The following is a 57,671-nucleotide window of genomic DNA, read 5'->3' as shown; positions in this document are numbered from 1 at the left end:
GCTGATGCAGACGATTGGAAAGACGTTAAAGACAAATTGCAATACCTGGAACGCTAATCGTTCTGCGCCGCATTAATTTGCGGCACTGCCACAATGGCAAGCGGGTGTGTTTTACCCAATCAATTTTAGGTAATATCAGGAAATATCTCGTCGTATGGAAAATAAACAAACTACTCAGGCAAACGGCGTCATTGAAGCCGATGCCGTCATCATCGGTGCCGGTCCGGTCGGCCTGTTTCAGGTGTTCGAATTAGGCTTGCTCGAAATCAAAGCACATGTGATCGATTCGCTGGCAGTAGTTGGCGGTCAATGCGTCGAGTTATATCCTGACAAGCCAATTTACGACATCCCAGCGGTTCCCGTCTGCACAGGCCAGGAACTGACAGACAATTTGTTAAAGCAAATTGAACCATTTGAACCGACTTTCCATTTGGGTCAGGAAGTAACGTTGGTTGAACGCCGTGATGATGGCCGTTTTGATCTGGAAACATCGACTGGCACACGCTTTATCACCAAAACCATTTTCATCGCTGCAGGCGTTGGCTCATTCCAACCACGTACTTTGAAGGTTGATGGCATTGAAGCGTTTGAAGGCTCACAAGTTTTCTACCGCGTCAAAGATCCGAGCCAGTTCCACGGCAAAAATCTGGTGATCTGCGGTGGTGGCGATTCCGCTTTGGACTGGGCTTTAAACCTGGTTGGTAAAGCAGAATCCGTCGTCCTGTTGCATCGTCGTGACGATTTCCGCGCTGCACCTGCATCTGTCGCCAAAATGAAAGAACTGTGCGACAACTACGAAATGCAGCTGACCATCGGTCAAGTGACTGGCATCGAAACCAAAGATGATATCCTGAGCGAAATCAAAGTTACTGGTGCCGATGGCGTTACCCGCCGCATGCCTTTGGATAACTTATTGGTATTCTTTGGCTTATCACCAAAACTCGGACCTATTGCTGAATGGGGTCTGGAAATTGAACGTAAGCAGTTAAAAGTCATGAACACTGAAAAGTTCGAAACCAATGTTCCTGGTATTTTTGCTGTAGGCGATATCAATACCTATCCAGGCAAAAAGAAATTGATTTTGTCCGGATTCCACGAAGCCGCTCTGGCCGCATTTGGTGCTGCACCGTACATTTTCCCTGAAAAGAAAATCCACATGCAGTACACCACAACATCACCAAAACTGCACAAAATCCTCGGCGTTGAAACACCAACGTTTGATTAATACCTCAACGATTACGAGTCGTCATCGCGAAGTTAAATCAAAAAAAGCGCAAAGAAATTTGCGCTTTTTTGTTTCTGCAGACAATTTTTAAAAAATTGCTTCGCACGATAATTCAAACAAAATTCCAAATATTTTTTACGGAATGTTCGATGAATTCAATTCAGCCTTGCGTTGATGCCACGCCCGATTCAAATGAGCATGGATATGCCCCAAGTCAATGTGTAAGTCGTATTCTCTAATTCTTCATTTTTTCTTCAACGATATTTATTGACGCGAATGTCAGTTCCTGGCCGGACATCGCCAGCGTTATGATGATATCTGTGTAGCGGTGCTATTCTTGGGCATCGCATTCTCATGGAACAGGTCCGCTAGATACTCACACAATTCCTCCTCCGCGATATCGTTGGGAACTATAAAATCAGCCGCACGCCGCTTACCATCGCTCCCAAGATAAAACGCTCTCCAAGCGCCGGGCGAACCGTCAACCATCACGAGTATGCCGAAAATATTAAATCGAAACTCTTTCATTTAAATTTCCTGTGAAAACCATTTGCTACTCTTGGCCGCATCCCGCCCTAAACGGTCAGTCGAGGTTCTACAAAACGTCAATCAAATTAACTCGTAACTAGTTCACTCAATACTTTACGGTCGTTGTTTTATATTTCTAAGGTAGACGAACAGCTCGATGTTGCTATCAAACTGATTACCTCATCAGGCATGAATTGAGTTTAAAGGAGATTGCGCAAAGCCACGATCCATGCATCAGTTGGCGTAGTAAGAGGACTCATTCATTGAAACAGCGCATATCTGTTTCAGCAAAGGCTCACGATAACTCTTGGCAATGAGGTCAAATTTATCGGCAACCTGCAAAAATGCATCCAATACATCAGGATCAAAATGCGAACTCCGGGCGTCGCGCATGATATTGATCGCTATCTGATGCTCAAACGCGGGCTCATACTCGCGTTCGGTGATCAGGGCGTCATACACGTCAGCGACGGCCATCAATCGCGCTGAGATGGGTATAGCGTCTCCAGTAAGTCCTTCCGGGTAACCGCTGCCATCCCATTTTTCGTGATGCGAGTACGTAATCTCCCGCGCAAAGCGTAAGAAATTATTGCTTTCACCAAGATAGCGTTCCAGCGACAAGATTGTTTCACGACCATATGAAGTGTGTTGCTTCATGATTTCAAACTCATCGGCCGTCAACTTACCTTGTTTAAGTAAAATTTTGTCCGGGATACCTACCTTACCAATGTCATGCAAGGGCGCAGATTTGAAGAGTAGTTCGATATTTTCGTTACTTAATTCTTGTTTAAAACGTGGATGCTGACTTAATTGACGTGCTAATACCATTACGTAATTTTGCGTACGACAAATATGATTGGCGGTTTCATTATCTCTGACCTCACCAAGCGACGCCATCGCCATGATGATCGCATCCTGCATTTTGCCTAACTTACTGGTACGATCCTGCACCAGACTTTCTAAGTACTTGTTCTGATTACGCAATAGGTGCTGTACGCGGATTAGATTCAATTGCGTCGCCACCCTTACCATCACGATCGATGGACTAATTGGCTTGCTGATATAGTCGACCGCACCGAGCAACAAGCCTTTTTCTTCATCTTGCGCCTGATTTTTTGCAGTCAGAAAAATAACCGGAATATCAACTGTCAGTAAATCGGATTTTAACCGGCGGCAAGTTTCATAGCCATCCATTTCTGGCATCATGACGTCAAGCAAAATCAAATCCGGCGCCGGTTGTTGCGCAGCAATTTGCAAAGCTTTAACACCGCTGGTGGCGATTTTTATTTTATATTGTTCCTTCAAGAGTCCTGATAACAGCGATATATTGTCCGGCGTATCATCGACAATCAGGATAACTTGCTTGGAAACTATTTCAGAATTCTGATCCATGTTTTACAAATAAAGGAATGGCATTTTACATCTGCGCATTAGCCATTCTTATACCCCTAATCAATAGCTTGCAAATTAACATCAAACCCGTGTGCCTTTGCTCCCCGGCGCAAATAGCTCAGGGCTGCATCGAAATCAAATTGTTTAGCCGCTCGCATCAATTGCTTGTGGGATTCAAGCCCCAAAGCCTGTACGATCAGATCACTCGACTCCATCAACACATCGACTGCCTCGCCATCGTATTCCGACAGCAAGGTTTCACACCTGGTTAAGGTCGCTTGCATTAAAGATCGTTCGGCGATTGGCGTTGCTTCCAAAGTAGCATCGACGATGGTATGGCTACGCTCACGTAACAAGGCTTTTTCAATTGAAAAAATCGTTGCTTGTAATTGCTTATGACACAAATCAAAACGTGAAATAATATCTCGCGCCTGTATAGAGGCATGCAAAAATGATTCGAGCTCTTCGGCTAACTGTCGCACATTTTTAGCCGCAATCAAAGCAGCAACTCCCTTCAGAGTATGGATGATACGCTCAGCTAACTGGACATCACCATCGACGAAAGCTGCCTGCGCTTTCATCACTGATTCACGTTGGTCTTCGCAAAAACGAGTGAGCAGTTCAAAATAAAGTTCGTAACTACCTAAAGTACGTTTTAAACCTTCATCGGTATCAACACCTTCGATGACCAAGGTATTAATCTCTTTGACCTCAGTAATTAACTCTCCCTGCAAATCTGAAACACGATCAGGACACCATTCGGTAATCGTTGAAAACAAGGCACCAGGCTCTATCGGCTTAGCAAGGTGAGCGTTCATCCCTGAAACCAGGCAACGCTTTCTCTCATCAACCATAGCGTGAGCGGTCATCGCGACAATAGGTAACTGCTGAAAACGTGCATCGCCGCGAATAATTGCCGTCGCTTCATGTCCATCGAGTTCGGGCATTTGCACATCCATAAAAACCAGAGAAAAATATTCTGGTGGATGACGGAAAATTTTATCAACGGCGACCTTGCCGTTCTCTGCTACCACCACCTGTATTCCGCTCGCCTCCATCAATTCGCGCGCAATTTGCTGATTGATTTCGTTATCTTCGACCAGCAATACACGTAAATTGGTATATTGCGGAATAGAAAATTCTTCTTTTTGCTTAGATTGTTGTTCCTGTTTGGAATATAACTCCGCAATACAAGCGTGAATTGCATTCGCACTTACTGGCTTACAAATAAAACCATCAGGAACGACATCCGCTCTGTGACTGACTTCATCACGGCCATGTACGCCAACCAAAACAAAGAAAGGCAAAGATCGCAGACTCTTGATGTTTTTTAATAAGCCAATCAGTGCCAGACCATCGATCTCGGGCATATCCAGATCGACAAACAACACGTCATATGGTTGATTGTGATCGCCCGCTTCCACTGCTTCTAACGCAACATTAGCGGTCAACGCGACATCGACGTGCGGTGTCAGGGCCAATAATTCTTCACGTAATACATTCGCGGCAAGTTGGTTATCGTCAACGACAAGAATACGCATGTCATCAACGGCCTGCGGCAAAGCAGGATGACTCTGCGTGGCATCACCAAGGCCGAACCATGCATGGAATCGTACCGATGTGCCGCTCCCCTCTTCGCTTTCCAAAAAAATTGTTCCACCCATCAACTCAACGACGCGCTTGGAGATAGATAAGCCAAGGCCTGTGCCGCCAAATTTTCTTGTCGTTGATTCATCTGCCTGACTGAATGGAACAAATAACTTCATCATTTGTTCACGCGACATACCAATACCTGTATCGCGCACTTCAAACGAAATCTTTACTCTGCCATTATTGATTTCAAGTTGCTCACAGCTAACCGAAATCTCTCCTCGTTCGGTGAATTTAACAGCGTTATTGACGAGGTTGATCAATACCTGGCCAAGTCGCAATGAGTCGCCACGCAAATGTCGAGGAACAGAGCGAGGGGTGCGAAAGACAAATTCCACGCCTTTTTCGTAAGCCTTGTCGGCAGTCATCGCTGAAATATTTTCCAGAACATCATCGAGATTAAATTCAGCATCCTCGATATTTAACTTACCCGCTTCAACCTTGGAAAAATCTAAAATATCGTTAATGATTCCCATCAACGACATGCCAGCATTGTGAATTTTTTCCAAATAATCTTTTTGTTTCGGGCTCAGTTCGGTTCGTAGTGCCAGATGTGCCATGCCGATAATCGCATTCATCGGCGTGCGGATTTCATGGCTCATGTTCGCCAGAAACATCGATTTCGCTTCGGTCGTTTCTTCTGCATGACGACGAGCAACTTCCGCTTCTTTTAATTCATTTTGCATCTGCAACGTCTGCAAACGAATTTGCTCGGCCATACTTTCTTTGAGTTGAGACTCCAGCAGCTTTCTCTGAGTAATATCGGACATAAAAGAAAGCGTTGCGGCATGACCTTCCCAGTCGATGAGCACCGTCGACAATTCAACCCAGATAATCTGTGCAGTTACTGGATGCAAAATACGGCAATGGAAGTACTGTTCAACTTCATCAACCTGAAGACAGCGTGCATTGAAGTCTTCGACCAACAATCGATCTTCAGAGAAAATAACATCGATGAATTTCTCATGCTCCATTTGTGCGCTGGCACATCCGGTCAACTGACAAGCGCGGGGATTAGCGAACACGATTCTGCCATTTTGTACGACCAAAATCCCTTCACTTGCATTATTGACCAATTGGCGATAGTGCTTTTCAGAGCGATTGAGATCAGCCTCTAACTGGCGGCGCGAAGAGATGTCCATGACCACCCATACGGTGCCGTGCGACAAATCATTTTTATCCACTGCGCGCCCTGAAAAATGGACCCAGAACATTTCACCGTTAGCGCGACGCATTTGCAGCTCGTTTTCATACGATTCGCCACGCCACACTGCTGCCCCCACTGCTTCGCCAGATAATAAATATTCTTCACGAGAAGCATAAAACTGCTCCAGAGACGCGCCGAGTATTTCTTTTCTATCGACGCCAAAGATCGCGCAAAGTGGCGAGTTAACCCACTGCACTCGCCCCTGATTATTCAAAAACACCATTCCAACGATAGAATTCTCAAGGATGGTTTCACGCTCGGCTAACATACGTTTGAGCTCATCATCAAGCGCTTTACGCTCACTGAGAGCCTCTTCTTCCAGACGGCGTGCCAGCTCTGCTTCTTTGAGTTCATTTTTGATGTGCAAGTTTTGCACATGGATGCGGGTCGCACGCCCCTGAACCTTGGTGTAAAGATCAAGGTAGCGCTGTTGCTCTTTAAATGCATCTTCCCATTTTTTTTCTTCTGAGAAGATTTCGACCAATTCTTTCATGGCACGCAAAGGTACATAAAAATAGCCAGTTTTTCCGCTTTCTTCGATGGCGCGCAATAAGTCAGCTACGGCATCAGAATAACGATGATGGCAATGATGCAGATAACCACTCACCCACCAGTTATAGGGTTTTAAATGTTTATCATCAAAACTATCAAGCGAATTCATCGCAATATTGCTAAGCTGATCAGCCTGGGTCAACTGTCCTTTTCTGGCCAAGGTATAGGCAGCAACAGAAAAACAAAAGGCACGACTCGCGGGGTCTGTATGCAATGCGGCACTGCCCTCACCGATGTACGCGGCAACCGCTGAATAGGCTTCGTCATATTTTTCCAACGCCAGCTTGCAAAGTGCCAACATCGTCGAAATAAATGGTGCTAACCAACGCTCGGTCGAAGCAACTGCAATCTGACGAGCGTCTTCGAGCAAATGTTCGGCATACTCAACGTTGCCGCTCATATAAAAAATTTCACCGAGATTTGCCAAGATCTGTGAAACTCGGTTGGGAATATTTAGGCGCCTTGCCTGATCAAGTGCTTTATAAAAGTGTCGCAATGCTTCTTCTGTATAACCCAACTCTTGCGATAAGATCGCCAACATGTTGAGAACAAGTACCGACAAACGATTATCGTGAGCAGGTAACAAAGGGAGGATTTTAGAATGACATAGTGAGTAAGCCTGCTCCGCCAAACCATGTTTACGCCAGACGGCAACAGTACCAAAATTAGCAAATGCCAGTCCTTCGTCATCACCCACCAATTCAAACATCGCGGCGGTACGTTCAAACTCAGGTTCCGCCAGGGCAAGATCGCCTTCGAAGAAATCTGCAAATGCCAAAAGCAATTCAGCAAAGGTACCTGACACTGGTAATCTGTGAGCGATTGCTTGTTGATGCATGTGCTTAGCCATTGTACGGCCTTCATCGGGATCATCCCGCATGAGGTCGAACGCAGTGAAACAGTTTTCACGCCATCCTGACTCTGACAGATTTAAACTACTAGTCATACCCCGGTACCTTTAATAATAGAACTGACGAAAAACTACCCCAGCAATGCGCTGGCAGAATGCCGGACAAATACTTATCAGCCCTTAGTAAGATAAAACTGCGACATATATCCTATCCAAGATATGTAAAAATTGCACTTTAATTAATCAATTTAACATTCATTTACATAGCAAAAGATATACGAGTGCAGCATAAAACACAAAAAATCTGTAACTGGTTTATGATGCGTTGCAATACATGCTTACAAAAGTTTTCAGATTAGCGTTTAGAAACCGTTAAAAAATATCAAAAAGTTAATCGTTAAGTTATTCAATAAGCCGGCTTCCCGTCTTTTTCAAGAAAGATGTCACCATGCTCTACCAACTCCATGAACTGAATCGCGCCTTTTTAAACCCATTAACTCAATGGGCAGAAGCGTCTTCTAAACTCTTTACCAATCCGATTTCACCACTAGCCCATTCTCCGTACGCACAAAGAATCGCGGCTGGCTACGAACTGATGTTCCGCCTAGGTAAAGACTACGAAAAACCAGCATTTGGAATTACAACGACTACCATTGACAAGCAAGTCGTTGAAATAGCGCAAACGACTGCGGTTATTAAACCTTTCTGCAAATTATTGCACTTCAGAAAGGTTTTGAGTGATAAAGATGCAGCAAAACTGAAACAACCCAAAGTCTTACTCGTCGCTCCCTTATCTGGCCATCATTCGACACTCCTCAGGGATACTGTACGCGGACTATTACCGCAACATGACGTATATATCACGGACTGGACCGATGCTCGTATGGTGCCACTATCTGAAGGCGAATTCCACTTGCACGACTATATCTACTATGTGCAAGATTTTATTCGTTTATTAGGGCCAGACGTCCACGTTATTTCAGTTTGTCAGCCTACTGTGCCTGTTTTGGCGGCGATTTCTTTGATGGCGACCGCCAAAGATCCGAAGTTGCCGAAAACAATGACTATGATGGGTGGGCCGATTGATCCCCGCAAATCGCCGACCCAAGTCAACAATCTTGCCACAGAGAAAAAATTCTCATGGTTTGAAAATACTGTGATTTACAGCGTCCCGGCCAATTACCCTGGCTATGGCCGTAAAGTTTATCCAGGCTTTCTGCAACATACTGGTTTTGTGGCAATGAATCCAGATCGCCATGCGCAAAGTCATTGGGACTACTACCAACACCTGATCAAAGGTGACGATGACTCTGCAGAACAACATCGCAAATTTTACGATGAATACAATGCAGTTCTGGATATGCCTGCTGATTATTACCTTGAAACGATTAAAACCGTGTTCCAGGAATTCCGTCTACCTATGGGTACCTGGGAAGTCGAAGGTAAGCTGGTTCGCCCTCAGGATATCAAAACAGTGGCTTTATTTACCGTCGAAGGTGAGCTCGATGATATTTCCGGCGCTGGTCAGACTCAGGCTGCGCACGATTTGTGTAGCAGCATCCCTGCCAACATGAAGCAAGACTTCGTAGCACCAGGTTGTGGTCACTACGGTATTTTTTCAGGCCGCCGCTGGCGCGACATTATTTGTCCAAAAATTGGCGAATTTATTAAACAGCACGCCTGATTTATTTGGATTTAGTTTTGCAGGAGAAGACCGCTTTCTCAGGAAAGCGGTCTTTTTATTTGTTGTTCACAAAATTGTCGTGGATAATTCAAGTTCTTCCTGAAGTTAATTTAAAGTTTGCCGTGTCCGACACCCTCGCAGTAAAAATTGAACATATCCTGCCGCAAACGCAATGCACTAAATGCGGTTATCCATCTTGCCATCAATATGCATTAGCTATTACGGATGGCAGGGCAAACTACAATCAATGCCCCCCTGGTGGGCAAGAAGGCGTAGTGCGCCTGGCAACACTGCTTGCCAAACCTATCATCCCTTTAGACACAAGCCACGGCACAGAACGCCCTCGCCCAGTTGCCTTTATCGAAGAAGCGTTTTGCATAGGCTGTACGCTGTGCATACAGGCTTGCCCAGTCGATGCCATCGTTGGCGCGCCTAAGCAGATGCATACGGTGATCGCAGACGATTGTACCGGATGTGATTTATGTGTCGCTCCCTGCCCCGTAGACTGTATCAAGATGATCCCGATAACAGGGGAAAAAACTGGTTGGTCGGCGTGGAGCGAACAACAAGCGATGACGGCGCGTCAGCAATATGAATTCAGAAACGAACGCCTGCAGCGCGAAAAACGCGAAAATGACGAGCGTTTAGCTGCCAAAGCCGCGGCAAAACTGAAAGCCCTGGAAGAAGAAACTGCCCATAGTGCAGAAGAAATTGAACAAAGAGACAGAAAAAAAGCGATTATCGCAGCAGCCATTGAACGTGCACGCTTAAAAAAATTGGAAGCCGAAGCAGGAAATAAATCATCATGAATGCAGAAAAACGCCGCGCCATTTTTACCCGCTTACAAGAAGAAAACCCGCATCCAACCACAGAACTGGAATATACAACGCCATTTGAATTGTTGATCGCGGTGCTATTGTCAGCGCAGGCTACCGACGTGTCGGTAAATAAAGCCACGCGTTTGCTGTATCCGGTTGCCAACACACCGGCCAGCATTTATGTCTTAGGGGTCGATGGATTGATTCCTTATATTCAAACGATAGGCTTGTTCCGTACAAAAGCAAAAAATGTGATTGAAACCTGCCGCCTGCTAATGGCCGAACATGGCGGCGAAGTGCCACAAGACCGCGAATCCTTAGAAGCGCTGCCCGGCGTGGGCAGAAAAACTGCAAATGTCGTATTAAACACCGCCTTTGGCGTGCCGACGATTGCCGTTGACACGCATATTTTCAGAGTATCGAATCGCACCGGCATTGCCCCAGGCAAAAACGTAGATATCGTTGAGCAAAAATTGATGAAATTCGTGCCAAAAGAATTTCAGCAAGATGCACACCATTGGTTGATTTTGCATGGACGTTATACCTGCCTTGCCAGAAAGCCGAAATGTTGGAATTGCATGATCGCCGATTTATGCGAATTCAAACAAAAATCGCCCTTACCCGACAAGGTGTAAGAGCGTTGGATTCATCGAGTTACTTTACGCTTAAACGATTTTGCAAGCATCATCAAAGCTCAGACGTGGAGACCGAGGGAACAATTTGCTCGCGTCACCATAACCAATATTGCAGATGAAATTGACTTTCACGCTGGTGCCAGCAAAGAAAGCTGCATTCACTTTGTCGGCATCAAAGCCAGACATAGCACCACAATCCAGACCAACAGCGCGTGCGGCCAGCATCAGGTATGCGCCTTGCAAAGACGAGTTACGGAAAGCAGTCGCATCAATCACTGGCTGATTACCAGCAAACCAAGAGCGAGCATCGGCGTGAGGGAATAATTTTGGCAATTGGTCGTAGAAAGCCATATCCATACCAATTATCGCTGTCACTGGTGCAGTTTTGGTTTTTTCAAAGTTACCTTCAGCCATGCAGCTCAGTAACTTTTCTTTCTCAGTTGCGGACGTCACAAATATGATGCGTGCTGGTGACGAATTAGCAGAAGTCGGTCCCCACTTCATCAAATCATAAATTTCTTGCAACTGTCCGGTAGTAACCGGCTTATCCAACCAGCCGTTATGGGTACGAGCTTCAGAAAACAAGGTATTGAGAGCGTCTTTAGTCAACATAAGTATCCCTTTCTAAGAATCGCTGCATGATAACCGAAGTGATAAAAAACGTCTGCATGCGCAACATCTGGCAAAGCGCGCAATCGAAAATCCTTTTACAATACAGCACTTTGGTCTTTGCCCTTAAAGACTAACGCTTACCAGCTATCGATTGTTTTTATGTTTACCCCAAGTCAGCACGATGTACGGCATTTTTTTTGCGATACCTTTCGCAAAATGCACGCGCATGAAATTTTAACGCCGCTCGAAGCCATCGCTTCCGACTGGATACGTCAGCATCCTGAGTATGAAGTCGACTTACAAAATGTCGAAGCCGCTCTGGAAGCCAATTACAGCGTCGACCAGGGGCAAACAAACCCGTTTTTGCATTTATCTATGCACCTGTCGATTGCCGAGCAAATCTCGGTAGATCAGCCACGCGGTGTCAAAACTGCATTCCAGTTACTTGCACATAAGTTTAATTCCGAGCATGAGGCGCATCACCAGATCATGGAATGCCTCGGTGAAATGATCTGGAATTCGCAAAGAACTGGCTTACCACCGGATGGGCAAGCGTATATTGAATCATTGCAACAGCGCTGTCGCTAACGAATCTGGGAAAGTCAGCCAAATAAAAAAACCACACAATGACATCATGCGTGGTTTCTAGTTAGTGCTACAACAGCAGCACTTTACTCAGACCAACTTATTTTTGCACGATCAGACTACCTGGCAAGCTATGCAGATAGGCTGCAACATCCAAAATATCGCTATGCGACAGGGCCTTTGCCTGTGCACCCATGGTTGGGTTGCCGCGACCATTTGGGCCGTCAACACCACGCTGGTAGCCCTTTAAAGCTTGAACCAGATAGTCGGCATGCTGACCGGCCAGCTTAGGGTAAGTAGGATCGATAGGCGAGCTGAAATCTTTACCGTGGCAAGAAGCACAATTGCTCTTTTCAACAATTGCTTTACCATTCGCCGCATCACCCGCCGCAAATGTATTGCCGCCCAACAAAGTTAAAGCCGTCGCCGCACTGGCGATTAAGGTGAGTTTTGTCATCTTTATCATCTTTTAGCTCCAGTTCTTATTTTTGTTGGGAGTAATAAGCAGCCAGATCAGCAATATCCTGATCAGACAAGCTGCCAGCAATACCGCGCATAGACAAATGTTTGCGGTCGCCTTTACGGTAAGCCTGCAAGGCACTTTCTATATATTTGGCAGATTGCCCGCCTATCATTGGCACCTGATAAACCTCAGGGAAGGTAGCTTTATAGCCAGGAATTGCATGGCAGCCTATGCACATTGCGATTTTTTTATCAGCAGCATCTTTCGCATTGCCAACAACTTCTGCTGCGGATGCAACATGAGCGAGACTCGCCAAAGCGAGGATTGCAAACAGTTTTTTCATATGAGCGAATTGAATTAAACAAACAGAACAATGAAGACAACACCTTGATACTGCGCACCATTTTATATGATCAATATCAATTATGCGCAAAAAACGCACACAAACGTAGTAATTTAGGCAGCATCTGATCACACTGTTGTGCGGCAATACAAATTCAGTGCAAAGCACTTTCTCGTTGCATTTTTTAAAATAGAACATCCGTTCACCAAATCACGCATTCTGGCTTATACTCTTTTACAGTATATTTCGCCCGAACAACCAACCTTTATCATATCCACCATGACGCAGGAAACTACCGCTCTCCGTTTTGATGGCGCCGACAACTATGTCGCCACCGATGACTTAAAACTCGCTGTGAACGCCGCGCTCAAACTGCAACGCCCTCTTCTGATCAAGGGTGAACCCGGCACCGGCAAAACCATGCTGGCGGAAGAAGTTGCAGCGGCATTAAACATGCCGCTTATGCAATGGCATATTAAATCGACCACCAAAGCGCAACAAGGCTTGTATGAGTACGATGCGGTATCCCGTTTGCGTGATTCACAGCTCGGGGATGAACGCGTCAAAGACATCCACAATTACATTGTCAAAGGCGTGTTGTGGCAGGCGTTCACTGCTGATGAACCTGTGGTGTTACTGATTGACGAAATCGACAAAGCCGATATTGAATTCCCCAATGATTTACTGCGTGAACTCGATCGCATGGAATTCTACGTCTACGAAACCCGCGAAATGGTGCGCGCCAAGCATAGACCGTTGGTCATCATTACGTCGAACAATGAAAAAGAATTACCAGATGCATTTTTGCGTCGTTGCTTTTTCCATTACATCAAGTTTCCGGATAAAGACACGATGCAAAAAATCGTGGATGTGCATTTCCCGAAATTAAAAGCAGACTTGCTAGCGCAAGCCTTGCAAACCTTCTATGAAGTACGTGATGTCGCAGGGCTAAAGAAAAAACCGTCAACCTCAGAGTTTATCGATTGGCTCAAGCTATTGCTGGCAGAGGACATTCCCGCGGAAGCCTTGCGCAGCAAAGATAACAAGGCCATCGTACCGCCATTGCACGGCGCATTATTGAAAAATGAGCAGGACGTGCATTTGTTTGAGCGTTTAGTATTTATGTCACGTACCAATCGTTAATGGCCAACGAGCCGCAATCATAAGTTAAACATTTGCTATACAATAAAAAACGGCACTACCTGAAAAGGTGTGCCGTTTTTGTTAAGAGAACGCAAACTTCAGCGCTTGAAAACAACACCCTTACAGAGGCTGCTTCAATTGCTCCAAAATCGCTGGATTCTCTAACGTTGAAATATCCTGCGTAATGGCTTCACCTTTCGCCAGCACTCGCAATAAACGACGCATGATTTTGCCAGAGCGCGTTTTTGGCAAGTTATCGCCAAAACGAATCTCTTTTGGTTTGGCAATCGGACCAATTTCTTTGGCCACCCAATTACGCAACTCTGTCGCGATCTGTTTTGCTTCGTCGCCGGTTGGACGACTGCGTTTCAAGACGACAAACGCGCAAATTGCCTCGCCCGTTGTGTCATCAGGCTTACCAACCACTGCGGCCTCCGCCACCAATGGGTTCGCTACCAACGCAGATTCGATTTCCATCGTTCCCATTCGGTGACCAGAAACATTCAACACGTCGTCAATACGACCAGTGATTGTGAAGTAACCAGTTTCTTTGTTGCGGATTGCACCATCGCCAGCGAGATAGACCTTGCCGCCAAACTCTTCTGGAAAATAACTTTTCTTGAAGCGTTCTTCGTCGCCCCAGATAGTACGTATCATCGATGGCCAAGGGCGTTTAACTACCAAAATACCGCCCTGCCCGTTTGGTAAGTCATGGCCAGTTTCGTCAACAATGGCTGCCATAATACCTGGCAATGGCAAGGTGCAAGAACCTGGGACCAATGGTGTAGCACCTGGCAACGGCGTCATCATATGACCACCGGTTTCGGTCTGCCAGAAGGTGTCAACGATAGGGCAATTGCCACGACCAATATTGTTGTAGTACCACATCCAGGCTTCAGGATTAATTGGCTCACCCACCGAGCCCAGCAAGCGCAAAGAAGACAAATCATATTTAGATGGATGCACATTGGCATCAGCATCAGCGGCTTTGATCAATGAACGAATCGCAGTTGGTGCCGTGTAGAAAATAGTCGCTTTGTGTTTTTCTATCATGTTCCAGAAACGACCAGCGTTCGGGAAAGTAGGCACACCTTCAAACACAATCTCAGTCGCGCCAACCGCTAATGGGCCGTAAGTAATGTAGGTATGACCTGTTACCCAACCAATGTCGGCAGTGCACCAGAATACATCCGCTGGCTTGATATCGAACGTCCACTTCATGGTCAGAATAGCCCACAACAAATAACCACCGGAAGAATGTTGCACGCCTTTTGGCTTACCAGTTGAACCTGAAGTATAAAGAATAAACAGCGGGTGCTCCGCACTGACCCATTCTGGCTCGCAGACATCAGACTGATTCGCTACCAGATCGTGCATCCAGATGTCGCGTCCTGCTACAACATTGATAGCACCGCCAGTACGTTTATAAATCACGACATTGCGGACTTTTTCGCAATCACCTAAGGCTAATGCCTCATCAACAATCGCTTTCAAAGGTAAATGCTTACCGCCACGCACTTGTTCATCAGCAGTAATGACAGCAACAGCACCTACGTCAACAATACGCTCTTGCAAAGACTTGGCAGAAAAACCACCAAACACTACTGAGTGAGTTGCGCCAATACGGGCGCAGGCTTGCATTGCCACCACCCCCTCAACCGACATCGGCATATAGATCACAACGCGGTCACCTTTACCAACACCCAGTGATTTCAAGCCATTCGCAAACTGACAGACCTTGTGGTGCAATTCTTTGTAAGTTATCTTGGTTACTTCGCCGCCATCCGCTTCAAAAATCACGGCAACTTTATCGCCATGACCTTTTTGTAGATTCACATCAAGGCAGTTGTACGATACGTTCAGCAAGCCATCTTCAAACCATTTATACAAAGGCGCGGTTGATTCATCCAGCGTTTTGGTAAATGGTTTATGCCAATGCAGGTTTTCGCGTGCTAAATTCGCCCAGAAACCTTCATAGTCGTCTTCCGCCTGTTTGCATAGGGCGTAATAAGCATCCATTCCTGAGATGGTAGCCGATGCTGCAAAAGAAGCTGGTGGTGGGAAAATCCGGGATTCTGCTTTTACTTCTGTCACATTGCTTGTTTGGTCAGTCATTTTTGTCTCCGTCTTGTTTTCAATCAATTTCAGTAAATAAATGCTGCAAAGCTGGAATAAGGTCAGGCAAACTTTTGTGGCATGGAACTGGACATGCAAACCTTAATCTCAGAGACTTACTCAAGCCTTACGGTTCAGACTGCCAATTCTATACAAAATTATAACGTTAATACAATACCAAAATAATACCATCACATTGCCACTTTCACACCAGCAAAATAATGCGAACTCACACGAGCTTATGACACAGATGTAAAATAATGTTTTTTGTGAATTCGAGTTGGTACAACACGTGCCACCCTGAGCTATGCTGTACCAGATGACGCATAAACGACACTTACGACACTTTTTGTGGGTGTACGTTGTGCACGTCTAAGGACACTTCTGATCTGTACCGGATTCACAGAGTTAACCTTTTCCATCACTAGCCAAGAGCCACAACATGACAGTCATCAAGCAAGACGATCTGATCGAATCCGTAGCCGCCGCGCTGCAATACATCAGTTATTACCACCCAGCCGATTACATCGCCCATCTGGCGCGCGCTTATGAAGCAGAACAAAGTCCAGCCGCCAAAGATGCGATTGCACAGATTCTGACCAACTCACGCATGTGCGCAGAGGGCAAACGTCCAATTTGCCAGGATACCGGTATCGTCAACGTGTTCCTCAAAATCGGTATGGGCGTGAGATTTGAAGGTTTCTCTGGCTCTATCATTGACGCCGTGAATGAAGGCGTACGCCAAGGCTACAATCTGGCTGAAAACAAACTGCGCGCTTCTATCGTCGCTGACCCACAATTTGAACGTAAAAACACCAAAGACAATACGCCAGCGGTAGTTCATATGGAACTGGTGCCTGGTAATACCGTTGACGTTAAGGTTGCTGCTAAAGGTGGTGGCTCCGAGAACAAAACCAAGTTTGTTATGCTCAACCCATCTGACTCCTTAGTTGACTGGGTCATGAAAACCGTGCCGACCATGGGCGCAGGCTGGTGCCCGCCGGGCATGCTGGGTATTGGTATTGGTGGTACCGCAGAAAAAGCGATGTTGATGGCAAAAGAATCCTTGATGGATGACATCGACATGTACGAACTCAAACAACGCGGCCCGCAAAACAAAACTGAAGAATTGCGTATTGAATTGTGCGACAAGATCAATGCCCTCGGCATTGGCGCACAAGGTCTGGGTGGCCTGACCACAGTGCTGGACGTCAAAATCAATATGTACCCAACCCACGCGGCATCCAAGCCAGTGGCGATGATTCCGAACTGCGCAGCGACACGTCACGCCCACTTTGTCCTCGATGGCTCTGGTCCAAGTTATATCGAACCACCAAAACTGTCCGACTGGCCTGAAGTTCACTGGACTCCAGACACAGAAAAATCCAAAAGCGTTGACCTCAATACTTTGACCAAAGAAGAAGTCGCGTCCTGGAAACCAGGTCAGACTTTGCTGTTGAACGGCAAGATGCTGACTGGACGCGATGCAGCGCATAAGCGTATTCAAGACATGCTGGCTAAAGGTGAATCCTTGCCAGTGGATTTCACTAACCGTGTAATCTACTACGTTGGCCCAGTGGATCCAGTCCGTGATGAAGCCGTTGGTCCAGCTGGCCCGACAACGGCCACACGTATGGATAAATTCACCGACATGATGCTGGAAAAAACCGGTTTAATTTCCATGATCGGCAAAGCGGAACGTGGACCGGTTGCGATTGAGTCGATTAAAAAACATCAATCTGCCTATCTGATGGCAGTTGGTGGCGCGGCTTACCTCGTGTCAAAAGCGATTAAATCTGCGACGGTGGTTGGTTTTGCTGATCTGGGTATGGAAGCGATTTATGAATTTGATGTCGTCGATATGCCCGTCACCGTTGCGGTGGATTCACAAGGCACATCAGTACACAACACCGGACCAAAAGAATGGCAAGCAAAGATAGGCATCATCCCTGTTAATTAATTGAATGCTTGCAAGTTAAAGTAACAAAAACAGAATAGCAACAAAGACTGGGCTCATTTTAGTTTGATTCATTAGCTAATGTGAGCCCAGACCAGATAAGGAATATCCCAAATGAAATTTGATCGTTTTGCGCCTGTCGGGGTGTTTGATTCTGGAATTGGTGGCTTATCTGTGTTGCAGCATATACGCCATATCCTGCCTCATGAATCACTGATCTATTTTGCTGATTCTGCATTCGCTCCTTATGGTGAAAAATCAGAAGCTGATATCACTGAACGCTGTATCGCAGTGACAGAATTCCTATTACAACAACATATCAAAGCACTGGTCGTTGCCTGCAATACCGCAACTGCCGCAGCAATTAAAGCGCTGCGTGAACGTTACCCGGATTTGATCATCATCGGTATAGAGCCTGGTTTAAAACCAGCCGCTACCGTAAGTCAAAGCAACGTCGTCGGCGTTCTGGCTACGCAATTCACTTTGCAAAGTGAAAAATTCAACAGTTTACGTGCACATATCAGTGCAGAAAGCTCAGTCCAATTTGAAGTACAAGCCTGCGTCGGCCTCGTCAATCAAATAGAAAAAGGGGAACTACGTTCAGTCGCCACTTTGAAATTGGTACGCAATTACGTCACGCCATTGCTACAAGCAGGCGCAGACACCTTAGTACTTGGTTGCACCCATTATCCTTTCGTCGTCAATTTGATAGAACAAGTAATACGAGAATATCAGTCTGAAACTCAAACAAGCACAACGAACATTCAACTAGTCGATACTGGATTAGCGGTAGCCACACAATTGCAAAGGCTGCTCGAACAAGCGGGTCTATCATTACTGGCAATTCAACGTCCACCAACCATTTCCGCCTACACCACGAGCAGCAAAAGCAGCCTACGCAATGCATTTAACCACCTGTTAAAAATACCAGATTCGGAAGTACATATTTTTGCCATGACCGAGGTCGCTCCGGTAGTGAGCCCATGTTGACTTCATCGAATAATTTGTAGGCATACTCTACGAAGAGCAATAAAAAAAGCGATGCCTGGAAGCATCGCTTTTTTATTCGTACATTACGCTAAAAATTAACCCAATACAGCTGCCATCGCATTTGCAGTCGCTTCAACGTTACCAGTATTCAAACCAGCCACACACATACGACCAGAACGTACCAGATACACGCCGAATTCTTCTTTCAGACGATCGCATTGTTCCGCGCTCAGACCGGTGTAGCTGAACATACCGCGTTGTGTCAGGAAGTAGCTGAAATCTCGACCAGGCAATTTTGCACTCAACACATCGTGCAATTTACGGCGCATTGCCTGAATACGATCACGCATCGCAACCACTTCTGCTTCCCACATAGGACGCAGTTCTGGGTCGCTTAACACGCGCGCAACCAACTGACCACCGTGCATCGGGGGGTTGGAATAATTGCGACGAATTGTTGCTTTCATCTGTCCCAAAACATTCACTGCTTGCGCTGCGTCAGGGCATACTACACTCAATGCACCGCAACGCTCGCCGTACAGACTCATACTCTTAGAGAACGAGTTAGCAACCAGGAAGCTCAAACCTTGGTCAGCCAGCAAACGAATAGCGTACGCATCTTCTTCAATGCCATCGCCATAACCTTGATACGCCAAATCCAAAAAGGCGATCAATTCACGCTCTTTCAATACTGGCACCAAAGCTTGCCATTGCGCTTTCGTCAGATCAACACCCGTTGGGTTGTGGCAGCAGGCATGTAACAACACAACGCTGTGTTTTTCCGCAGATTTCAGTGCTTCCAACATTGCATCAAAACGCAAGCCGCCAGTCGCCGCGTCGTAGTATGGATAAGTTTTCACTGTGATACCGCAGCCTTCGAAAACAGCGCGGTGGTTATCCCATGTCGGATCACTCACCAGCATCGTTGAAGCAGGGAAATAGCGTTTAATAAAGTCGCCACCGATTTTCAAACCACCAGAAGAACCCACCATTTGCATGGTCACCACGCGACCAGCTTTGACCGCTACGCTATCTTTACCGAACAACAATTCTTGCACTGCAGTGCGGAAATTCGCTGCGCCTTCCATTGGCAGGTAAGGACGTGCACCCGCATCAGCCACAACTTTATGTTCAGCAGCACGTACCGATGGCAACATAGGAATCTTGCCTGCATCATCAAAATAAATACCAATCGACAGATTGATCTTATTTGGGCGTGGATCTTTGCCAAATGCTTCGTTCAGAGACAAGATAGGATCGCCAGGATAGGCTTCGACGTGCTGAAACATGATGTGACTCCAGTGAGTTGGATAAGAAATCGCAGCATTTAACTCGCTACAGTTGCCATTTAAACAAAATGACAGAGCAAAAATGCTTAAAACGCTATTTTGACACACTCAAGACCAAATAAAGGATACACCTCGTGTTTTTACTTAGGTCTAACTGTATCTGAAATGGGAAACGCTCAATTCCCTTCAGGAGCATCTCAAAAAATGCAAATATATTTCCATAAAAATAACTCAACAATTATTTTTAAGGTAACATTATCTCACTGCAAAACAAGCGCTTCATCCTGTTAAACCTATCGATAAAAAACGAACGACGCCGACCTCGCAGAAATCGAAAACCAGATTTATTGATTAAACTGACAAACTTACTCATATCAAGATCATGATAAAGAAGCTTTTACTTTTACCCATTTCAATCGCAGTGTTGGCTAGTATTAGCAGTCACGTTTTAGCCGAGGAACAGCTCATCATTGGACGGGTAACGTCAATCACACTAAAGCCATCTGGTAGCGAGTCTTGTCCAGATTTAAATACTAGCAAGACCAATACTGACGGAACAACCGTCCTCACTATATCGAACGATTGTGGCTGCGAAGAAACCAACATACAGATAGAAAAAACGCTACTCGGACCGCAAACCGCTTCGAACATCCAGTTGCAAAACAGAACCAGCGAATGGTGTAGACCAAGATTCCCTGTATCGCAAAGTGACTTATTGATTCACATTGACGGCAATATGACAAGTTGGTCAATCGTGACCAATAAAGATAAAAAGCATCTATTCAACGTCAAAAAATTTACGCAAATTGGTGGTGTGGCTGTCAAAGACTTGACGCTCAATGCTGATCAACAGGCATCAACAGAAGAGTTGATAGAAAAAATTAATTCAAAAAAATAACTTCGGAAAAATAGAACGTGCATCAGCATGCGAACACATCATTTGTTGGGCTGGTGCAACCCGCACTGAGATTACAGTGAGAGCAACATTGGCGGGTTGCACTTGCCCTTCATTGGGTCATTAACCGATAAAAAAACCTCACCAACATTGTTGATGAGGTTTTTTGAATGCAAAGCAAGGACGATCAATCACCGCCGTGGCTATACTCGGCCGCACCAACTGGTGCGTTGACACCGGATTTTCCTTCAAAGAAAAATGGCTTGCGGTTTTTTTTGGTCGCGCCGACTTCATTCATCGTCGCGCTGTCATACAAACGACCATTCAGCATGACTTGCGTGACGCGATCAGATTGACGAATGTCGTGCAATACGTCGCCATCCACAATCATCAGATCAGCCAGCTTCCCTACTTCAAGAGACCCCACATCTTTATCCAAACCCAAATAGCGTGCACCATTAATGGTTGCGCTACGTAAGGCTTGCATTGGTGTCATCCCACCACGCACCAGAGTCCATAATTCCCAGTGCGCAGCCAGACCTTCACGTTGACCGTGAGCACCCAGGTTCACAGGTACGCCAGCATTTTGCAATGTCGTTGCTACCTCTGCTGCGCGGAAGACGTTGTAATCTTCTTCCGGGGCGATCTCACGTCGGACACTGCGCGACTCGAGCACGGTACGCGGTACATATTTGGACAACAAGGGATGTTTCCAGACATCGGTGTGCGCATACCAGTAATGTTCACCATCTAGCCCACCATAGGCAACACCCAGTGTAGGTGTAAAGCCCACCTGCGTTTGCGACCATAATTGCGTTACATCGTCGTACACTTTCGCCACGGGCAGTGCGTGTTCAACGCCGGTATGACCATCAATCACCATCGTCATATTAGCCTCGAACAAAGAGCCACCTTCTGGCACAACCATCATTTCCGTTTCACGTGCAGCTTCTAACACTTGTTGACGTTGATCGCGACGCGGCTGGTTGTAGCTCTTGACCGAAATCGCGCCTAAAGCTTTCTGACGCTTTAAGTGCGTCAACGCATCATCGAGATTATTCACGACCGCTGAAAAATTCGCTTTCGCACCATACAAGATCGTACCCGTTGAGAAAATGCGTGGCGCAATGACAGCACCAGCTTTTTGCATTTCGCTATGCGAGAAAATCTCATTACTGTCGTTCGAAGGATCATGCAATGTTGTCACGCCAAATGCCAGCGATGCATAATCGATCCAGCTTTGCTGAGGAATTATGCCGCCCTCGCCCATACCGCCGTGCCAATGCACATCAACCAGACCAGGCAAAATCGTTTTACCAGTGGCGTCGATTTGTGTTGCACCAGCAGGAACCGTGATATCGCTTGCCTTACCGATTTGCGTAATGCGATTATCGACAATCACAATGCGACCATTCTCAATCACTTCGTCACCACGCATCGTGGCAATGCGTGCACCAGAAATCACCGTTGTGCCATGCGGCTTATCTGTTGTTTCCGTGAAGCCTATCTTCACACCGCGTTCAGCAGGTTTAGGTAACTCAGCCGGTGCACCAGGCACAAAAGCAAAAGCATCTTTCAAATCCCGCGTAAACAATTCGTCACCCAGTGCAAAATGAATTTGCTTACTATCGCCAGACCAATGCAGATACTGCCCGGCATTGATGTCCAATTGTTTTACTGGCAGCGCATCCATTTTAGGGCCAATGGTAATTGCCTTTCCGACAGTTGGCAGAGGCGTTACGTAGGCATGGAACCGCTCACCAAATGCGAGCCACTGTCCATCCGGAGAAACGGCGAACTCACCCGCGAATTCACTGTTCGCGACCGCTTGTTCAGGTTTGCCATCCAAAGGAATTTTCATCAACGAAGTAGTCCAATCGACTTCACTCGTGTATTTAGTGCGGCTAACAAATACTTCTTTTGAATCTTTACCAAACTGTGGTGCACTGCCTTCTTCGGTCAGCAAACGTGCCGGGGATTTTCCATCTGCATCCACCACATAGACGCCAGTTTCCATAGCGAACCAAGGGGTGGTCAGATAACCGCCTTTAGACTTCACAAACACGACTTGTTTGCCGTCTGGAGAGAAACGCGCTTGTGTGTATTTGCCTGGTCGGCTGGTTAATACGGTTTCTTTTCCGCTGGCCACATTAATGCTGCGTACTGAACCCGTCTTTTGATCATCCCAGGCGGTGAAGACGACATTTTTTCCGTCACGCGAGAAGCTCGGAAAATATTCAAAATAGCTGTTTTGTTTGGTTAAACGACGTGGCGTACCATTCGGCAAATCACGGATATACAGATGTCCTAAAGCAGAATAAACGACCTTATCACCTTGAGGTGCGACGTTCACTGAACGTAATTGATGGACTTCAAACTGATCGGGTGCAACTGCATGCGGGAAACGAACCGCAGCACGAATTTCACGGGTATCTTTGACATGAAAAGGAACTTCAGTTGCTTTTTGCGCAAAAGGGTCGAGACGCCAGATTTTTCCTTGCGCCCACACTACGATTTCTTTGCTACCTGGCATCCAAGCAAACGAGGGATAGACACCATGAATTGCCCAGGATTCTTGCATGTCGCGCTCAAGCTCAGGCCATGCTGCGACTTCTTCTCCTGTATCGAGATTTTTCAAAAACAAGGTAGATTGATTACGTATGCGTCTTACAAATGCCAAATATTTACCATCTGGTGAAGGCACTGGACGCACTGCACCACCAGGACCGCCAGCGATAGCTTTGACTTTGCCATCTTGCAAATCTTTGCGGAAAATTTGATAAATCTGTCCGTTGGAATCTTTATTGTATTCAAACGAATTGCCTTCCGTCGTATCCTGAGAGTAGTAGACGTAACGACCATCAGGAGAAAAAGCAGGTTCACCTAAATCTTTTTGCCAATTCGGTTTTTCATTCAGTTGCACACCTGAGCCGCCGCTGGTGTGGTACATCCAAATCTCGCCTGAACCGAGGGAACGCGTACCGCTATAGTGCTTGCGTGCCGCGATATATTGACCGTCCGGGCTCCAGACTGGATTATTCAATAAACGAAAATCTTCTTTGGTAACGGCATGGGCATTGCTACCATCAACATTCATGACCCAGATATTGTCGCCACCACCAGCATCTGACATGTACGCAATTTGCTTGCCATCAGGAGAGAAGCGCGCCTGCATCTCCCAGGCGATAGAATGCGTGAGTGGCTTTGCTTCACCACCTTTGATCGGCAACAAATACAGATCGCCCAATAAATCAAAGACGACCTGTTGCCCATCGGGGCTAACATCGACACTCATCCAGGTACCAGTGCGGGTATCAATATTGACTGTTTTGGCTTCACCTGGCGGATGATTGACATCCCATTTTTTAACTTCAGCTTCAGCTTTGACTTCTGGCTTGGCTGCATCGGCAGCGTGTGCGACAAACGCCGGAAAACACATCATGATTGCCACAACGCCAGGCAACAAGCCGGGCAATACTTTTGAACCGCGCATACATTCTCCCCTGATTTATTATTCCGCTCATTGATTGGCGGCTTGGCATATTTTGAACCATGGAAGCAAGGGAAGTTCCGCTCCCAACAATTTCAGGAGAATGTTCGTGCAATTCTAGCGACAACGAAAGAATATCGTGCAGTTTGAAAGCCGGAAAAATTAAATTCTTTGTACAAAAAGACAAATCATGCGTCTTGATAAGTTTGAATCATGTTTTCACTGAGCCCCCAGTCACGCAAAATGTCTCCGCTATGCTGACCAGCGCGAGCCGGTGGCATCGAGATTTCTGGTGGCGTACGACTAAAACGAGGTGCCGGCGCAGGTTGTTTAACGCCAGCAACGTCAATGAAATTGCCACGTGCCTGATTATGCGGGTGATCAGGCGCCTCATTCATATCGAGTACCGGGGCGTAGCAGACATCCGTTCCCTCTAAAATTTCACACCACGCTTGACGGGTTTTAGTAGCGAACAAAGTAGCAAATTTAAGCTTTAATTGCGGCCAGGTCGAGACATTCATTTGCGCCTGAAAATCAGGATCATGCACATCCGTGAGTTGTAATAGCAAAGCATAAAACTGCGGCTCTATGGCACCTATCGTGATAAATTTTCCGTCGGCGCAAGCGTAACTGTCGTAAAACGGTGCGCCACCATCTAATAAGTTAATGCCACGTTCATTGCTCCACGCACCAAATTGTTTAAAGCCATACAACATGGCACCCAACAATGCAGAGCCATCAACCATGGCGGCGTCGACCACCTGACCCTGGCCTGACTTTTGCGATTCTAAGGCGGCACACACAACACCAAACACCAACATCATTGCGCCACCGCCAAAGTCAGCCACCAGATTTAAAGGCGGCGGGGGTGGCGTATCCGCGCGCCCCATCGCATGCAACATACCTGTGAGCGCCAGATAATTGATGTCGTGTCCTGCCGCTTGCGCTAATGGTCCGTACTGCCCCCAACCGGTAATCCGACCATAGACAAGTTTTGGGTTACGCGTTTGACAAACTTCCGGCGCCAAGCCCAAACGTTCCATCACTCCGGGACGAAATCCTTCCAGCAAAATATCTGCTTTAGAGATCAGTTCTAATAAAATTTCCTGATCAGTAACGAGTTTCAAATCCAAAGCCAAAGAACGCCGTCCGCGCGCCAACACATCGAAACGCGTACCAAGAATCGGAAAAACGACCTTTTCACCAGGCTTAGTTTTTCTATCAATACGAATAACTTCAGCACCCATATCCGCCAGCATCATTGCAGCAAACGGGCAAGGTCCCAATCCGACCATTTCAATGACGCGCAAACCTGTTAATGGACCAGTCATGTATTTACTCATTTCTAAAAGCGTAAGAAAAATCGATTCACGCTTTGAGCGTCAATCCAGCAGCTTGCAACACCATCCATGCAGACTGCGTCCGGCCTACGCAATCAAAGTGAACGGGAAATAATCTCTTTCATGATTTCGTTCGCGCCACCATAAATCCTTTGCACACGCGCATCGACATACATTTGCGCAATCGGATATTCCAGCATATAGCCATAACCGCCAAACAATTGCAGACATTGGTCAATGACTTTGCATTGCAAGTCCGAAATCCAGTATTTCGCCATCGACGCCAACTCAGTATCCATGCGGCCTTCCAGCATATCAACAATACAGCGATCAATAAAAGTACGGGCAATAGTTGCTTCGGTTTTGATCTCTGCCAGAACGAAACGGGTATTCTGCATTTCAATTAATGCTTGCCCAAACGCCTTACGTTCCTTTGTGTACTCTATCGTCAGACGTAGCGCCCTCTCAATGGCGGCGACACCGGCCACACCAAGGATCGTGCGTTCATAAGGCAATTCTGTCATTAATTGATAAAAGCCTTTACCCTCGACACCGCCTAATACGGCATCGGCTGGCACACGTACATCATCAAAAAACAGTTCGCAGGTATCCTGACCTTTTTGACCGATTTTTTCTAAAATACGCCCTACTCGATAACCCGGGCAGTTTTTGGTCTCAACCAACATCAAGGACACTCCTTTACTGCCTGCGTCTGGATCAGTTTTTGTGACGACCACGACCAGATCAGCGAGGTAACCGTTAGAAATAAAGATCTTCGATCCATTGATGCGATAACCATCGCCATCGCGCACTGCGCTGGTGCGTATGCCTTTCAAATCTGATCCGGCACCGGGTTCAGACATGGCGATGGCTGCAACCATTTCACCACTTGCCAGTAGGGGCAAATACTTTTTCTTTTGCTCTTCTGTTCCCTGATTCAAAATGTAGTGCGCAACAATGGCATGCACATGAATTCCAAAAGCCATATCACCAGCGTAGCCCAACTCCTCAAATACAATCGCCTGATGGGCAAAGCTACCACCAGAACCGCCGTATTCCTCAGGAATATCGGCGAGCAACATGCCCATTTCACCACCCTTATTCCACAAACTGCGATCAACGTGCTGTTGCTTTCTCCAATGCTCTTGATAGGGTGTCACTTCTGACTCAACAAACCGGCGAATCGCATCACGAAAGCTTTCCAGTTCCGAGCACATCCATGGTGAGGTGTAATTCATTTTTTCTCCTTCGTGATCAGGATTGACGGTACATAGTGACAACGCAAGCGCCACCGAGACCCAGATTGTGTTGTAACGCGACACGCGCACCAGCGACTTGCCTATCGCCCGCATTACCACGTAATTGCTGGGTCAATTCAAAACATTGAGCCAATCCGGTCGCGCCAAGTGGATGTCCTTTTGATAGCAAACCGCCGGACGGATTAGTGACTACTTTTCCGCCATAGGTGTTATCGCCATCGTCAATAAATTTCGCCGCGCCGCCTTCAGGACAAAGACCCAGCGCTTCGTAAGTAATCAACTCATTGTGGGCAAAACAATCGTGCAACTCGATCACATCCAAATCGTCAGGGCCAATGCCAGTGTGCGCATAGACTTTGGCTGCAGCCTCTTTGCTCATGTCATAGCCAACCACCTTCATCATATCCTCAGAATCGAACGTCGATGGTTTATCGGTCGTCATCGATTGTCCTGCGATATACACCTGCGTGTTAAGGCCATGTTTTTTTGCAAAAGCTTCTGAAACCAAAACGGCAGCGGCAGCACCACAGGTAGGTGGACATGCCATCAGTTTGGTCATTACACCCGGCCAGATCATGGTTGAATTCATTACGTCTTCAGGTGTCACCACCTGTTTAAACAAAGCCAATGGATTATTCGCGGCATGACGACTGGCTTTGGCGCGGATTTTCGCAAAGGACTCCAGAGGCGTGCCGTATTTCTGCATATGGCTTAAACCAGCACCGCCAAAATAACGTAATGCCAAAGGGATTTGTGACATGCCTACCAGCTTTTCAGTGACTTCATCAAAAGCATCGAATGGACTTGGTCTATCCTGAAAAATTGAGCCCAAAGCGCCTGGACTCATTTGCTCAAAACCAAGCACCAGCACACATTCAGCCGCGCCACTGGCAATCGCCTGGCGTGCCAGAAACAATGCAGTTGATCCGGTCGAACAGTTATTATTCACATTGACAATCGGGATGCCAGACATGCCCACCTGGTATAAGGCTTTTTGCCCTGCGGTCGAATCGCCATACACGTAGCCAACGTAGGCTTGTTCGATATCATCGTAATTAATTCCGGCATCGGCTAAAGCCAATCTGGACGCAGTCGCTCCCATCTGATCATAACTGGCACTGGTTCCTGGCTTGGCAAAGGGGATCATTCCTACACCAGATACATAGACTCCTTGACTCATGTACATCTCCGTTATTTATTGTGAATTCAAACAACATTCTCCATTCCTCAACATGCTGTTTTGGAACGAGAAATATTGGAAAAATCTTATTTTGGTTAAATAATAGGTCAAACGACCAATAACGTATAATTTATAGGTCAATCGTACTATTTGTCAATCAAGATTCAAGATTACGTAAATCCATATGCGATAATTTACACTCGGAATCAATGCACCCTATCATGCCAAATACACTACAAACTTCACTCAAAAACAAAGCTTCCAGCACCACAGAAAAAGGACTGGGCAGGGTCAGTGAAATCTTGGATGCTGCACGTCACATTCTTGCCAGCGAAGGATATGCAGGTCTGTCAATGCGCAAAGTCGCCAGTGAAGTTGGTATCAGTCTGAGCAATGTGCAGCACTACTTTCAAAGTAAAGATGTGTTAATGGAAGCAGTGTTATTGATGACCATGAATCAGTTTCAGGAAAAGCTCGACAACATTACCAGCAAGATGGAGCAACAGCCACGCGTAGATCAATTAAATTCAGCGATCAGCATGTTTCTGGAAGAACTCAGCAATCCGGTCACTTACGGCATGTTTTTTGAAATCTGGGCACTCGCTGCACGCAATGACTTTGCTTCCAAGCTCATGGATAAAATGATCGCTCGGGAGCGCAAAGCGATTTTCAAATTAATCCAAGGTCTGAACCCAGCAATTTCTGACGAAGAATACAAGTTAAGAGCAACTTTGATCGTCGCTCAGGTAGAGGGGTTAATGTTATTCCGTTACCATCGCCAGACACAAAAAGCAGAAATGCTGGAAGTTCATGCGGCATTGAAAAAATCGGTGATTAGTTTAGCGAGTATCGCCTGATTGTTTGACCTTGTATGACGGGGACAACTGATCAATTAAATATAAAAAAACCCGCCAGTTGAAATGGCGGGTTTTAGCTTATTGCTTTGGATAACTGCTTTGGATTATTTCAGCTAAATTAAGTTGGATTTACTACTGGAGCAGCCAAAGTCTCCAATGGTTTTTCCACCTCATGCTTACCAGCGATAAACACGTACATCGCAGGAACCACAAACAAAGTGAACAGTGTACCGATAGACAAGCCAGTAAAAATCACCAGACCCATCGCGTGACGGCCCGCAGCACCTGCACCAGAAGCAACCACGAGTGGTACCACACCAAACACCATCGCTGCTGTCGTCATCAGAATCGGACGTAGACGTTCGCCAGCAGCTTCTTCGATCGCATCGCGTTTGCTCAAACCTTTTTTACGCAATTGATTAGCAAATTCAACGATCAGAATACCGTGTTTACTGATCAGCCCCATCAGAGTCACCAGACCAACCTGGGTGTAGATATTGACTGATGAGAAGCCCCAGAAAATAAAGATCATCGCACCAAACAATGCTAATGGTACGGAAACCAGGATAATCACTGGGTCACGGAAGCTCTCAAACTGCGCAGCCAATGCCAGGAAAACGATAATGACAGCAAAAGCCATCGTCACCAGAAAACCACCCGACTCGTTCATGAACTGACGAGACTGACCAGAATAATCCACGGTGTAACCAGTTGGAGCGACTTCTTGCACCAGACCACGCAAGTAGCTCAGTGCTTCGTCCTGCGATACACCCGCCACACCAGAAATAGTTGCCGAGTTCAACTGTTGGAAACGGTTAATCGCTTGTGGCACAACACTATTTGTAATATGAGCCACTGTGCTGGCGGGTATCATATTTCCGGCAGGAGTGCGAATATTAAAATCCAATAAATTATCAGGATTCAAACGATCCACCTGTTGCACTTGTGGGATCACTTTATACGAACGTCCGGCAATGGAGAAGTAATTAACATAGCCACCACCCAATGCTGCGCCCAATGCCTGTCCCACACCTTGTTGCGTCATTCCCAGCGTGGTGATTTTGTCACGATCAAATTCCAGCGTTGCTTGTGGCTTATCTAATTTCAAATCAACGTCCATGAAATAGAATTTACCGGAAGCCCGTGCTTTATCCATGACTTGCTGAACAATCGTGTTCAGATTTTCAAACGGCTCTGTCGTGGTAATCAAGAACTGCACTGGCAAGCCTGATGAACCTGGTAAGGCAGGGAATTGGAACGCGGCAACCCTTGCACCAGCGATTTTATTCCATTTTGCTTGCAAATCTGCCTGAATTTGCTTCGCACTACGAGTACGATCACCCCAATCCTTGAGCAATACACCACCGATACCTGCATTCGTAGTTGGTACGCCAGTTATCTGGAACATTTGCTTGTATTCAGGCATATCATGACCGACTTTGAACACTTGATCTGCATAGGTCTGCATCTGATCAGAAGTCGCTGTTGGTGCGCCGACTACCTGAGACAAAACAATCCCCTGATCTTCTTCTGGTGCCAATTCTGACTGCGACATTTTGAACATCAAGCCCAGACAAGCGATCAGAATCACACTCATCACAATCAGTACTGGCCAGGTGTTGAGCAGACTATGCAAGAGGCGTAAATAGCCGCCACGCACGCGTTCAAATGTATGGTCAATGAATTTAACGAAACGACCTTCGTTCTGGTCGGCGGAGAAGAAGCGGGAACACATCATCGGTGACAAAGTAAGCGCGACGACACCAGACACGGCCACCGCACCCGCCAGAGTAAAGGCGAATTCAGTAAACAACGCACCTGTCAAACCGCCCTGGAAACCAATCGGTACATACACCGCCACCAAGACCACGGTCATCGCCAGAATCGGCCCACCCAGTTCACGAGCAGCAATCAACGATGAATCAAGAATCGATTTGCCTTCTTTCATGTGACGGTCAACGTTCTCCACCACAATAATCGCATCATCAACTACCAGACCAATCGCCAACACTAACGCCAGCAAAGTCAGTAAGTTAATCGAATAGCCAAACATCAGCATCACAAAGAAGGTGCCTATGAGTGACAAAGGCATCGCAATCACCGGCACCATCACTGCGCGGAAACTACCCAGGAACAAGTAAATAACCACGGTAACAATAACCAGTGCCTCAACCAAGGTCTTCACAACTTCTTCGATTGACGTGTTAATAAACTCGGTGGAGTCATACACAATCTGACCAGTCAGGCCGTTTGGTAGCTGTGACTGAATTGGTGGAAATGCTTTACGAACGCGCTTTGCTACATCCAGAATATTTGCTTCAGGAGCGACTTTGATACCAATAAAAACAGACCGTACACCGCTAAACGCTACGTTAAAGTCATAGTTTTCGGATCCTAGTGTCACCGTTGCAACGTCTTCCAAACGAACAATAGCATCACCATTTTGCTTCACTGCGAGTTTTTTAAATTCTTCAACAGAATGCAGATCAGTACCAGCTCTTAAAGGCACTGTTACCATTTGACCTTTGGAAGCGCCAAGTGCCGTCAGGTAGTTATTGCTCGTTAAAGCTGCGCTGACATCAGCGGCGGTCACGCCCATCGCTGTCATCTTATTGGCATCCAACCAGGCACGCAACGCAAATTGACGTGCACCCAGCAATTCAGCGGTTTGCACACCGTCAATCGAGTCCAGCTTAGGCTTAACAACACGGATCAAAAAATCTGTGACGTTATTAGTTGGCAACGTATCGCTATAAAAACCCATGTACATCGCGTCAGTCGTCTGACCGGTTTGCACGGTCAATACTGGCTCTTGCGCTTGTTGAGGCAATTGGTTTTTGACTGAATTTACTTGCGTGTTAATTTCGGTCAAAGCACGGTTAGCATCGTAGTTAAGGCGCAAAGTAGCAGTAATCGTAGAAACACCGCTACTGCTTGACGAGGACAGATAATCAATACCTTGTGCCTGCGCAATCGCAGACTCAAGAGGTTGGGTAATAAAACCCGCTACAGTTTGCGCGTCGGCGCCATAGTATGCTGTCGAAATCGTTACCACCGCATTTTGCGTACGTGGGTATTGGTTAATCGGCAGACTAAATAAGGACCGCAAACCGAGTACGACAATCAGCATGCTCACTACCATGGCGAGCACCGGACGCCGGATAAAAATATCGGTAAATTTCATCGTAGCTCCTATTAGTGTTCTTGCGGAGTTGGATTCGGGCTGTTTTTAGGTTGCACAGAATTGTCGATCACGACTGGCGTACCATTCTTCAACTTAAGCTGACCACTGGTAACCACCAATTGGCCTGCCTGCAAACCAGTCAGCACTGCAACCTGATCACCGCGTGTTGCGCCAGTTGTAACGAAGACTTGTTGCGCGACTTTAGTTGCATTACCGTTGTCATCTTTTTTATCACCATCTTTAACCACAAACACGGTAGAACCATATGGGTTATACGCGATTGCCGTTTGTGGCAAGGTGATGAATTTATTTTTATCACCGACATCCAGGGCAACGTTGGCAAACATGCCCGGCAACAGCAATTGCTTTTGATTGCTTAATGTTGCCTGAACCTGCACATTGCGGCTAGCGGTATCAATCTTAGGATTGATGGAACTAACCTGCCCCGCAAATTCTTGCCCAGTAAAAGAATCACTGGAGATTTTCAAGTTTTGACCAATTTTCAGTGACCCAATTTGCTTTTGCGGAACATAAAAATCAATATAAACCGGATCTATCGTTTGCAAGGTCACCAGTTTGTCGCCAGTGTTGATGTACTGACCAGGATTGACTGTCGTGATACCAAGGCGACCATTGAAAGGTGCGCGGATCGATTTTTTTGCTACAACTGCTGCTTGTTGAGCAACCTGAGCGCGTTTGCTTTTCAGATCAGCTGCGTCAGCATCTACTTGCGCCTGACTAACACCTTCCGCCGCCAATTGTGCCTGGTCACGTTTTAACACGGTGGCAGACAATTCAGCTGCCGCTTCCAAAGCGTGCAATTGGGCAACATCGGCATCAGCGTTCAGTTGTATCAGCAAGTCACCACGTTTTACGTTTTGACCGGATTTAAATAACACTTCGCGCACCAGACCATTCACTTCAGAACTGATATCAACACCACGAAACGCCGTAACAGTACCGACTGCAGAAATTTGTGGTTGCCATTCCAGCACTTCCGCCTTGGTTGCAGATACTGTTTGAGCACCTGGCTTAGGAGCATTCGCAATTAACTGCTTAATTTGCAGATATTTGCCAAATGCTAAACCAGCGATTAACAGAACCACGCAGCCTAGCATAATGAACATACGCTTAGTCATGAATACTTCCCCTTACTCTTCAAAATTCAAATGGAATATCGATCAAATTGATTACTGTGCAGATGGCGAAGTTTTATCCGCAGTGCCATCGGTTCTTGAAATATCAACCAATTCTGGTCGATTCCACCAACCGCCACCCATTGCCTGAAATAAAGCGGCAGTATCGGCGTAACGATTCGCCTGGGCTTGCACCAGGTTAATTCGTGCTGATTGATACGTACGTTTTGCGTCCAACAAAGCCAGTGAGCTCACACCACCGAGTTTATATTGCTTCGTTGTCAGTTCTAAAGTGTCTTTCGCCAGCGCCTCAACTTCAGCCTGTTGCTTTAAAGTTTGCGCATCCAGCTCAAGCGCACGTAAGGTATCTGCAACATTCTGGAATGCTGACAATACCGTTGATCGATATTGCGCAGCAGCCTGGTCGTATGCAGCTTCTGATGCACGGCGCTTAGCGGACAAGGCCCCAGCATTAAAAATCGGCGCGACCAACCCACCGCCCACACTCCAGAAACTCATCGAATTATTGAATAATTTACTCGAATCTGTGGAAGAGTAGCCGTAACTGCCAGTCAAAGAAAACTGCGGGTATTGATTCGCAGTTGCAACACCTACCTGAGCACTTGCCTGGTGCAATAAGCTTTCTACCGCGAGAATATCAGGACGTTGACGAACCAAAGCCGAAGGAACAGAAACTGGCAATTCTTGCGGCAATTGCAAATTATCGAGACTAAATTCAGGCAAATCTGCATCACCTGGCAACTTACCAGCTAATACCGCCAATTGATTGCGCGTCTGATCTATCGATTTTTGTAAAGCTGGAAGACTTGCACGGGTTTGCGCGACCAAATTGCGCTGCGCCAGCAAGCTTGCCTTTGGAATAGCGCCAACCGTAAACTGTTTTTCAATGACATTTAATTGCGATGTTTGCGCATCAAGAATTTCTTGAGTCGCTTGCAATTGTGAACGCAGAGAAGCCTCACGAATCGCTGTTGTAACGACGTTAGCGGTCAGAGTCAGATAAGTTGCCTCTAACTGATACCGCTGATAATCGACACCAGCCTGTACACTTTCCAGTCCTCGCTTATTCGCACCGAATATGTCAACCGAATACGAAACATTCACCGAGGCATTGTACAAATTCAGCACTTTACCGCCGGGAACATTCGTTGACACTGCTGAAGCGTGTTGGCGTTGTGCGCCTAAATTCCCGGTCACGCTTGGATACAGAACAGAATCAGCCTGGGAGTTATAATTTTCCTGAGCCTGACGCAAAGCAGCCTGAGCGGAAGCAAGTGTGGGATTATGCTTTAATGATTCGCGGATCAGCTTATCCAAGGCCTCAGAGTGAAAAACTTCCCACCATGCTGCAGGAATGTCCTGACCACTGGATAATTTTTGCGATTGACCAGCAAAAGTATTTGCCTTGACAGTTTCTATGACCTTAGTTTTCCCTGTGTAGGAGTACTGATCAGAGTTAACGGGTGCCGCCGGTGCGTTAAAATTTGGTCCAACTGCACAACCACTGATCAAAAGACTCAATGCGAGAACCCCGCCCGTTCCTCTCGCCAGTGATTGCAAAGGACGCTTTTTGCAGATCCTTGTTTTTTTCAATTCCACACTCCTGAAGTACTCAAATAAGTTGGCAATGATAATTTGAGCCCCAAAACTGACCCAAAAGTCATTAGAATAATACACGAAACTTTAAATTGCTACTTAAACAAGATTGAATTTCTTTCATTCTAACGATATTTACTTATTTTTATATTTCTAACATCATTATCGGAGTAGAGAAACATACGGACATTCCCGAAGTTTGCCTTATATGAGCAAAATATAGCAAGCGCATTTGCGCAAGATCAATACACATTACAACGAAAAAGACTCGTATTTAGCTCATTTCAAGCATTCAAATTCCGCTGATCAATTTTCACATCAATCTTTCGCGCATCGAGCGTCCAAAGCTTAATGCCGTCGAGCAACATACCATTCCAACGTCGGTAGTCCGCATTCAAGTGAGTTTAATATCCTGAAGTAATTGCCGAAGCAAAAAAACGCGACCGTTGCATAACGATCGCGCTTGTTCAAAACCTGAAAATACGGATATATCGGCCAATATAGTGCCTCGAAAATAATACCCTCTTAAGCGAAGGTATAGCTGGTTTTAACAGTCGTATAAAATTCAACCGCTGCGCTACCCTGTTCACGTGCGCCATAGCTGGAGCCTTTAGTGCCACCAAAAGGTACGTGGTAATCAACACCGGCAGTCGGCACATTCACCATCACCATGCCTGCGCGTGCATGACGTTTGAAGTGTGTTGCGTGCTTTAATGATGTCGTGCAAATCCCAGCGGTCAAACCAAATTCAGTATCGTTGGCAAGCTGCAACGCATGTTCATAATTTTTTGCCGGAATGACGGAAGCAACTGGGCCGAAAATTTCTTCTCGCACGTGCTGCATCGCAGGATCACAATCAACAAACAAGGCTGGATTCAAAAAATAGCCTTCAGTGGGACGAGCCAAACGCTCACCGCCAAAAATCAATTTTGCACCTTCGTCTTTAGCGATGGCAATATAGCGCAAATCCTGATCAAGTTGAGACTGATCTACTACCGGGCCAATATCGATACCAGCCTCCAAGGCATGGCCCACTTTAATTTGCGCCAGTTTATCCTTCATCGCAGCAATAAACGCCGGGTAAATCTTTTCATCCACAATCAGACGTGAAGATGCGGTGCAACGTTGTCCAGTCGAGTAAAACGAACCTTGAATCGCCGCATTTACCGCAACATCCAGATCAGCATCCGCTAATACGACCAAAGGATTCTTACCACCCATCTCTAGCTGCACTTTGGCACGCCGCGCAGCACAGGCAGTTAACACGCGCTGACCAGTACCGACCGATCCGGTGAAGCTGATTGCATCAACGCGTCTGTCATTCGCTAACGCTTCGCCAACAATACGACCCGGCCCCGAGAGCAGATTAAATACGCCTTCTGGCAAACCAGAACGACTAATAATCTCAGCCAGTGCCCAGGCGCTCCCTGGAACTAATTCTGCCGGTTTTAAAATGACGGTATTGCCGTAAGCGATGGCAGGTGCGACTTTCCACGCTGGAATCGCGATCGGAAAATTCCATGGGGCGATAATACCTACGACACCCACTGGCTCACGCGTCACGTCCACTTCCAGCCCGGGTCTTACCGACGCCAGCTTATCGCCACGGATACGCAGTGCTTCTTGCGCAAAAAATTTAAAAATCGCGGCGGCACGACCCACTTCGCCTATCGCTTCGGGCAAAGTTTTCCCTTCCTCTCGCGCCAGCAAAGTACCTAACTCCACTTTGCGCTCATTGATTTCAGTACCGATTTTATCCAAGGCATCTGCACGTTGCTGTGTGCCAGAATAGCGCCAACTCTCTGCGGCACGATGAGCCGCGGCAATCGCTAACTCTACTTGCTCGGTGCCAGCACTCGCATACTCATCAATCATATCGCTGCGATCAGATGGGCTATAGCTCGTAATGGCATTCGCGCCATCGTGCCACGCTCCATTGATAAATAATTGCTTCATAGTTCTTCTCCGAATTATTCTAAATTTTTTGTCGACTTACGCCGATACTATTTTTCAAGGCTGAATTTTTTTTCAGCGAGTAAGGCAAGACTAGCAGCTTTGGCCGGAAAAACAGGCTGCCGTGCTTCCGGGGTATCCCAACCATATAAAAACTGGCAAGCAGCACCACAAATTCTTCCCTGGCAAGCACCCATGCCAGGGCGTGTCATTAATTTTGCAGTGCGCCAATCAGTAAATGGAGCCAGCTCTTGCGCAGCCACGTCCTCACAACGACAAACTAGCGTATCTGGCTTGCACAATTTTCGCAAGCTAGTATCAACAGAAAACGTTTGGTTCAGCAATTTTGCAAATGAATAAGCATCCTGACGTTGTAACGTATCGGCTTCGGTCACTACATCATTCGTCGCCGCAAGTCCGGCGATCCGCCCTTCTATCAAGGCCTTTTCTACACCACCGATGCCTGTTATCTCGCCTGCTGCCCAGATATTTTCACGACTGGTGCGCTGCTGTGTATCAACCACCACAACACCATCCTGAATCTGACATTGCAATAATTCAGCCAATTCCACATTCGCTCGCAAACCAAAGCCGCACGCCAATAGATCGCAAGAAATTTCTTCTTGTTTTCCCGACTGAACTACAGTGACCGCGCGTAATTGCCTATCTCCATGCGCAACTGTAACAACAGCAGAGTGATGGTAACGCAAAGGATTAATCAGACTAAACAGACGCAGTGCCTGCCAAAATTTTGATCTGTGAGCAGAAAAAAGCTGACAAGAAAATCCCAGTAACTCTTTTGTGGAACGTTGTTCTGCAATGGCAACAACGTGTCCTTGTGCCTTCTTAACGCTGGCAGCAACTGATAGCAATAATGGGCCAGTGCCCGAGATCACCACACGTTGGCCTTTTAAGTTCGCCCCCGATTTAATCAAAGCTTGCAGCCCACCTGCACCAGTTACACCGGGCAATGTCCACCCTGGAAACGGTAATAGAAGCTCACGCGCGCCATTACACAATATGAGTTTTTCCCATCGTAATTGCTGCGCACCTTCTGATGTTTCTATAAGGAGACAGTATTGTTCAACCATCGCGATCACCCGCGAGCCAAACACAAATTGCACATGCGGATAGGTAAGTAATTTTTCCTTCAATTGCGCTGCGGGTGAATGCACTTGAAGCGAATCACGGCGCCAAATTTGACCACCAGCCTCGGCATTTTCATCGATGATTACGATACTCTTTGCATGAGGAGCGGCGGCAAGCGCAGCAGCTAAACCAGCCGGTCCAGCACCGATAATCAACAATGAGGCGAAAATCTCTTTTGTACCGCTATCTCTGACTTTCAAGCGACGCCTCCGGTATCAATAACCATTCCTGCTTCGCACCAGGTTTGACAAGCTAATTGCTGTGGATGACCATTCACAGAGATGCGACATTCCTGACAAACACCCATGCCACATACGGCAAAGCGCGGTGTGCCAGAACATGATATGCGGGTTGAAAGTTTCGCTTGTGTTAGCATCCACGCAGCAACCGTCATATTATTTTTTGCTGGCAGCCATTCACCGTCGAGACACACCTGTATAGCTTGTGCTGCACGCAAAGTGTCTTTATGCATATTGCTTGCTCTCAAATAAGCGCGATGGTGAGTAAGGTGTTGAATCTATGCTGGTCATCTGATCAAGGATAAGATCCTTTAATATCTCTGCTGTCGCGAAGGAAGTTGTAACTCCCAGACCTTCATGCCCCGCCGCCAGCCAAATGCCAGGACGTTCAGGATGCACGCCGATAATCGGCTGCCCATCCGGCGACGCAGGACGCATGCCAGCCCAGGCGCGAATAACATTCATGGTTGCCAGGCAAGGCAATAAACGAATTGCTGATTGCAGAACAGCGCCAAGAGCGACTGGCGAGACGGTGGTATCCGTCTGCCCATCCTGACGGCTGGAACCGATCAGCCATTGTCCCGTAGAACGTGGTTGTATGTTAGCGGCGACACTTAAGCCATCTGGCGTCATATGGTGCTGCCCATAATCCATGCTCACAATCTGATGTTGCAAGCGACCCGGATAGCGATCCGTGATCGCCAGGTGCCCTTTACGCGGAAATACTGGAATCTCCGGCAACAGCTCCGCTACACCAAGACCTGCCGCAACCACGATGTATTGTGCTGACAAACGCTGGCCATCTTCAAACAAGATGGTCTCCGATGCACTAACGTCATCAAGAATCGCATTCACACGCAAACCGCATTGCAATTTACCGCCGTGTAACTGCAACTCTTGTGCAAGATGATAGGCAATCACTGGCGGATAAACGACACTATCGCCAAATACGCGAACAGCGCCAGCCAGACCATGCCTTAACGCTGGCTCAAGCTGACGTAGTTTTTCTGAGTTCAGTACCTCTGCCTGCCACGCGCGCGCGTTCAGGCGCGCAGCACGCGCTTGTGCGGCGGCAAGTTGCTGTTCGTTTTCTGCGACCCATAAAGTACCGCATTGACTTACCTGTCCGATACCCGGATGCTCCCGTATCCAGTCACGCCATAACTGCAATGAATACAAACATAAATCTAACTCTTGCTCGCTCTCATCAAGTGCGACCAGATGACCCATACCCGCTGCTGTAACACCGCAACCTGGCATCGCTGCATCGATTAACAAAGTCTGCATGCCTGCTTTTTGCAAACTAAGCGCGCAGGCGGCACCAACGATGCCTGCACCAATGACGATCACATCCGGATGGGAGTGCATCACTAGCTATCAGGCAACTGAAGGCAATGCAGGGCGATTTTGCAGCGCTGTCTTGACGACATTTTCTACGCGCTGACGCAAATCGCCATCCAATGGCATACGTGGTGCGCGCACTCTGTCATTGGAATCAATCACCAACGCTTCAACCAATTTGATGTTTTGCACCAGATAAGTTGACACATCCAGATCCAGCAAAGGACGGAACCAGCGATAAATATCCAAAGCTTCAGCATAACGCCCAGCTTTAATCAAACGATAAATTGCGACCGTTTCATGCGGGAACGCCACCACCAAACCCGCCACCCAGCCAACTGCACCAGCAGTCAGTGCTTCAAATGCGAGGTTATCCACGCCAGTGAACAAGTCATAGCGAGACCCGAGGCGGTTGATAATTTCTGTGGTACGGCGAATATCATCCGAGGACTCTTTCACAGCAACAAAACGAATATCGTCGGCAAGCTCTTCCAGCATATCGGTAGTGACATCAACACGGTACGCGAGGCGATTAGAATAAATCATAACGGGCAGGTCAGCCGCTGCGGCAATGGCGCGTAAAGTAGCAACCGTTTCTTTATGATTGCTGTGGTAAATCGTGCTTGGAACGACCATCAAGCCATCGGCGCCAGCACGGGCACCCTTCTCCGCCAATGCGCAGGCATCGCGTGTGGCGGCTTCTGCCACGGTCAGAATGGCGGGCTTATTGCCCGTAACTGATTTAGTCAGCTTTAATACTTCGATGCGCTCGGCATGCGACAACAATGGCCCCTCCCCCAAAGAACCACATGCAATCAGGCCGTCACAACCTGCATCCAGCAGATAGCGGAAGCAACGTTCCATTTCTTTGAAATCGAGACCATCATCCTGAGTAAATTTAGTTGTTACTGCGGGTATCACACCATGCCACATTGTCTTCTCCTTTTTGTACTCTAAGCTATTGGCAAATAAATCCACCAAGCAATTGATTTTCAAATCAAGCTTTATTGTAGAGGGCGAGGAGTCGACAAGTCTTGACACTTGTGAGGTATTCAAATGACGAAATCGGCACAACAGACACAATAGGCAAAGGATGTCTATGTAATATTGCTTCAAAACATCCATGCAACGTTTGATTAAAGGATGTACGTCGACCAGTATGCAGACAGATATCTCAATCGAGATTCTCAGGAGAAGTGCTGATAGGCGACCAATATTCGTGACCTATCAGCAAAAAAAACACTAAGCTAAAGCAGCAGAAAAATAAAGACCAGCGAACGCAATCCCAGCACCCAAAATACGATTTAATTGAAGGCTTATTGCACGACTAGCAATTCGACTTACAAACAAAGTGGCGAACAATCCAGTGACATGCAAGAGTGCCGTAGACAGCAAAAAACCCGTGCCAAACCATGCACCTAAGGCGCCAGCAGGCAACTCTACACCGTGCGCATAGCCATGCGCCAGCGCGAAAACGGCAACCAGACACGCACTTAAGGCAACTGGCAGGCGAACCATAAAGGCGATAAGTAGTCCCAGTATCAAAACCGAAGCGGCAATGCCAGCTTCAATGCCAGGAACCAACACGCCAGACATACCAACCAATGCACCTGCCACCATCATTAAAGGAAAAACTAGTGGTAGCAACCATATCGCAGGGCGTTGGTTTTGTGCCGCCCACACACCCACTGCCAGCATTGCCAGTAAATGATCAAGACCTGTCAACGGATGCATCAATCCGGCTTGAAAACCGCCTACGCTATGCATCACGCTGACATGCGCAGAAGCGGGCAAAGCAAACAAAAACAATCCGCAAAGCGCGGCAAATTTCACAAGATTTTTCTGGCTATGGGTATTCATCATTTTCTCTCTATTCATTGAGTTTAAACTGAGCGTGCTTTAACTTGATTAGGTACGTACAACATCCAGCATCCCTTGCTGACGGATAAAATTGACGACCGTTTCTAAGCCATCACCAGTACGCAAATTGGTGAACACAAACGGACGCTCACCGCGCATGCGCTTGGCATCTTGCGCCATGATGTCGAGGTTCGCACCAACGTGCGGTGCCAAGTCAGTTTTGTTGATGATCAACAGATCAGAACGGGTAATGCCAGGGCCACCTTTACGTGGAATTTTTTCGCCGCCCGCAACGTCAATCACGTAAATGGTGAGGTCAGATAACTCCGGGCTAAACGTTGCCGCCAGATTGTCGCCACCAGATTCAACCAAAATCAAATCCAGCTCCGGAAAATCCGCACTCATGCGAGCGATGGCTTCCAGATTAATCGAGGCGTCTTCACGGATCGCCGTATGCGGACAACCACCAGTCTCCACCCCCATCAGACGCTCTGCGGGCAACGCATCTGCACGTAGCAATATTTCCATGTCTTCTTTGGTGTAAATATCGTTGGTAATGACCGCCATTTCATACTCATCACGCATGCGCTTACAAAGCATCTCGCATAAAGCAGTTTTACCTGATCCGACCGGTCCACCGATACCAACCCGCAATGGGTTGGGTTCTATCTTTGTTGTATTCATTTGATCTCGCTTCTCATGTTCAATTTCTTATTTATGACCGGTAAAGACGGCTGTATTGCACCTCGTGTTGCATCGACAATAGCGACAATCCCGGTGCCCAATTGGACAATTCATGATCTTGCAAACGCATCGCCAGATTCGCTGCAGCCTCTAATTCAGGCCGTAAAGACAACAACAATCTTTGCCCGGCAACCTGGCCTAAAGGTATCGACTTCACACACACCAAAGCCTGATTCTCTGCCCAGGAAAATAACATCCCTAACACCACAGATTCTGGTGGCACATCTAAAGCAACGGCAGCACATGCCAACGAAGTGGGCAACGGTAATTCAGACTGTGCCAACAAGATTGTCAGTAATTCAGTATCAGCAATCTTTAAGTCGCCAACCAATTTACCCAGCGAGTAGCCCATCTGTATGCTTTCCGCTCTAAACTCCGCTGTATCACGCGCTGCAATAAATAAGTGATTCCAATAGGTCACCTGCGCCACATCGCGCTGCTGAAATCCTTGCAGTAAGCGCCATAAAATAGGCGCTTCAAACTTGGCGACAATTTCTTGCAAATAGTGCGCGATCCACGCTCTTGCTGTTGCCTCATTCTTCACCAAACCTCGTTCAATTGCCGACTCCAGACCTTGCGAATAACTGTATGCACCGATAGGCAAGGATGGGCTGGCTAATTGCAGCAAGTGTAATAAGGCCGTCGATTGCATAAACTAGGCTTTATCCGATGGGCGATGAATACGTTGACGCAAGGGAATCGGCGCCAGCGGATTGTGTGGATGCATATCATCTCCGGCATGGTGATGACCACCACCATAGGCGCCAGCTTCTGGCTCAAAACTGGCCATTTCTTCGCTGACTTTTGCACCCAGCCCTTGCAGCATTTCTTTCAATACCGGATCTTTTCTGATACGCAAGAAACCATCCCCGAGTTGCGCCTGCGTATGCCGATTACCCAGATGAAAAGCGCAACGCAGCAAGGCAAACGCGTGGTCGCATTCAACTTTGTACGTCGGCTCTGGCGCTGCCACCACCTGAATCACGCGCCCATCATTGCCTAGCATCAGATCGCCATCACGCATGACCGTACCACGCACAGTGAACACAGCGACATCTTCGCCACTGACCAAATTGGCACGCAGACGCGATTTTTCACGTAATTCGTAAGGCAAAATCAATTGCCCATCAATTTTTTCTGCTTTTTCGGTTTTTGTATGAAGTGTTAGCATTGCTTTTTAAATTTCCTCTCGCTGGATTTGCCTTACAAAATGGGGGGCTCAAAACAAGAAATAGCGTTGCGCCATCGGTAAAACCTTCGCTGGCTCACACACCAGCAATTCACCGTTGGCGCGAACTTCATAGGTCTCAGAATCAACTTCCATTTTCGGTGTCAGGCCATTGTGTATCATGTCTTGCTTGCGAATATGGCGCGTATTTTTGATGGGGATCAGCGTTTTATTGAGTTTCAATTGTTCTGCCAATCCAGCATCGAAACCGGCTTGCGAGACAAAGGTAAACGACTTCTTCAGACCGCCTCCAAACGCCCCAAACATCATGCGGTAATGCACCGGTTGTGGTGTGGGAATAGAGGCGTTCGGGTCACCCATTTGGGCCGCAGCGATCATGCCACCTTTTAAGATCATGGATGGCTTAACACCGAAAAATGCAGGTTTCCATAAAACGATGTCGGCAATTTTGCCAACTTCCAAGGACCCAACCACATGTGAAATACCGTGGGTAATCGCAGGATTAATCGTATATTTGGCAATATAACGTTTGGCTCTGAAATTGTCGTTCGCTGCGCTGTCCTCAGCAAGTGCGCCGCGTTGCTGCTTCATTTTGTGCGCTGTTTGCCAGGTACGCATGATCACTTCACCGACCCGCCCCATGGCCTGAGAATCGGATGACATCATAGAAATAGCGCCAATGTCATGCAAAATATCTTCCGCGGCGATAGTCTCGCGGCGAATGCGCGATTCTGCAAACGCAATATCTTCAGCGATGGCAGGATCAAGATGGTGGCAGACCATCAACATATCTAAATGCTCATCCAGCGTATTGACGGTGTATGGCCTGGTAGGATTGGTAGACGATGGCAGCACATTGCCTTCACCTACCGCGGCAATGATATCTGGCGCATGCCCGCCACCCGCGCCCTCAGTGTGAAACGTATGTATCGTACGGTCTTTGAATGCTGCCAGAGTATGCTCTAAAAATCCGCCCTCGTTTAAGGTGTCGCTATGTATCGCCACCTGAATATCCATGCGATCAGCGACGCTCAGGCAATTATCTATCGCTTGTGGCGTACTGCCCCAATCTTCATGTAATTTCAGCCCTATCGCGCCGGCGCGGATTTGCTCTTCCAGCGGCAAAGGCAAGCTCACGTTCCCTTTGCCTAAAAAGCCTAAATTCATTGGAAATGCATCCGCCGCCATCAACATCGAATGCAAATGCCACGGCCCCGGCGTACATGTCGTTGCTGCGGTACCCACCGCTGGACCAGTTCCACCGCCCAACATGGTGGTCACGCCGCTCATCAAAGCTTCTTCGATTTGCTGTGGACAGATAAAGTGAATATGTGAATCAATACCACCGGCAGTGACAATCATGCCTTCGCCAGCAATGATTTCAGTTGCGCCACCAATTGCCATGTCAATACCAGGCTGTATATCAGGATTGCCCGCTTTGCCTATGCAGGCAATCAAGCCATTCTTTAAACCAATATCGGCCTTGACGATACCCCAATGGTCGAGAATCACCGCATTGGTGATGACGGTATCCATGACGTATTCATGGATGCGCTGAGATTGCCCCATGCCGTCACGTATGACTTTACCCCCGCCAAATTTGACCTCCTCACCATAAATGGCAAAATCTTTTTCGACTTCGATAAACAAATCTGTGTCAGCGAGGCGAATACGATCACCCGTCGTAGGACCAAACATTTCAGCGTAAGCCTGACGAGAAATTTTCATGCGACACCTTTTAATTTACCCATCACTAAACCATTAAATCCATACACTTCACGGCTGCCAGCCAGCGCCACCAGCTCAACCGTTCTCTGCTGACCGGGCTCAAAGCGCACCGCCGTTCCCGCCGCTATATTGAGGCGCATGCCATAGGCTGTTTCACGCTCAAACTTTAATGCAGGGTTAGTTTCATAAAAATGGAAGTGCGAACCGACCTGAATCGGCCGGTCACCACTATTTGCCACCACAAGGGTGACCGTAGGACGCCCCACGTTGAGTTCTATATCACCTTCTGCGATGAACATTTCTCCGGGTATCATGCGTTCTCCTAGGGAATAGGATGATGGACGGTGACCAGTTTGGTGCCATCCGGAAACGTCGCTTCGATTTGGATATCGGGGATCATCTCTGGCACCCCTTCCATGACATCAGATCGCTTCAGAATCTGCGTTCCATCTGACATCAGTTCAGCAACACTTTTGCCGTCGCGCGCACCTTCCATGATGGCCGCGCTGATCAGGGCAACTGCTTCGGGATAATTGAGCTTCAAGCCACGCGCCATTCTGCGTTCGGCAAGCAAGGCAGCGGTAAAAATCAATAGCTTGTCTTTTTCACGTGGAGTTAAATCCATGTCTGCACCTCTCTCAGTTTTTCTCGTTTTAACAACACTTGCAAGAATCAAACCAGCTCTCTAACGTTGTTTTCGCTTCGACGGTGCCAGACAAAATGACTAATGCCGCATTTTGGTGCAATCTCGAACAATTGTAGTGCGGCGTTACAGTTTTACCAGTAAAACTACGCTAATTTTCCCGCATTGCATAATACGTAAGAACCGCAACCCCCTTGAGGCAATGAGTCTTTGTATAATCAATTGAATCGTTGAATTTACGACTAATTTTTATTTGCACGTGGAAAACGAATGAACTTCATCAAGACCTCTCTGACCGCTCTATCAACGAGCATATCGCTGATGTGCAGCATTGGATTTGCAAGCGATGCCCCACATTGGCAGCGTCTGCACCTGGGGCGAGACGCCAACGCACAGTATGATTTCCCCGTTTATGCCAATCGGGATCTGAGTCAAAGTTTGCCATCAATTAAGGAAATCATCGTCATTCAACACGGCATTCAAAGAAACGGTGACGACTACTACATGTCCGCGATGGAACTGTTAAAGGACTCAGGACGTAATCCTGATGAAATTTTGATCATTGCCCCTAACTTCCCCGGGGTGCCGGACAAGACGAAAGGCTTTGATAACATGCCTGTCTGGTCAGTCCAAGGCTGGAGTGGCGGTGAAAATGCCGTCAGTGGCGTATATCCCACTTCAGGGCTCAGTTCACTCACGGTATTGGACGATATGTTGCTGATGCTATCGAGCAAAGCCCGTTATCCATCGTTGCAGAAAATTACGGTAGCAGGACACTCTGGTGGTGGTCAGTTAGTACATCGTTATGCGGCACTTAATCACGTCGATGAAAAAATCCGTCAGACAGGTCTGGATTTAAAATATGTGATCGCTAATCCTTCGTCCTACCTATACTTCACTGCAGAGAGACCAAAAGGCAATGGTTTTGCCGTCTACGATCAGGAAATCTGCCCAGCCTTTGACGACTATCGCTATGGCATGCAACATATGGTGTCTTACGCAGGCGATGTCAACGGCGATGATTTATTCCGACGTTATTTGCAACGACAAGTAATTTATCTCGCTGGCACCGCCGATAATGATCCCAATCACAGAGTGCTAGATAAATCCTGCGGTGCGGAAGCTGAAGGTCCAACCCGTATCACCCGCGCCCGTGGCTACTGGAAATACGAACACTATCGCGCCGGTGAACTCAGTCTGCAAATGCATCAGCGCTACGAGATTGTTGGCGTTGGACACAATCAGGGGCTAATGTTTGGCTCGCAATGTGGCGTTCAATTGCTGTTTGGTACGAACGGCAAAGCGTCGGGTAATGCCGCCGCTTGTAATACAATCGCTCCATAAGCCCAGGTGTTAAAGCGTGTTTGCTGAGCAGATAGTATGGACGATATATAATCCTTCAAAACTATACATCAATCAAAATAAGAATCCCATGTTAATCTGCACGTACCTTTCAACGTCTTCAAACAAAGCCAATTCCCTATGACTGCGCATTGGCTCAACGACTTCTTTGCACATCACAGTACCATGCTGATTTTTTGCAATGTATTGCTGCAACAGCTAGGTATCCCGGTGCCTGCGGTACCGACATTGATGCTCAATGCCAGCCAGGCTAAATCCTTACTCGCACTGGGCGGTATGTCGGCAGCAGCGGTCGCAGCATCGTTGATTGCGGATCAGGTGTGGTACCAGGCCGGAAAAATATTTGGCTACAAAGTACTCAAACTGCTGTGCAAAATGTCGATTAATCCGGGCTCTTGCGTCAATCAAACCGAGGCACGTTTTGTCAAATGGGGAATGTGGTCCTTAGTGTTTGGTAAATTCATTCCTGGCTTCTCCATCGTCGCCCCACCGGTCGCGGGAGCATTGGGGATGTCACGGGCAAAATTTTTGATCGCCTCAGCTATCGGAGCGGCTTTATGGTCTGGCTTAGCCCTACTGGCTGGCTATGCTTTGCAAGCGCAAATCAGTGCATCTGTAGAAATATTGGCCGAGCATGGAATACAAATCGCTACCGTATTTTCTGTCATTCTGGTCAGCTGGCTGGGATGGAAAGTCTGGCAGAAAAAACGTTTCGAGCATTTGGCAAATATCCCTCACATCAGCGTTCAGGAATTAGCAGAATTAAGCGAAAAGAAGACGCCGTTCCAGGTCATCGACTTACGCAGTCAGGCATTAATCAATGAAACTGGCATGTTTCCGCAAGCGTTGGTCCGCAATGTGAACAAGGTCGGTGAAAATCTGGAGCATCTGCCAGAGCAGCAGTTAATCATCACCTTTTGCGCTTGTCCCGCTGACGCCAGTGCAGTGCATGCGGCGCATACGCTCAAAGCAATGGGATTCACGGATGTGCGGCCACTGAAAGGCGGCTTTGAAGCTTTGAGTCAGACGCCCTGGATAGTACCTGTCAACAAATGACGCATCCGCTCCATATACGCTACCGGTCGACTTGCTCAGGTATTCCAAATTCTCGGAATCACAGCCACCTGCGCACTCATCACCGGACGCAAATGTTGCCACACTAATTGCAACCACTGTTTTGCCAGTTCGCTGGAATTACCCAGATAACGCGCGACGATGACGCCTTTCATTTGCGTCACACCACATAATGCATCTGCTTCATGCAAGTTAATCAAAGAACCAGTTTGCTCGCGCAATTGCCGTAACTGATCCGTATTCAACGACTTCCCACACGCCAATACCATGGCACAGACCGACTTGCCGTTGAGCCCCAGAGGACTTTGCATTGTACCGCTGCCACCACTGATACTACCTTGCTCATGCCAGATCATTTTGCCGTCGCGGAAAATACTGCTGTTTTGGTGAATCTCTCCACTGTTATAAATTTCTTCAGAAGCGGTTCGACCAAAGCACAAAATATCAGCGGCAATAAAACTGGCATTACCGGTCAGATGCACGGTCTGACATAAATTGACCTTAGCGTCATCGAAGAAGATGGTTTCTTGCGGCAACCATTCCAGATGCGCATTGTCGCCTACATGTAATTCAATCGTCTGCGCAGAAGTATAGCCATTGCTGCGATACCATTTGGCTGCACCTGGTGTTGTAATCAAGGCATGTGCATTCTCACCTACAGTGGTAGAAATTTGTAGTTGATCGCCACCCACCACGCCACCTGGCGGGTGTATCAAGATCGCGTGACAAATTGCATCGCCCTCAGGATACAAAGGCTTTTGTACACGTAGCGGGCCACTATGTTTGCGCTCTATCAGGCGTGTCGTACCAGCATCATCCGCAAAGCCTAATTGCAGACTCGCGTACCAATGTGTCTTGACTTGAGACACAGGTTTCAAGTCAGTAACTTCTGAAACAGGGACATTCATGTGAATTTCATATAAAGAATTGTTCAAGACAAATTGAATTCAGACGATTTTATCATTCCACAGGTTTAAGTTTTGCGTTAAAGAAATCCAAAGTCACAAACAAGAAAAAGATAGCTCCGGAAAAAGAACTCTCGTGCTGAACTTAATTTAAAATTCTAACTCAAGCTTTGCCAATCACTGCCGATATCAGGAAAGTCTTTCCCCTGATTCTGGAGACTGCAATGATCATTAGCTCATCTCAGATTGCAATGCAGTCGAGTCAACATATCAGCGCACAAATGAGTGTTAAGCAGCAACTAAGAATATTTAAGGGGGCAGCAATTGATGCTCCGGATCAGTTGGACAGCATGCCGGACAACTCGTCTTTAGTGCAAATATCCGATATCGGAAAGGCTGCACTGGCAACGTTTAATTTGGCCAATGGCAATTCAGGTATGGGCTCTGGGCAGGTATCAAGTAGTACAGGCTATGCAACCAATGCAACAAGCAATAGCAACACGTACACCAACATTGATCCAAAAATGCAGGCACTGATCGAGTTGTTGCAAGAAATATTTGGACAGACCATACACCTCATCAATCCAGCCGATTTTTCGCATACAGATCAAGCAACGGGTACCGCATCAACACCAACATCTACAGCGCAGGGCGGCGGCGCTATTTACAATGCACAAACCACCTTGACGCAAACAACCAGTACCAGTTTTAGTGCCGAGGGTGACATTGAAACCAGTGACCACAAAAAAATTCACTTCGACTTGAATCAATCAGTACAAACGATACGACAAGAAACCCAATCTGTGACGATCAAGTCTGGCAGTGCCTTAAAAGACCCTCTGGTCATTAACTTTTCTGGAAACTCTGTTCAGCTAGGTCAACAGACGTTCTCATTCGATTTAAATAACGATGGCAAGAAAGTCACCATGCCGTTTATTCAGGGCGGTGGCTACCTGGCATATAACCCGGACGATAATGGAAAAATCACCGACAAGACACAATTATTCGGTCCAACAACTGGCAATGGCTTTGCTCAGCTACAGTCATTGGCAAACAGCTTAGGAAACAATAGCGGGTGGCTAGATCAAAGCAACCCAGCCTATAGCAAGCTGGGTGTTTTAATTGAAGGCAGCGATGGCAAACCACAGTTTGTGAGTTTGCAGCAAGCTGGCATAGGTGCGCTCTACCTCGGCAGCGTCAGTACGCACACAGCAATTGGCGATAACAGCGGCGATGGTGGATCTTCCGGAGAATTAGAATCGTCCGGCATCTATTTGAATAACAATGGCTCTGTAGGCAGCATGCAAGACGTTGAGGTCAACGTCTCCCCCGCCAAATAGCAAATAGTAACTAAGATCAAGCATTAATGCATCTGAGGATAACCGGTAATTTGCTGTATCTCTTTATACAAAGGCTGTAAGCGCGCGTACATTTTTTGGTAGACGCGATGGTAAAGCTCGTTGTAAATCTGGTGATGATGGGCAATCGGCTCAAACGTTTTTCCTATGCGAGTCATCGCACGGATGGCCGTATCAAAATCCGGATGCAGACCCAATCCAACAGCTGCGTCAATCGCTGCGCCCAGCCCTGATGTTTCATAGATATGTGGACGTGAAGTCGGCAGGCCAAAAATGTCTGCAGTCAACTGCATCGCTGCATCGCTTTGCGAACCGCCACCGGAAATACGTAATTCCGTGATTGCCACACCACTCCGTTTCTCTATCCGCTCCTTGCCTTCTCTCAAGGCATAAGCCAGGCCTTCGAGGATTGCGCGATACATGTGCGCCCGCGTGTGCACGTCACCAAAACCGATCATCGCACCTTTTGCTTCTGGACCCGGCACTTTAATCCCCGGCGTCCAATAGGGTTGCAACATCAATCCCATCGAACCAGGCGGGACAGCGTTCACCAGCTCATCAAACAACTCTTCCGGCACCAGCCCCTGCGCAGCAGCTTCCAATTGCTCGTGATGACCAAACTGTTCTTTAAACCAGTTCACCATCCAATAGCCACGGAAAATCTGTACCTCCGTGCTATACGAGCCGGGAATAGCGGCAGGATATGGCGGTATGAATGGTGTCACTTCCAGATACTTTTTACTGGTCGTATTGATGGTTGCCGTTGTGCCATAACTGAGACAACCGATATGTGCTTGCTGGCATCCGGCACCGATCACTTCACATGCTTTATCAGCAGCGGCCGCCAGCAAAGGTGTTCCAGCTAAAATTCCGGTTTGCGCTGCGGCCTCTGGCGTAATGCTACCCATGATCGTTCCTGGCGCAACCAGTTCGGGCAAGGTCTCTGCTTTGATTGCCAGCGCCTGCCATTTCCAATCCAACTTACCTGCCCACTTCAAACCTTTGTAGTCGAAAGGAAGATAGCCGACTTGTGAACCGATCGAGTCGATAAATTTATCGCATAAACGGTAATTCAGATAACCGGACAGCATCAGGTAATGCGCGGTCTTATCCCAAATATTTGGTTGATGTTCTTTGATCCAGTTAGTTTCTGCTTCGCCTCTGAAAAAATTTATCGTATCGCTGACGCCAGCAATTTTAAATGCAGTTAACCATAAAGGATTGACGGCTGGCACGACATCAGTGCGCCGTTGATCTAACCAGGTAATCGCCGGACGTAGTGGCTTACCATGTTGATCAAGATTGATCATCGTGCCACGTTGCGTGGTCACCGCCACACCATGCAGACTAGCAGATGACACACCGCTACTTGCCCACAGGCGCTGACAGGCAGTGCAAACGGCTTGCCAATAATCCTCAGGATGGTGCTCTGCCCAGCCTGGATGATCGGAAAAGTAGGCTTCCAGATGCACTTGCGACTTGGCGACGATATTTCCTTTCAAATCAAACAGAATTGCCCGCACGCTTTGGGTACCGTTATCAATTGCTAAAATGTATTGTTTTTCTATGTGATTATTCATTGACTAGCCAATCTTTGATTGTTGACTTAGCGGGCAAAGAGTAATTTTTTTGCCACAATTCCAGATACGCTGCCTGTTCAACATTCCAGCGCGTGTCATCCCACTTTAATTCGCCTTGGCATATAGTTCGTATGCGTGGTAAATACTCTGCACCACCGTTCTTCAACAACAAACCAAGACGCGTGCGGCGCAGCAGCAAATCTTCTAATTGCAGCACAGACTCATATCTTGCCGCCCAACGCAATTCTACCCACATGGTTTCTGTGCCGGGAATGAGTTCCAACTCATGCTTATGCGCGGCAGCGATGACCTCGGGTGTTAGTCTGCCATAGTGGCCGAATAAGCGATCACGTTGCGAACGTGGCAGGCCTAATTCCACATGGCTATTGCTATTATTTCGTGGATTGTCAAACAACGGCGTGACACGTAAATCAGGATGCCATTCTGGTAACAAGGGTGCCAGATTTTTTAAAGCATCTAAAGCAATCAGTCTGAAGGTAGTCAGCTTACCACCGGTCACAGTGAGCAAACCTTTTTCCATCCAGACCGCATGGTCGCGCCCTTCTTTGGATGGATCTGCTTTACCGGTATCAATCACCGGCCTGACGCCAGCATACGTGGCGATAATATCGTCAAGCCCCAAAGCGAGCGACGGAAACTGAAATGCCAACGCTTCCATCAAGTAAGTGACTTCATCAGGCGTAATCGCCGTTTCTGTTTGTAAATCTGCGTGATGATCCACATCTGTCGTACCGATTAGCGTAACGCCTTCCCACGGATACACGAAGACAGGGCGACCATCGCGAGGGTGCATCAGGCTCACCGCTTGGGCAACGGGCAAGCGCCATCCGGGCATGAGCAGGTGACTGCCGCGCAGAGGACGAATTTTTCCATTGAGTTCTTTTGACAAACGCAGCCGATCTACCCACGCACCTGTGGCATTGATGATGCTTCGCGCCCTTATCTGGTAGTCTTGCCCTGTGATAGTATCGTTTGCCTGCACACCCTGCGCCAGCTCATTCACATAGTCAATCTTCGATGCGGCCAGATAATTAATGGCCGTTGCGCCCAGACTTTTCGCCTCTTGCAACACCCGCATCACTAAACGCGCATCGTCTGTTTTGGCATCGTGATAGCTGAGACCACCTTTTAAATCCTGACGCCCGATATGCGGCGTCATCATGAGAAACTCATCGGTCGGGAAATAATGCCGTGCCGTTTGGCGCGCCATCTTGTCGTAAATCGCCAACCCCAGCGCAAACATCCAACGGCCAGGTTTGCGACCTTGATAGTCCGCAAAGGCAAAACTCTGATGATCAACTAATCCATGCGCGTCCTGCATCAACGCTTGTCGTTCCCGCACAGAATCACGGGTCAGGTGGAATTTACCTTCTTTCAGATAGCGCAAACCACCGTGTACCAATTTAGAGGAACGGCTAGACGTCCCCCAGGCAAAGTCACGCTGCTCTATCAACAGTGCTTTTAAACCGCGTCGTGCGGCTTCGAGCAAAATACCAGCGCCAGTAATACCGCCGCCGATGACCACCAGATCCCATGGCCGCCCGTGATTCGATAAAACGGCGTCAAGATCGCTGCGCTCTGCGTCGTCCCACACTGATGAAGCCATGCTAGCGTTCCTTCGAGGAAGATAATTCCGGCAATAACTTTCCGGGATTCATAATACCGTCCGGGTCAAAATGTTGGTATAGATGACGTAATGCGGCAATACCCAGCTCGCCTTTTTCTGCATGCAAATACGGCGCATGATCGCGGCCGACGCCGTGTTGGTGACTGATGGTGCCACCGTGATCAACGATGGCTTGGGATGCCGCTGCTTTGAGTTTTTTCCAGCGTTTCAAATCCTGCTCGTAATCACCAGTAAGACGATAGACAAAAGTCGTATAGACACTGGCGCCTTGCGCATACAGATGTGACAGATGGGTATAAGTATGCAACTGCTCGCCGTCACTTGCGAGTGCGCTGGTGGCTGCGTACTCGATCGCTTGCATCATGCCTGCTACTTTAGGCCAGTCACATGCTGTTTCTACGGTATCAATCGCATATCCTTGCTGCCATAAGGTATTGCGCAGATAGACATTTTTAAATCGTCCTTGCTTCCATTTTTGCCCCATGGTTTGTCCGACATGCACGCCACCGTATGCTTTGCCTAACTTCAATGCATTGTTGATCGCATGACGGACATGAGGCTTATCGCCACTCGCTCCCAGCAAGAGCAAACATTTTTTATCACTGCAATGACGCAGACTCAGATAAGTTTCAAGTAAGGCAATCAGTTTTTTATGGCCAGCTAATTTCAGACTGGTCAACGTTTCAGTAGCATTGGAAAGACGCAGCATCGACAAAGGCAATTTCGCTTGCGCAATGCTACGCACGGCTTGTTGCGCTTTATCCCAATCCGGAAAAAATACCGCATGAAACTCTTCACACGCAGGCAAACGACTGATACGGACGGTGACTTCAGTCAAAATACCGATCCGGCCTTCAGAGCCCAAAATGATTTCACGTAAATCAGTGCCTGCAGCCGAAGCAGGAAATGTCGGTATATCCAAACGTCCAGCGGGTGTCTCTATGCGCCCGCCAGCAAACAATTGCTCAATACGCCCGTAACGTAAAGACTGTTGACCCGATGAACGTGTTACTACCCATCCACCGAGTGTGGAATATTCAAATGATTGTGGAAAATGTCCCAGTGTATAACCATGGGCGCGTAACTGTGCTTCCAGATCAGGACCAAAGACACCAGCACCGAATGTCGCCAATTGCGCGTCTTTATCGATATTAAGTAATTGCGCCATGCGTACCATACTGACACTCAGTACCGGCTGATTACCGCCAGGTACTGCAAGATGCCCTACCACACTGGTACCGCCGCCATACGGAATTAAAGCTACATGATGGCGAGTTGCGTAATTCAACAGTTGACTGACCTGTTCGCTGCTTTCAGGAAAGGCCACACCATCCGGAAACTGTTCAATCCGGCCGAATCGCATCTTCAACCAATCCGGTAAACTCTGACCCAGACTATGTTGCAGTCGTACTTCCGGGCTGGTATCAATCAATGGATGCGGTGTTAAACGCGACGCCGGCACACTGGCGATGACGCTGGCTTTGCTGGCATCCTTTTGCGGCACACCCTGCCCGATGCGTTCTTGCAAAAAACCCAGTGCATCAGCATTCACAGCAAATTCAATACTATCGTCACCCCAACCGTTCCATCGTCGCATACATGCCCTTTTGAATTGATCTGCAGGAAATTTACACAAATGACGCAGATTTCCCTTGTTATACTTGTCGGCTAGCTTACCTAGCCTAGCAACACACGTATTGCGCTTTTATGACAAGGATCTTGTGGAAATATGCCAAACAACCTGACCAGTTCTTTGCACCGCAGCCCGCCAGATGCTCGGGTAGCAGCTGCGTATGTGCAACCACTATTGGAACTGGTCACAGAACGCGGGCTATCTTTAATCGCGCTGGCGGAAAAAGCAGAATTGCCACCGCAGTCGCTAACTAACATGGGCGAAAGCATCGCCGCCAGCGCTTACGTACGTTTGCTCGACGCTGGCGCGGCGCTATGCAATGACCAGCACTTTGGTCTGCATGTGGGCGAGCGGGTCAAACTTGGTACCTACAATGTGTACGGCATGATTTTGATGAGCTGCAAAGATTTCCGCCAGGCGTTCCAACAGACGATGCGCTATGAAGGATTAGCGCATGATCTGGGGCGTTCAGTATTAATTGAAAATGCCACACAGACCGAATACCAATGGCATAACCACTTCCCGCACGCTAGCCGACATCTGGCCGAAAGTGTGTTTGCTGGAATCAGAGTATTTGGCAACTGGTTTGCTGGCACGACTTTACCTGCTGTTCCAGTATTTTTCAGGCACAGCGCTCCATCAGACATCAGTGAGCATCATCGAATTTTTGGTCCGGACGTCGTTTTTGGAACGCCACTTGATTGCTCTACGTTTCCAACGGCACTACTCGACTGGGCAGTTCCCAATGCGGATGTCAGCATGTACCCGTTGTTGCAGCAGCATGCGGAGCAATTATTAAAACAAAAGCAAGCTGCGGAGCATGACGGTAGCATCATGGCCTTGGTGCGGGTTGCGATTCGCAAAAACTTATCACGTGATCTGGCACGCTTACCGACAATTGCACTGGAATTAGGTGTCAGCCAAAGAACATTGCAACGTAAGCTGGCCGACGCAGGCTTCAGTTTTCAACAGTTACTCGATGAAACCCGCCTCTCAGTCTCGCAAGAGTATTTACGGCAAGCAGAGTTCAGCCTCTCAGATATTGCGTTTATGCTTGGCTATCAGGAACAAAGCGCGTTCCAACATGCGTTTAAGGAATGGACAGGCATGACGCCCAAGTCTTATCGTGATCAACAATTAAAGCTGGGCACATAAAAGTTAAATGCGGAGACTGGTTTCCCAGCTCCGCATTCATGTCAGGACGGCGGCTTGTCCACTAAACGCAGACAAAGCACACCTCGCTGCCGTCATACATATCAGTTGTATGTACAGCAGCTACGAAGAATCATATCAAAAAAATATGACATTGGTATGACTAAAATCAAGAAAATAAGTATTCTTTGGTATCAAAGTTACATCTCAACGTAGCAAATCGTAAAATACGTAAAAACCGTGACAGGGAGCCTTGCATGCCACTCTGGTAAAATGCTGGTTCGGCATTCGACATTTCAATGCTACCAAGAAATGTGCCCCGCTCACTATGCAATCCGCTTATTTTTAAGAAATACCTCATGTCATCATTCAGTTCCAACTTTGAAACCCGTGTCGCCAACAGCCACGCACATTTACAAAACGTGCTGGAACATGCTTTTCAACATACGGCGACACACAAAGCGGTTCTGGTATATGACGAGCGTTGTGAATTAGCACGGGTATTAGCAAGCGCCTATCGCCTCTGCCTGCCGGAAGCCCTGTGTATCAACTTTGATGAGACAGCGCCCTCCGATATTTTACAAACGCTGGCTACACTGCAAAGTGGCGATCTCGCGATTTTGGTGCAGTCTACAAATTTCCGGCTGGAAGCCTACCGATTGCGGGTCGAATTATTTAAGCAAGGCCTGAAAGTCATCGAGCACCCGCATCTGGGACGCATGGAGGGTGCCGAGATCGATTATTACATTGATGCCCTTGCCTATGATCCTGATTACTATCGCGTGGTCGGTCGTAAGCTGAAAGAAAAAATTGATCAGGCCAACCATGGCGTGGTCGACAGCGACGGTGCGCAATTGATTTTCAGCGGAAAATTTGAACCCGCCAAGTTAAACGTCGGCGATTACAGCGAAATGAAAAACGTCGGCGGCCAGTTCCCAATCGGTGAGGTATTTACTGAATCAGTCAACCTGGAAGATGTCTATGGTCGGGTGCGCGTATTCATCTTCGGCGACACCACGTTCAGCATTAATCAGCCTGAAACGCCGATTACCTTGATCATAGAAAAAGGCCAGGTCGTTGCCACTGAAGATTCCACGCCAGAATTTGATCAGGTGTT

The 57,671-nt window shown here is 47.4% G+C and carries 47 protein-coding genes (2 of these 47 cut by a window edge); 16 read left to right on the top strand and 31 right to left on the bottom strand.

The window, feature by feature from the left end; genetic code table 11:
• Together fdxA and ACO0KY_RS05295 are read left to right on the top strand one after the other, a co-directional pair.
• Positions 1-57, top strand: the 3' portion of a protein-coding gene (gene fdxA, locus ACO0KY_RS05300; protein WP_186913632.1) for a ferredoxin FdxA. 267 nt of this gene lie to the left of the window's left edge; only the last 57 of its 324 coding nucleotides appear in the window; its start codon lies beyond the left edge, outside the window; its stop codon occupies positions 55-57.
• A gap of 97 nt (positions 58-154) precedes the next feature.
• Entirely contained in the window at positions 155-1,225 is a 1,071-nt protein-coding gene (locus ACO0KY_RS05295) for an NAD(P)/FAD-dependent oxidoreductase (protein WP_186913631.1), read from the top strand.
• Between the two features lie 306 nt (positions 1,226-1,531).
• On the opposite strand, the gene ACO0KY_RS05290 is transcribed toward ACO0KY_RS05295, so the two are convergent.
• The 3 genes from ACO0KY_RS05290 to ACO0KY_RS05280 form a co-directional block, all read right to left on the bottom strand.
• Positions 1,532-1,753 (bottom strand): DUF7661 family protein, encoded by a 222-nt coding sequence (locus tag ACO0KY_RS05290; RefSeq protein ID WP_186913630.1) that lies wholly within the window; start codon positions 1,751-1,753, stop codon positions 1,532-1,534.
• A gap of 234 nt (positions 1,754-1,987) precedes the next feature.
• Positions 1,988-3,145 (bottom strand): response regulator, encoded by a 1,158-nt coding sequence (locus ACO0KY_RS05285; RefSeq protein WP_423044745.1) that lies wholly within the window; start codon positions 3,143-3,145, stop codon positions 1,988-1,990.
• Positions 3,146-3,201: 56 nt separating this feature from the next.
• Positions 3,202-7,500, bottom strand: a complete 4,299-nt coding sequence (locus ACO0KY_RS05280) for a response regulator (RefSeq protein WP_423044744.1) — start codon at positions 7,498-7,500, stop codon at positions 3,202-3,204.
• A gap of 352 nt (positions 7,501-7,852) precedes the next feature.
• On the opposite strand from ACO0KY_RS05280, the gene ACO0KY_RS05275 reads away from it, so the two are divergent.
• From ACO0KY_RS05275 to nth, 3 genes are all read left to right on the top strand, one after another.
• Positions 7,853-9,088, top strand: a complete 1,236-nt coding sequence (locus ACO0KY_RS05275; protein WP_423044743.1) for a polyhydroxyalkanoate depolymerase — start codon at positions 7,853-7,855, stop codon at positions 9,086-9,088.
• A gap of 86 nt (positions 9,089-9,174) precedes the next feature.
• Positions 9,175-9,897, top strand: coding sequence for an electron transport complex subunit RsxB (gene rsxB, locus ACO0KY_RS05270; protein WP_423044869.1), 723 nt, complete (start codon positions 9,175-9,177; stop codon positions 9,895-9,897).
• Positions 9,894-10,541 (top strand): endonuclease III, encoded by a 648-nt coding sequence (gene nth, locus ACO0KY_RS05265; protein WP_423044742.1) that lies wholly within the window; start codon positions 9,894-9,896, stop codon positions 10,539-10,541. The genes rsxB and nth overlap by 4 nt, the downstream gene beginning before the upstream one ends.
• Positions 10,542-10,571: 30 nt before the next feature.
• Here the strand turns inward: nth and ACO0KY_RS05260 are convergent, their stop codons facing one another.
• Positions 10,572-11,153: a malonic semialdehyde reductase gene (locus tag ACO0KY_RS05260; RefSeq protein WP_423044741.1), complete on the bottom strand. Its 582-nt coding sequence runs from the start codon at positions 11,151-11,153 to the stop codon at positions 10,572-10,574.
• Positions 11,154-11,312: 159 nt separating this feature from the next.
• Here ACO0KY_RS05260 and ACO0KY_RS05255 point away from each other — a divergent pair, with 159 nt between their 5' ends.
• Positions 11,313-11,741, top strand: coding sequence for a DUF1841 family protein (locus ACO0KY_RS05255; protein ID WP_423044740.1), 429 nt, complete (start codon positions 11,313-11,315; stop codon positions 11,739-11,741).
• Between the two features lie 97 nt (positions 11,742-11,838).
• Here the strand turns inward: ACO0KY_RS05255 and ACO0KY_RS05250 are convergent, their stop codons facing one another.
• Positions 11,839-12,204 carry a c-type cytochrome gene (locus ACO0KY_RS05250; RefSeq protein ID WP_423044739.1) on the bottom strand — a complete coding sequence of 122 codons (366 nt, stop codon included), beginning with the start codon at positions 12,202-12,204 and terminating at the stop codon, positions 11,839-11,841.
• A 16-nt stretch (positions 12,205-12,220) separates the two neighbouring features.
• Positions 12,221-12,544 carry a c-type cytochrome gene (locus ACO0KY_RS05245; RefSeq protein ID WP_186913622.1) on the bottom strand — a complete coding sequence of 108 codons (324 nt, stop codon included), beginning with the start codon at positions 12,542-12,544 and terminating at the stop codon, positions 12,221-12,223.
• A gap of 279 nt (positions 12,545-12,823) precedes the next feature.
• Between ACO0KY_RS05245 and ACO0KY_RS05240 the strand changes: the two genes are divergently transcribed.
• The gene (locus ACO0KY_RS05240) at positions 12,824-13,687 is read left to right on the top strand and encodes an AAA family ATPase (protein ID WP_186913621.1); all 864 of its coding nucleotides are present in this window, start codon (positions 12,824-12,826) and stop codon (positions 13,685-13,687) included.
• Between the two features lie 120 nt (positions 13,688-13,807).
• Here the strand turns inward: ACO0KY_RS05240 and acs are convergent, their stop codons facing one another.
• Entirely contained in the window at positions 13,808-15,802 is a 1,995-nt protein-coding gene (gene acs, locus ACO0KY_RS05235; protein ID WP_423044738.1) for an acetate--CoA ligase, read from the bottom strand.
• A gap of 442 nt (positions 15,803-16,244) precedes the next feature.
• Between acs and ACO0KY_RS05230 the strand changes: the two genes are divergently transcribed.
• Positions 16,245-17,762: a fumarate hydratase gene (locus tag ACO0KY_RS05230; protein WP_422992800.1), complete on the top strand. Its 1,518-nt coding sequence runs from the start codon at positions 16,245-16,247 to the stop codon at positions 17,760-17,762.
• 111 nt (positions 17,763-17,873) lie between these two features.
• Positions 17,874-18,749, top strand: coding sequence for a glutamate racemase (murI, locus tag ACO0KY_RS05225; RefSeq protein ID WP_423044737.1), 876 nt, complete (start codon positions 17,874-17,876; stop codon positions 18,747-18,749).
• 95 nt (positions 18,750-18,844) lie between these two features.
• Here murI and ACO0KY_RS05220 read toward each other — a convergent pair whose 3' ends face one another.
• Positions 18,845-20,038 (bottom strand): aromatic amino acid transaminase, encoded by a 1,194-nt coding sequence (locus ACO0KY_RS05220; protein WP_186913617.1) that lies wholly within the window; start codon positions 20,036-20,038, stop codon positions 18,845-18,847.
• Positions 20,039-20,420: 382 nt separating this feature from the next.
• On the opposite strand from ACO0KY_RS05220, the gene ACO0KY_RS05215 reads away from it, so the two are divergent.
• Entirely contained in the window at positions 20,421-20,936 is a 516-nt protein-coding gene (locus ACO0KY_RS05215) for a hypothetical protein (RefSeq protein WP_423044736.1), read from the top strand.
• Positions 20,937-21,120: 184 nt separating this feature from the next.
• Here the strand turns inward: ACO0KY_RS05215 and ACO0KY_RS05210 are convergent, their stop codons facing one another.
• From ACO0KY_RS05210 to ACO0KY_RS05195, 4 genes are all read right to left on the bottom strand, one after another.
• Complete coding sequence (locus ACO0KY_RS05210; RefSeq protein ID WP_423044735.1) at positions 21,121-24,426, bottom strand: amidohydrolase family protein; 3,306 nt, start codon at positions 24,424-24,426, stop codon at positions 21,121-21,123.
• A 185-nt stretch (positions 24,427-24,611) separates the two neighbouring features.
• On the bottom strand, positions 24,612-25,754 hold the full coding sequence (locus ACO0KY_RS05205) for a CaiB/BaiF CoA transferase family protein (RefSeq protein WP_423044734.1): 1,143 nt from the start codon (positions 25,752-25,754) through the stop codon (positions 24,612-24,614).
• A gap of 104 nt (positions 25,755-25,858) precedes the next feature.
• Entirely contained in the window at positions 25,859-27,001 is a 1,143-nt protein-coding gene (locus tag ACO0KY_RS05200) for an acyl-CoA dehydrogenase family protein (RefSeq protein ID WP_423044733.1), read from the bottom strand.
• Positions 27,002-27,017: 16 nt separating this feature from the next.
• Positions 27,018-28,202: a lipid-transfer protein gene (locus tag ACO0KY_RS05195; protein WP_423044732.1), complete on the bottom strand. Its 1,185-nt coding sequence runs from the start codon at positions 28,200-28,202 to the stop codon at positions 27,018-27,020.
• A 221-nt stretch (positions 28,203-28,423) separates the two neighbouring features.
• Between ACO0KY_RS05195 and ACO0KY_RS05190 the strand changes: the two genes are divergently transcribed.
• Positions 28,424-29,059, top strand: coding sequence for a TetR/AcrR family transcriptional regulator (locus ACO0KY_RS05190; protein WP_423044731.1), 636 nt, complete (start codon positions 28,424-28,426; stop codon positions 29,057-29,059).
• 118 nt (positions 29,060-29,177) lie between these two features.
• Here the strand turns inward: ACO0KY_RS05190 and ACO0KY_RS05185 are convergent, their stop codons facing one another.
• The 15 genes from ACO0KY_RS05185 to ACO0KY_RS05115 form a co-directional block, all read right to left on the bottom strand.
• Positions 29,178-32,243, bottom strand: coding sequence for an efflux RND transporter permease subunit (locus ACO0KY_RS05185; RefSeq protein ID WP_423044730.1), 3,066 nt, complete (start codon positions 32,241-32,243; stop codon positions 29,178-29,180).
• An 11-nt stretch (positions 32,244-32,254) separates the two neighbouring features.
• The gene (locus ACO0KY_RS05180; protein WP_423044729.1) at positions 32,255-33,382 is read right to left on the bottom strand and encodes an efflux RND transporter periplasmic adaptor subunit; all 1,128 of its coding nucleotides are present in this window, start codon (positions 33,380-33,382) and stop codon (positions 32,255-32,257) included.
• Positions 33,383-33,433: 51 nt separating this feature from the next.
• Entirely contained in the window at positions 33,434-34,999 is a 1,566-nt protein-coding gene (locus ACO0KY_RS05175; protein WP_423044728.1) for an efflux transporter outer membrane subunit, read from the bottom strand.
• Between the two features lie 522 nt (positions 35,000-35,521).
• Positions 35,522-36,952, bottom strand: a complete 1,431-nt coding sequence (locus tag ACO0KY_RS05170; RefSeq protein WP_423044727.1) for an aldehyde dehydrogenase family protein — start codon at positions 36,950-36,952, stop codon at positions 35,522-35,524.
• A gap of 47 nt (positions 36,953-36,999) precedes the next feature.
• Positions 37,000-38,298: an FAD-dependent oxidoreductase gene (locus ACO0KY_RS05165; RefSeq protein WP_423044726.1), complete on the bottom strand. Its 1,299-nt coding sequence runs from the start codon at positions 38,296-38,298 to the stop codon at positions 37,000-37,002.
• A complete protein-coding gene (locus ACO0KY_RS05160; RefSeq protein WP_423044725.1) occupies positions 38,295-38,570 on the bottom strand; it encodes a 2Fe-2S iron-sulfur cluster-binding protein in 276 nt (91 codons plus the stop codon). The genes ACO0KY_RS05165 and ACO0KY_RS05160 overlap by 4 nt, the downstream gene beginning before the upstream one ends.
• Positions 38,563-39,705 carry an NAD(P)/FAD-dependent oxidoreductase gene (locus ACO0KY_RS05155; protein ID WP_423044724.1) on the bottom strand — a complete coding sequence of 381 codons (1,143 nt, stop codon included), beginning with the start codon at positions 39,703-39,705 and terminating at the stop codon, positions 38,563-38,565. Before ACO0KY_RS05155 ends, ACO0KY_RS05160 begins: the two co-directional genes overlap by 8 nt.
• Before the next feature lie 9 nt (positions 39,706-39,714).
• Positions 39,715-40,611 carry a dihydrodipicolinate synthase family protein gene (locus ACO0KY_RS05150; RefSeq protein WP_423044723.1) on the bottom strand — a complete coding sequence of 299 codons (897 nt, stop codon included), beginning with the start codon at positions 40,609-40,611 and terminating at the stop codon, positions 39,715-39,717.
• Between the two features lie 309 nt (positions 40,612-40,920).
• On the bottom strand, positions 40,921-41,538 hold the full coding sequence (locus tag ACO0KY_RS05145) for a HupE/UreJ family protein (RefSeq protein WP_423044722.1): 618 nt from the start codon (positions 41,536-41,538) through the stop codon (positions 40,921-40,923).
• Between the two features lie 48 nt (positions 41,539-41,586).
• Positions 41,587-42,222, bottom strand: a complete 636-nt coding sequence (gene ureG / locus ACO0KY_RS05140) for an urease accessory protein UreG (protein ID WP_423044721.1) — start codon at positions 42,220-42,222, stop codon at positions 41,587-41,589.
• A 31-nt stretch (positions 42,223-42,253) separates the two neighbouring features.
• Entirely contained in the window at positions 42,254-42,934 is a 681-nt protein-coding gene (locus ACO0KY_RS05135) for an urease accessory protein UreF (RefSeq protein WP_423044720.1), read from the bottom strand.
• A gap of 3 nt (positions 42,935-42,937) precedes the next feature.
• The gene (gene ureE, locus ACO0KY_RS05130; RefSeq protein ID WP_423044719.1) at positions 42,938-43,453 is read right to left on the bottom strand and encodes an urease accessory protein UreE; all 516 of its coding nucleotides are present in this window, start codon (positions 43,451-43,453) and stop codon (positions 42,938-42,940) included.
• Between the two features lie 48 nt (positions 43,454-43,501).
• Entirely contained in the window at positions 43,502-45,199 is a 1,698-nt protein-coding gene (gene ureC, locus ACO0KY_RS05125) for an urease subunit alpha (protein ID WP_422999126.1), read from the bottom strand.
• Positions 45,196-45,513 carry an urease subunit beta gene (locus ACO0KY_RS05120; RefSeq protein WP_186913597.1) on the bottom strand — a complete coding sequence of 106 codons (318 nt, stop codon included), beginning with the start codon at positions 45,511-45,513 and terminating at the stop codon, positions 45,196-45,198. The genes ureC and ACO0KY_RS05120 overlap by 4 nt, the downstream gene beginning before the upstream one ends.
• Positions 45,514-45,521: 8 nt before the next feature.
• Positions 45,522-45,824 carry an urease subunit gamma gene (locus tag ACO0KY_RS05115; RefSeq protein ID WP_422993766.1) on the bottom strand — a complete coding sequence of 101 codons (303 nt, stop codon included), beginning with the start codon at positions 45,822-45,824 and terminating at the stop codon, positions 45,522-45,524.
• Positions 45,825-46,163: 339 nt separating this feature from the next.
• On the opposite strand from ACO0KY_RS05115, the gene ACO0KY_RS05110 reads away from it, so the two are divergent.
• Positions 46,164-47,186 (top strand): hypothetical protein, encoded by a 1,023-nt coding sequence (locus ACO0KY_RS05110; protein ID WP_423044868.1) that lies wholly within the window; start codon positions 46,164-46,166, stop codon positions 47,184-47,186.
• Between the two features lie 138 nt (positions 47,187-47,324).
• A complete protein-coding gene (locus tag ACO0KY_RS05105; protein ID WP_423044718.1) occupies positions 47,325-48,260 on the top strand; it encodes a VTT domain-containing protein in 936 nt (311 codons plus the stop codon).
• Between the two features lie 35 nt (positions 48,261-48,295).
• On the opposite strand, the gene ACO0KY_RS05100 is transcribed toward ACO0KY_RS05105, so the two are convergent.
• A complete protein-coding gene (locus tag ACO0KY_RS05100; RefSeq protein ID WP_423044717.1) occupies positions 48,296-49,186 on the bottom strand; it encodes an urease accessory protein UreD in 891 nt (296 codons plus the stop codon).
• A 221-nt stretch (positions 49,187-49,407) separates the two neighbouring features.
• Between ACO0KY_RS05100 and ACO0KY_RS05095 the strand changes: the two genes are divergently transcribed.
• Positions 49,408-50,523 (top strand): hypothetical protein, encoded by a 1,116-nt coding sequence (locus ACO0KY_RS05095; protein WP_423044716.1) that lies wholly within the window; start codon positions 49,408-49,410, stop codon positions 50,521-50,523.
• Between the two features lie 23 nt (positions 50,524-50,546).
• Here ACO0KY_RS05095 and ACO0KY_RS05090 read toward each other — a convergent pair whose 3' ends face one another.
• The 3 genes from ACO0KY_RS05090 to ACO0KY_RS05080 are packed head-to-tail and all read right to left on the bottom strand — an operon-like array spanning position 50,547 to position 55,366.
• Positions 50,547-52,121: an FGGY-family carbohydrate kinase gene (locus tag ACO0KY_RS05090; protein WP_423044715.1), complete on the bottom strand. Its 1,575-nt coding sequence runs from the start codon at positions 52,119-52,121 to the stop codon at positions 50,547-50,549.
• Positions 52,114-53,748 (bottom strand): glycerol-3-phosphate dehydrogenase/oxidase, encoded by a 1,635-nt coding sequence (locus ACO0KY_RS05085; RefSeq protein WP_423044714.1) that lies wholly within the window; start codon positions 53,746-53,748, stop codon positions 52,114-52,116. The genes ACO0KY_RS05090 and ACO0KY_RS05085 overlap by 8 nt, the downstream gene beginning before the upstream one ends.
• Position 53,749: 1 nt before the next feature.
• Positions 53,750-55,366: an FAD-binding oxidoreductase gene (locus ACO0KY_RS05080; RefSeq protein ID WP_423044713.1), complete on the bottom strand. Its 1,617-nt coding sequence runs from the start codon at positions 55,364-55,366 to the stop codon at positions 53,750-53,752.
• Positions 55,367-55,498: 132 nt separating this feature from the next.
• Here ACO0KY_RS05080 and ACO0KY_RS05075 point away from each other — a divergent pair, with 132 nt between their 5' ends.
• Positions 55,499-56,557, top strand: a complete 1,059-nt coding sequence (locus tag ACO0KY_RS05075; protein WP_423044712.1) for an AraC family transcriptional regulator — start codon at positions 55,499-55,501, stop codon at positions 56,555-56,557.
• Positions 56,558-56,913: 356 nt separating this feature from the next.
• On the top strand, positions 56,914-57,671 hold the 5' portion of the coding sequence (locus ACO0KY_RS05070) for a hypothetical protein (protein ID WP_423044711.1). The gene runs 274 nt beyond the window's last position; the window shows 758 of its 1,032 coding nt (coding positions 1-758); it begins with the start codon at positions 56,914-56,916; its stop codon lies off the right edge, out of view.

It is taken from the genome of Undibacterium sp. Dicai25W (assembly GCF_049340505.1).
Taxonomy (GTDB): Bacteria; Pseudomonadota; Gammaproteobacteria; order Burkholderiales; family Burkholderiaceae_D; genus Undibacterium; species Undibacterium jejuense.
This window is presented reverse-complemented; position numbering and strand designations above follow the sequence as displayed.

What these genes read in the sequence shown, in the direction of transcription:
- ACO0KY_RS05295 (WP_186913631.1), top strand. Translation starts at nt 155, where the DNA reads ATGGAAAATAAACAAACTACTCAGGCAAACGGCGTCATTGAAGCCGAT.
- ACO0KY_RS05290 (WP_186913630.1), bottom strand. Translation starts at nt 1,753, where the DNA reads ATGAAAGAGTTTCGATTTAATATTTTCGGCATACTCGTGATGGTTGAC.
- ACO0KY_RS05285 (WP_423044745.1), bottom strand. Translation starts at nt 3,145, where the DNA reads ATGGATCAGAATTCTGAAATAGTTTCCAAGCAAGTTATCCTGATTGTC.
- ACO0KY_RS05280 (WP_423044744.1), bottom strand. Translation starts at nt 7,500, where the DNA reads ATGACTAGTAGTTTAAATCTGTCAGAGTCAGGATGGCGTGAAAACTGT.
- ACO0KY_RS05275 (WP_423044743.1), top strand. Translation starts at nt 7,853, where the DNA reads ATGCTCTACCAACTCCATGAACTGAATCGCGCCTTTTTAAACCCATTA.
- nth (WP_423044742.1), top strand. Translation starts at nt 9,894, where the DNA reads ATGAATGCAGAAAAACGCCGCGCCATTTTTACCCGCTTACAAGAAGAA.
- ACO0KY_RS05260 (WP_423044741.1), bottom strand. Translation starts at nt 11,153, where the DNA reads ATGTTGACTAAAGACGCTCTCAATACCTTGTTTTCTGAAGCTCGTACC.
- ACO0KY_RS05255 (WP_423044740.1), top strand. Translation starts at nt 11,313, where the DNA reads ATGTTTACCCCAAGTCAGCACGATGTACGGCATTTTTTTTGCGATACC.
- ACO0KY_RS05250 (WP_423044739.1), bottom strand. Translation starts at nt 12,204, where the DNA reads ATGATAAAGATGACAAAACTCACCTTAATCGCCAGTGCGGCGACGGCT.
- ACO0KY_RS05245 (WP_186913622.1), bottom strand. Translation starts at nt 12,544, where the DNA reads ATGAAAAAACTGTTTGCAATCCTCGCTTTGGCGAGTCTCGCTCATGTT.
- ACO0KY_RS05240 (WP_186913621.1), top strand. Translation starts at nt 12,824, where the DNA reads ATGACGCAGGAAACTACCGCTCTCCGTTTTGATGGCGCCGACAACTAT.
- acs (WP_423044738.1), bottom strand. Translation starts at nt 15,802, where the DNA reads ATGACTGACCAAACAAGCAATGTGACAGAAGTAAAAGCAGAATCCCGG.
- ACO0KY_RS05230 (WP_422992800.1), top strand. Translation starts at nt 16,245, where the DNA reads ATGACAGTCATCAAGCAAGACGATCTGATCGAATCCGTAGCCGCCGCG.
- murI (WP_423044737.1), top strand. Translation starts at nt 17,874, where the DNA reads ATGAAATTTGATCGTTTTGCGCCTGTCGGGGTGTTTGATTCTGGAATT.
- ACO0KY_RS05220 (WP_186913617.1), bottom strand. Translation starts at nt 20,038, where the DNA reads ATGTTTCAGCACGTCGAAGCCTATCCTGGCGATCCTATCTTGTCTCTG.
- ACO0KY_RS05215 (WP_423044736.1), top strand. Translation starts at nt 20,421, where the DNA reads ATGATAAAGAAGCTTTTACTTTTACCCATTTCAATCGCAGTGTTGGCT.
- ACO0KY_RS05210 (WP_423044735.1), bottom strand. Translation starts at nt 24,426, where the DNA reads ATGCGCGGTTCAAAAGTATTGCCCGGCTTGTTGCCTGGCGTTGTGGCA.
- ACO0KY_RS05205 (WP_423044734.1), bottom strand. Translation starts at nt 25,754, where the DNA reads ATGACTGGTCCATTAACAGGTTTGCGCGTCATTGAAATGGTCGGATTG.
- ACO0KY_RS05200 (WP_423044733.1), bottom strand. Translation starts at nt 27,001, where the DNA reads ATGAATTACACCTCACCATGGATGTGCTCGGAACTGGAAAGCTTTCGT.
- ACO0KY_RS05195 (WP_423044732.1), bottom strand. Translation starts at nt 28,202, where the DNA reads ATGAGTCAAGGAGTCTATGTATCTGGTGTAGGAATGATCCCCTTTGCC.
- ACO0KY_RS05190 (WP_423044731.1), top strand. Translation starts at nt 28,424, where the DNA reads ATGCCAAATACACTACAAACTTCACTCAAAAACAAAGCTTCCAGCACC.
- ACO0KY_RS05185 (WP_423044730.1), bottom strand. Translation starts at nt 32,243, where the DNA reads ATGAAATTTACCGATATTTTTATCCGGCGTCCGGTGCTCGCCATGGTA.
- ACO0KY_RS05180 (WP_423044729.1), bottom strand. Translation starts at nt 33,382, where the DNA reads ATGACTAAGCGTATGTTCATTATGCTAGGCTGCGTGGTTCTGTTAATC.
- ACO0KY_RS05170 (WP_423044727.1), bottom strand. Translation starts at nt 36,952, where the DNA reads ATGAAGCAATTATTTATCAATGGAGCGTGGCACGATGGCGCGAATGCC.
- ACO0KY_RS05160 (WP_423044725.1), bottom strand. Translation starts at nt 38,570, where the DNA reads ATGCATAAAGACACTTTGCGTGCAGCACAAGCTATACAGGTGTGTCTC.
- ACO0KY_RS05155 (WP_423044724.1), bottom strand. Translation starts at nt 39,705, where the DNA reads ATGCACTCCCATCCGGATGTGATCGTCATTGGTGCAGGCATCGTTGGT.
- ACO0KY_RS05150 (WP_423044723.1), bottom strand. Translation starts at nt 40,611, where the DNA reads ATGTGGCATGGTGTGATACCCGCAGTAACAACTAAATTTACTCAGGAT.
- ACO0KY_RS05145 (WP_423044722.1), bottom strand. Translation starts at nt 41,538, where the DNA reads ATGAATACCCATAGCCAGAAAAATCTTGTGAAATTTGCCGCGCTTTGC.
- ureG (WP_423044721.1), bottom strand. Translation starts at nt 42,222, where the DNA reads ATGAATACAACAAAGATAGAACCCAACCCATTGCGGGTTGGTATCGGT.
- ACO0KY_RS05135 (WP_423044720.1), bottom strand. Translation starts at nt 42,934, where the DNA reads ATGCAATCGACGGCCTTATTACACTTGCTGCAATTAGCCAGCCCATCC.
- ureE (WP_423044719.1), bottom strand. Translation starts at nt 43,453, where the DNA reads ATGCTAACACTTCATACAAAAACCGAAAAAGCAGAAAAAATTGATGGG.
- ureC (WP_422999126.1), bottom strand. Translation starts at nt 45,199, where the DNA reads ATGAAAATTTCTCGTCAGGCTTACGCTGAAATGTTTGGTCCTACGACG.
- ACO0KY_RS05120 (WP_186913597.1), bottom strand. Translation starts at nt 45,513, where the DNA reads ATGATACCCGGAGAAATGTTCATCGCAGAAGGTGATATAGAACTCAAC.
- ACO0KY_RS05115 (WP_422993766.1), bottom strand. Translation starts at nt 45,824, where the DNA reads ATGGATTTAACTCCACGTGAAAAAGACAAGCTATTGATTTTTACCGCT.
- ACO0KY_RS05110 (WP_423044868.1), top strand. Translation starts at nt 46,164, where the DNA reads ATGTGCAGCATTGGATTTGCAAGCGATGCCCCACATTGGCAGCGTCTG.
- ACO0KY_RS05105 (WP_423044718.1), top strand. Translation starts at nt 47,325, where the DNA reads ATGACTGCGCATTGGCTCAACGACTTCTTTGCACATCACAGTACCATG.
- ACO0KY_RS05100 (WP_423044717.1), bottom strand. Translation starts at nt 49,186, where the DNA reads ATGAATGTCCCTGTTTCAGAAGTTACTGACTTGAAACCTGTGTCTCAA.
- ACO0KY_RS05095 (WP_423044716.1), top strand. Translation starts at nt 49,408, where the DNA reads ATGATCATTAGCTCATCTCAGATTGCAATGCAGTCGAGTCAACATATC.
- ACO0KY_RS05090 (WP_423044715.1), bottom strand. Translation starts at nt 52,121, where the DNA reads ATGAATAATCACATAGAAAAACAATACATTTTAGCAATTGATAACGGT.
- ACO0KY_RS05085 (WP_423044714.1), bottom strand. Translation starts at nt 53,748, where the DNA reads ATGGCTTCATCAGTGTGGGACGACGCAGAGCGCAGCGATCTTGACGCC.
- ACO0KY_RS05080 (WP_423044713.1), bottom strand. Translation starts at nt 55,366, where the DNA reads ATGCGACGATGGAACGGTTGGGGTGACGATAGTATTGAATTTGCTGTG.
- ACO0KY_RS05075 (WP_423044712.1), top strand. Translation starts at nt 55,499, where the DNA reads ATGCCAAACAACCTGACCAGTTCTTTGCACCGCAGCCCGCCAGATGCT.